51 protein-coding genes (2 of these 51 cut by a window edge) are annotated in these 57,671 nt (G+C 57.7%); 24 read left to right on the forward strand and 27 right to left on the reverse strand.

Translation table 11 applies throughout. The features are described from left to right. The 5 genes from J7447_RS24210 to J7447_RS24230 form a co-directional block, all read left to right on the forward strand. Nucleotides 1-752: the 3' portion of an isochorismate synthase gene (locus J7447_RS24210; protein WP_286189583.1), read on the forward strand. It extends 409 nt beyond the left edge of the window; the window shows 752 of its 1,161 coding nt (coding positions 410-1,161); its start codon lies beyond the left edge, outside the window; the stop codon is at nt 750-752. Nucleotides 753-785: 33 nt separating this feature from the next. Next, the gene (locus J7447_RS24215; RefSeq protein ID WP_209171190.1) at nt 786-2,420 is read left to right on the forward strand and encodes a (2,3-dihydroxybenzoyl)adenylate synthase; all 1,635 of its coding nucleotides are present in this window, start codon (nt 786-788) and stop codon (nt 2,418-2,420) included. Nucleotides 2,421-2,429: 9 nt separating this feature from the next. Further along, nucleotides 2,430-3,296, forward strand: a complete 867-nt coding sequence (locus tag J7447_RS24220; protein ID WP_209171191.1) for an isochorismatase family protein — start codon at nt 2,430-2,432, stop codon at nt 3,294-3,296. A 19-nt stretch (nt 3,297-3,315) separates the two neighbouring features. Then, on the forward strand, nt 3,316-4,071 hold the full coding sequence (gene dhbA, locus J7447_RS24225) for a 2,3-dihydro-2,3-dihydroxybenzoate dehydrogenase (RefSeq protein ID WP_209171192.1): 756 nt from the start codon (nt 3,316-3,318) through the stop codon (nt 4,069-4,071). 73 nt (nt 4,072-4,144) lie between these two features. Beyond that, nucleotides 4,145-5,188 (forward strand): methyltransferase, encoded by a 1,044-nt coding sequence (locus J7447_RS24230; protein WP_209171193.1) that lies wholly within the window; start codon nt 4,145-4,147, stop codon nt 5,186-5,188. A gap of 144 nt (nt 5,189-5,332) precedes the next feature. Here the strand turns inward: J7447_RS24230 and J7447_RS24235 are convergent, their stop codons facing one another. Next, nucleotides 5,333-7,435 carry a TonB-dependent receptor gene (locus J7447_RS24235; RefSeq protein ID WP_209171194.1) on the reverse strand — a complete coding sequence of 701 codons (2,103 nt, stop codon included), beginning with the start codon at nt 7,433-7,435 and terminating at the stop codon, nt 5,333-5,335. Nucleotides 7,436-7,807: 372 nt separating this feature from the next. Between J7447_RS24235 and J7447_RS24240 the strand changes: the two genes are divergently transcribed. After that, the gene (locus tag J7447_RS24240; protein WP_209171195.1) at nt 7,808-8,602 is read left to right on the forward strand and encodes an IclR family transcriptional regulator; all 795 of its coding nucleotides are present in this window, start codon (nt 7,808-7,810) and stop codon (nt 8,600-8,602) included. 1,991 nt (nt 8,603-10,593) lie between these two features. Here J7447_RS24240 and J7447_RS24245 read toward each other — a convergent pair. Further along, nucleotides 10,594-11,775: a tyrosine-type recombinase/integrase gene (locus J7447_RS24245; protein ID WP_286189530.1), complete on the reverse strand. Its 1,182-nt coding sequence runs from the start codon at nt 11,773-11,775 to the stop codon at nt 10,594-10,596. Nucleotides 11,776-12,028: 253 nt separating this feature from the next. Here J7447_RS24245 and J7447_RS24250 point away from each other — a divergent pair, with 253 nt between their 5' ends. Then, the gene (locus J7447_RS24250) at nt 12,029-13,180 is read left to right on the forward strand and encodes an RHE_PE00001 family protein (protein ID WP_209171197.1); all 1,152 of its coding nucleotides are present in this window, start codon (nt 12,029-12,031) and stop codon (nt 13,178-13,180) included. Between the two features lie 80 nt (nt 13,181-13,260). Here the strand turns inward: J7447_RS24250 and J7447_RS24255 are convergent, their stop codons facing one another. Next, nucleotides 13,261-13,503 (reverse strand): WGR domain-containing protein, encoded by a 243-nt coding sequence (locus J7447_RS24255; protein WP_055661078.1) that lies wholly within the window; start codon nt 13,501-13,503, stop codon nt 13,261-13,263. Between the two features lie 100 nt (nt 13,504-13,603). Here J7447_RS24255 and J7447_RS24260 point away from each other — a divergent pair, with 100 nt between their 5' ends. Next, nucleotides 13,604-13,801, forward strand: coding sequence for a hypothetical protein (locus tag J7447_RS24260; RefSeq protein ID WP_209171198.1), 198 nt, complete (start codon nt 13,604-13,606; stop codon nt 13,799-13,801). A 379-nt stretch (nt 13,802-14,180) separates the two neighbouring features. Here the strand turns inward: J7447_RS24260 and J7447_RS24265 are convergent, their stop codons facing one another. After that, nucleotides 14,181-14,402, reverse strand: a complete 222-nt coding sequence (locus tag J7447_RS24265) for a hypothetical protein (protein WP_209171199.1) — start codon at nt 14,400-14,402, stop codon at nt 14,181-14,183. Between J7447_RS24265 and J7447_RS31560 the strand changes: the two genes are divergently transcribed. From J7447_RS31560 to J7447_RS24275, 3 genes are all read left to right on the forward strand, one after another. Continuing rightward, nucleotides 14,395-17,037 (forward strand): autotransporter domain-containing protein, encoded by a 2,643-nt coding sequence (locus J7447_RS31560; RefSeq protein WP_209171200.1) that lies wholly within the window; start codon nt 14,395-14,397, stop codon nt 17,035-17,037. The two genes, J7447_RS24265 and J7447_RS31560, sit on opposite strands and share 8 nt — an antisense overlap. Nucleotides 17,038-17,050: 13 nt before the next feature. After that, nucleotides 17,051-17,239, forward strand: a complete 189-nt coding sequence (locus J7447_RS31565) for an integrase core domain-containing protein (RefSeq protein WP_353653814.1) — start codon at nt 17,051-17,053, stop codon at nt 17,237-17,239. A 247-nt stretch (nt 17,240-17,486) separates the two neighbouring features. Further along, nucleotides 17,487-17,924 carry a hypothetical protein gene (locus J7447_RS24275; RefSeq protein WP_209171201.1) on the forward strand — a complete coding sequence of 146 codons (438 nt, stop codon included), beginning with the start codon at nt 17,487-17,489 and terminating at the stop codon, nt 17,922-17,924. Nucleotides 17,925-18,161: 237 nt separating this feature from the next. On the opposite strand, the gene J7447_RS24280 is transcribed toward J7447_RS24275, so the two are convergent. The 6 genes from J7447_RS24280 to J7447_RS24305 form a co-directional block, all read right to left on the reverse strand. Beyond that, the gene (locus J7447_RS24280; protein WP_209171202.1) at nt 18,162-19,010 is read right to left on the reverse strand and encodes a fumarylacetoacetate hydrolase family protein; all 849 of its coding nucleotides are present in this window, start codon (nt 19,008-19,010) and stop codon (nt 18,162-18,164) included. A 38-nt stretch (nt 19,011-19,048) separates the two neighbouring features. Next, a complete protein-coding gene (locus tag J7447_RS24285; protein ID WP_209171203.1) occupies nt 19,049-20,656 on the reverse strand; it encodes a GMC family oxidoreductase in 1,608 nt (535 codons plus the stop codon). 36 nt (nt 20,657-20,692) lie between these two features. Continuing rightward, on the reverse strand, nt 20,693-22,021 hold the full coding sequence (locus tag J7447_RS24290) for a TRAP transporter large permease subunit (RefSeq protein ID WP_055660624.1): 1,329 nt from the start codon (nt 22,019-22,021) through the stop codon (nt 20,693-20,695). Then, the gene (locus J7447_RS24295; RefSeq protein ID WP_022999512.1) at nt 22,014-22,610 is read right to left on the reverse strand and encodes a TRAP transporter small permease subunit; all 597 of its coding nucleotides are present in this window, start codon (nt 22,608-22,610) and stop codon (nt 22,014-22,016) included. Before J7447_RS24295 ends, J7447_RS24290 begins: the two co-directional genes overlap by 8 nt. Before the next feature lie 231 nt (nt 22,611-22,841). Continuing rightward, entirely contained in the window at nt 22,842-23,858 is a 1,017-nt protein-coding gene (locus J7447_RS24300) for a TRAP transporter substrate-binding protein (protein ID WP_286189532.1), read from the reverse strand. Between the two features lie 84 nt (nt 23,859-23,942). Further along, complete coding sequence (locus tag J7447_RS24305) at nt 23,943-24,980, reverse strand: C-terminal binding protein (protein ID WP_077294005.1); 1,038 nt, start codon at nt 24,978-24,980, stop codon at nt 23,943-23,945. Nucleotides 24,981-25,155: 175 nt separating this feature from the next. On the opposite strand from J7447_RS24305, the gene J7447_RS24310 reads away from it, so the two are divergent. After that, nucleotides 25,156-25,863 carry a GntR family transcriptional regulator gene (locus J7447_RS24310; protein ID WP_209171205.1) on the forward strand — a complete coding sequence of 236 codons (708 nt, stop codon included), beginning with the start codon at nt 25,156-25,158 and terminating at the stop codon, nt 25,861-25,863. Nucleotides 25,864-25,969: 106 nt separating this feature from the next. On the opposite strand, the gene J7447_RS24315 is transcribed toward J7447_RS24310, so the two are convergent. Both J7447_RS24315 and J7447_RS24320 read right to left on the reverse strand, forming a co-directional pair. Beyond that, nucleotides 25,970-26,614 carry a PQQ-binding-like beta-propeller repeat protein gene (locus J7447_RS24315; RefSeq protein WP_209171206.1) on the reverse strand — a complete coding sequence of 215 codons (645 nt, stop codon included), beginning with the start codon at nt 26,612-26,614 and terminating at the stop codon, nt 25,970-25,972. A gap of 9 nt (nt 26,615-26,623) precedes the next feature. After that, nucleotides 26,624-27,844: a helix-turn-helix domain-containing protein gene (locus tag J7447_RS24320; protein WP_209171207.1), complete on the reverse strand. Its 1,221-nt coding sequence runs from the start codon at nt 27,842-27,844 to the stop codon at nt 26,624-26,626. A gap of 400 nt (nt 27,845-28,244) precedes the next feature. Here J7447_RS24320 and J7447_RS24330 point away from each other — a divergent pair, with 400 nt between their 5' ends. From J7447_RS24330 to J7447_RS24340, 3 genes are all read left to right on the forward strand, one after another. Next, a complete protein-coding gene (locus tag J7447_RS24330; RefSeq protein WP_209171209.1) occupies nt 28,245-28,937 on the forward strand; it encodes a thioredoxin family protein in 693 nt (230 codons plus the stop codon). A 437-nt stretch (nt 28,938-29,374) separates the two neighbouring features. Then, complete coding sequence (locus tag J7447_RS24335; protein ID WP_209171210.1) at nt 29,375-29,857, forward strand: hypothetical protein; 483 nt, start codon at nt 29,375-29,377, stop codon at nt 29,855-29,857. Beyond that, a complete protein-coding gene (locus J7447_RS24340) occupies nt 29,854-31,065 on the forward strand; it encodes a biotin/lipoyl-binding protein (protein WP_055660612.1) in 1,212 nt (403 codons plus the stop codon). Before J7447_RS24335 ends, J7447_RS24340 begins: the two co-directional genes overlap by 4 nt. Nucleotides 31,066-31,286: 221 nt before the next feature. Here J7447_RS24340 and J7447_RS24345 read toward each other — a convergent pair whose 3' ends face one another. The 8 genes from J7447_RS24345 to J7447_RS24380 form a co-directional block, all read right to left on the reverse strand. Beyond that, a complete protein-coding gene (locus J7447_RS24345; RefSeq protein ID WP_286185517.1) occupies nt 31,287-32,039 on the reverse strand; it encodes a transcriptional regulator NanR in 753 nt (250 codons plus the stop codon). Nucleotides 32,040-32,111: 72 nt separating this feature from the next. Further along, nucleotides 32,112-33,941, reverse strand: a complete 1,830-nt coding sequence (locus J7447_RS24350) for a hypothetical protein (RefSeq protein WP_209171211.1) — start codon at nt 33,939-33,941, stop codon at nt 32,112-32,114. 1 nt (nt 33,942) lies between these two features. Continuing rightward, the gene (locus J7447_RS24355; protein WP_209171212.1) at nt 33,943-34,968 is read right to left on the reverse strand and encodes a Gfo/Idh/MocA family oxidoreductase; all 1,026 of its coding nucleotides are present in this window, start codon (nt 34,966-34,968) and stop codon (nt 33,943-33,945) included. Between the two features lie 10 nt (nt 34,969-34,978). Next, the gene (locus J7447_RS24360) at nt 34,979-36,043 is read right to left on the reverse strand and encodes an ABC transporter permease (protein WP_055660605.1); all 1,065 of its coding nucleotides are present in this window, start codon (nt 36,041-36,043) and stop codon (nt 34,979-34,981) included. Continuing rightward, nucleotides 36,040-37,602 carry a sugar ABC transporter ATP-binding protein gene (locus J7447_RS24365; RefSeq protein WP_209171213.1) on the reverse strand — a complete coding sequence of 521 codons (1,563 nt, stop codon included), beginning with the start codon at nt 37,600-37,602 and terminating at the stop codon, nt 36,040-36,042. Before J7447_RS24365 ends, J7447_RS24360 begins: the two co-directional genes overlap by 4 nt. Further along, nucleotides 37,599-38,267 carry a DUF2291 domain-containing protein gene (locus J7447_RS24370; protein WP_209171214.1) on the reverse strand — a complete coding sequence of 223 codons (669 nt, stop codon included), beginning with the start codon at nt 38,265-38,267 and terminating at the stop codon, nt 37,599-37,601. The genes J7447_RS24365 and J7447_RS24370 overlap by 4 nt, the downstream gene beginning before the upstream one ends. A gap of 112 nt (nt 38,268-38,379) precedes the next feature. Further along, nucleotides 38,380-39,318: a D-ribose ABC transporter substrate-binding protein gene (locus tag J7447_RS24375; RefSeq protein WP_075283097.1), complete on the reverse strand. Its 939-nt coding sequence runs from the start codon at nt 39,316-39,318 to the stop codon at nt 38,380-38,382. Nucleotides 39,319-39,428: 110 nt separating this feature from the next. Next, nucleotides 39,429-40,253 (reverse strand): phosphogluconate dehydrogenase C-terminal domain-containing protein, encoded by an 825-nt coding sequence (locus J7447_RS24380; protein WP_022999529.1) that lies wholly within the window; start codon nt 40,251-40,253, stop codon nt 39,429-39,431. Nucleotides 40,254-40,369: 116 nt separating this feature from the next. Between J7447_RS24380 and J7447_RS24385 the strand changes: the two genes are divergently transcribed. The 3 genes from J7447_RS24385 (at nt 40,370) to J7447_RS24395 (ending at nt 43,870) form a co-directional block, all read left to right on the forward strand. Next, complete coding sequence (locus J7447_RS24385) at nt 40,370-41,638, forward strand: ribulose-bisphosphate carboxylase large subunit family protein (RefSeq protein ID WP_209171215.1); 1,269 nt, start codon at nt 40,370-40,372, stop codon at nt 41,636-41,638. Then, on the forward strand, nt 41,635-42,960 hold the full coding sequence (locus J7447_RS24390) for a four-carbon acid sugar kinase family protein (RefSeq protein ID WP_209171216.1): 1,326 nt from the start codon (nt 41,635-41,637) through the stop codon (nt 42,958-42,960). Before J7447_RS24385 ends, J7447_RS24390 begins: the two co-directional genes overlap by 4 nt. Nucleotides 42,961-43,249: 289 nt before the next feature. Next, on the forward strand, nt 43,250-43,870 hold the full coding sequence (locus J7447_RS24395; RefSeq protein ID WP_209171329.1) for a YdeI/OmpD-associated family protein: 621 nt from the start codon (nt 43,250-43,252) through the stop codon (nt 43,868-43,870). Nucleotides 43,871-43,940: 70 nt separating this feature from the next. On the opposite strand, the gene J7447_RS24400 is transcribed toward J7447_RS24395, so the two are convergent. The 3 genes from J7447_RS24400 to J7447_RS24410 all read right to left on the reverse strand — a co-directional run bounded on the left by J7447_RS24400 (nt 43,941) and on the right by J7447_RS24410 (nt 45,888). Continuing rightward, nucleotides 43,941-44,378 (reverse strand): PACE efflux transporter, encoded by a 438-nt coding sequence (locus J7447_RS24400; RefSeq protein ID WP_209171217.1) that lies wholly within the window; start codon nt 44,376-44,378, stop codon nt 43,941-43,943. 270 nt (nt 44,379-44,648) lie between these two features. Next, on the reverse strand, nt 44,649-45,095 hold the full coding sequence (locus J7447_RS24405; RefSeq protein WP_209171218.1) for a VOC family protein: 447 nt from the start codon (nt 45,093-45,095) through the stop codon (nt 44,649-44,651). Between the two features lie 136 nt (nt 45,096-45,231). Next, on the reverse strand, nt 45,232-45,888 hold the full coding sequence (locus J7447_RS24410) for a glutathione S-transferase family protein (RefSeq protein ID WP_209171219.1): 657 nt from the start codon (nt 45,886-45,888) through the stop codon (nt 45,232-45,234). A gap of 1,122 nt (nt 45,889-47,010) precedes the next feature. On the opposite strand from J7447_RS24410, the gene J7447_RS24415 reads away from it, so the two are divergent. Further along, nucleotides 47,011-48,102 (forward strand): acyltransferase, encoded by a 1,092-nt coding sequence (locus tag J7447_RS24415; RefSeq protein WP_286189533.1) that lies wholly within the window; start codon nt 47,011-47,013, stop codon nt 48,100-48,102. Nucleotides 48,103-48,204: 102 nt separating this feature from the next. On the opposite strand, the gene J7447_RS24420 is transcribed toward J7447_RS24415, so the two are convergent. The 4 genes from J7447_RS24420 to J7447_RS24435 are packed head-to-tail and all read right to left on the reverse strand — an operon-like array spanning nt 48,205 to nt 51,636. Then, on the reverse strand, nt 48,205-49,401 hold the full coding sequence (locus J7447_RS24420) for a DegT/DnrJ/EryC1/StrS aminotransferase family protein (RefSeq protein ID WP_209171221.1): 1,197 nt from the start codon (nt 49,399-49,401) through the stop codon (nt 48,205-48,207). Nucleotides 49,402-49,412: 11 nt separating this feature from the next. Further along, complete coding sequence (locus J7447_RS24425; RefSeq protein WP_022999547.1) at nt 49,413-50,102, reverse strand: PIG-L deacetylase family protein; 690 nt, start codon at nt 50,100-50,102, stop codon at nt 49,413-49,415. After that, on the reverse strand, nt 50,099-51,019 hold the full coding sequence (locus J7447_RS24430) for a methionyl-tRNA formyltransferase (protein WP_209171222.1): 921 nt from the start codon (nt 51,017-51,019) through the stop codon (nt 50,099-50,101). Before J7447_RS24430 ends, J7447_RS24425 begins: the two co-directional genes overlap by 4 nt. Further along, nucleotides 51,016-51,636: a sugar transferase gene (locus J7447_RS24435; protein WP_209171223.1), complete on the reverse strand. Its 621-nt coding sequence runs from the start codon at nt 51,634-51,636 to the stop codon at nt 51,016-51,018. Before J7447_RS24435 ends, J7447_RS24430 begins: the two co-directional genes overlap by 4 nt. Before the next feature lie 315 nt (nt 51,637-51,951). On the opposite strand from J7447_RS24435, the gene J7447_RS24440 reads away from it, so the two are divergent. The 5 genes from J7447_RS24440 to J7447_RS24460 form a co-directional block, all read left to right on the forward strand. After that, the gene (locus J7447_RS24440; protein WP_209171224.1) at nt 51,952-52,293 is read left to right on the forward strand and encodes a hypothetical protein; all 342 of its coding nucleotides are present in this window, start codon (nt 51,952-51,954) and stop codon (nt 52,291-52,293) included. Between the two features lie 607 nt (nt 52,294-52,900). Beyond that, nucleotides 52,901-54,718: a nucleoside-diphosphate sugar epimerase/dehydratase gene (locus J7447_RS24445; protein ID WP_209171225.1), complete on the forward strand. Its 1,818-nt coding sequence runs from the start codon at nt 52,901-52,903 to the stop codon at nt 54,716-54,718. Then, nucleotides 54,718-56,007: a glycosyltransferase family 4 protein gene (locus tag J7447_RS24450; protein WP_209171226.1), complete on the forward strand. Its 1,290-nt coding sequence runs from the start codon at nt 54,718-54,720 to the stop codon at nt 56,005-56,007. The genes J7447_RS24445 and J7447_RS24450 overlap by 1 nt, the downstream gene beginning before the upstream one ends. Then, entirely contained in the window at nt 56,004-56,432 is a 429-nt protein-coding gene (locus J7447_RS24455; protein WP_168687789.1) for a GtrA family protein, read from the forward strand. Before J7447_RS24450 ends, J7447_RS24455 begins: the two co-directional genes overlap by 4 nt. Then, on the forward strand, nt 56,429-57,671 hold the 5' portion of the coding sequence (locus tag J7447_RS24460; protein WP_209171227.1) for a hypothetical protein. The gene runs 410 nt beyond the window's last position; the window shows 1,243 of its 1,653 coding nt (coding positions 1-1,243); the start codon lies at nt 56,429-56,431; its stop codon lies beyond the right edge, outside the window. The genes J7447_RS24455 and J7447_RS24460 overlap by 4 nt, the downstream gene beginning before the upstream one ends.

Below are 57,671 nucleotides of genomic sequence, written 5' to 3' on the forward strand. Positions count from 1 at the left end.
ATGTCCGCAAGGCCGTCCTTTCGGTCATACGGGAACTGCAATTTGCAGAGCCTGTCGATGTCGAGCGGCTCATGACAAGCCTGCGGGCCCAGAACAGCGACGGCTATCAGTTCCAGGTGCCACTTCCGGATGGCAGCGAGCTGATCGGCGTCAGTCCGGAATTGCTCATTCGCAAGAGCGGCCGCTCGTTCACGTCTAACCCGCTAGCGGGGTCGACCAGGCGCCTGCCCGAACTCGCCGCCGACAAGGACGCCGGCACTGAATTGCTTCGCTCCGAAAAGGATCGCTATGAGCACAGGCTGGTCGTGGAGGACATTCACCGTTTGCTGCAACCCTATTGCTCACAGATCGATGTGCCGGATCAGCCGTCGCTTCTTGGCACAGCGGCTTTGTGGCATTTGTCCACCAGGATCGAGGGACAGCTGAACGACCCGTCGATGACCGTGTTGCAGCTAGCATGCCTCCTGCATCCGACGCCTGCTGTCTGCGGATATCCAACAGAGCTGGCTCACCGTCTCATCCGGTTTGTCGAACCGTTCGAGCGCGGGCTTTTCACCGGAATTGTCGGCTGGTGCGACGCCGAGGGCAACGGTGAATGGGCCATCACCATCCGCTGCGGCATCGTTGAGCGTGACGTGGTGCGGCTTTTCGCAGGTGCCGGCATCGTTGAGGCCTCTCAACCGGACTGCGAATGGGCCGAAGTCCAAACCAAACTGGGCACCATGCTCAAGGCTTGCGGCCTCGCCGCCTGAGCCCCTGTCCTTATCAAACAATCAGGTTTTCCAATGAACGTCGAATTTCAGCGCTGGCCAGAGGAACTGGCAGCGCATTACCGCTCCTGTGCCTACTGGATCGATCAGCCATTGACCCGAATTCTGGATCAACAAAGGCAAACGCGTCCCGCCGCGCCGGCGATCGTGTGCGGCGAACGAACCCTTTCCTATGACGCACTCGACCGGCTGTCCTCCAATCTGGCTGCAAGATTGGTGGCAAAAGGGTTGGGTCCCGGTGACACCGCACTGGTGCAGCTGCCAAACCTCGCCGAGTTCTACATCGCCTTTTTTGCGTTGCTGAAGGCCGGCATTGCACCGGTCAACGCGCTCTACAGCCATCGACGTCACGAGATGACGGCCTATGCCCGGCAGATCGAACCGAAACTTCTGATCGCCAGCCGCCAACATGAGCTGTTCCGGACGGACGACTTCATCGGCAGCCTGCAGGAAATGCAGGACGGTGCTCTCACTGTTCTTCTTATGGACGAAGCAGATCCCGCCTCCAGCCTGTCACACTGGATCGAAAGTGCTCCGGAAGGCGTTGCCCCCGATTACGGACCGACACCCCCAGGCGAAGTCGCCTTCTTCCAACTGTCCGGCGGCAGCACGGGTACACCGAAGCTGATCCCACGCACGCACAACGACTACGATTACAGCGTCAGGGCCAGCGCGGAAATTTGCGACCTGACACCCGAAACGCGGTTTCTTTGCGCGTTGCCGGCCGGGCATAACTTTCCGCTCAGTTCACCAGGCGCACTCGGAGTGTTCCATGCCGGTGGCTGCGTCGTGCTCGCCCCCAATCCGGAACCTCTTGCCTGTTTCGAGCTTATTCGCAAACACAAGGTGACCATGGCCGGTCTTGTGCCTTCCGCCGTCAATCTCTGGCTTCAGGCAGCGCCTGATCATCGCAATGCGCTGGAGAGCCTGAAACTCCTGCAGGTGGGCGGCGCACATTTTCCTGAGTCCCATGCGCGTCTGGTTCCTCAGATACTTGGCTGCAAGCTGCAACAGGTCTTCGGAATGGCGGAAGGACTGGTGAATTACACCCGTCTGGATGATCCGGATGAGCTTGTCTTCACGACCCAGGGACGCCCGATCAGCTCTGACGACGAAATCAAGATTGTCGGAGAAGATGGACAACCTGTTTCCGACGGCGAAACGGGCAGACTTGCGACGCGTGGTCCCTACACCTTCCGCGGCTACTTTCGAAGCCCGGAACACAATGCCGACGTCTTCGATGAGGACGGGTTCTACTATTCCGGTGACCTGGTGTGCCGCACCGGTGAAGGTTATCTGCGGGTGGTTGGACGGGTAAAGGACCAGATCAACCGGGGCGGCGAGAAGATAGCCGCGGAAGAAGTCGAAAGCCTGCTTCTGCTTCATCCTGATGTTCGAGAAGCGGCCCTTGTCGCCATCCAGGACCCGGCACTTGGCGAGAAAAGCTGCGCTGTCATTGTCTCGGACAACTCCTGCATCAAACCGCTTGCTCTTCGCAGGCACCTGATGTCGCTCGGAGTTGCCGACTACAAGCTGCCTGACCGCTTCAGTTTTGCGGACGCCATTCCCCTCACAGCCTTCGGCAAACCCGACAAGAAGAAACTGCGCATGGATCTCGCGCAGAAATTCACTCCCGCTCTGACACAGTAGAGGTTCCCAATGACCATCCCGACAATTTCCGACTACCCGATGCCGAAGGACTTTCCGGCGAACAAGACCGGCTGGAAACCGGATGCCGCTCGTGCTGTCTTCCTGATCCACGACATGCAGGACTATTTCCTCCGCTACTACAACGCCGACGGCGAACTGATGACGCGGTTGATCGCCAACCTGCAGCGTGTCCGCAACTGGGCCTACGCCCACAACGTCCCGGTCATCTACACGGCTCAGCCTCATGACCAGCCGCCGGAAGACCGAGCACTCCTGAACGACATGTGGGGTCCCGGCCTGACCGTGGCCGACCCGGCCCTGCAGCAGGTGGTCAAGGGACTGGAGCCAGGCGAAAACGACGTGGTTCTGACGAAATGGCGCTACAGTGCATTTCAACGATCCGACCTCAAGGCCCGCATGGCATCCCTTGGCCGCGATCAACTGATCGTCGGTGGCATCTACGCACACATCGGCTGCCTGATGACTGTTGCGGATGCGTTCATGAACGACATTCAGGCCTTCATGATTGGCGATGCGGTTGCCGATTTTTCCGAGGCCGAACACAAGATGGCCCTGAAATATGTCGCAACCCGCTGTGGTGCGGTCACAGATACGGCAAGCCTCACCGGTGCAGCCCGGAAGGCTGAGCCGATGCGGGACTGGCTGCACAGCCGCGTGTTGGAGCTCATCGAAGACGACGCCGATCTCGATCCGGAAGAAAACCTGATTTTCTATGGTCTCGATTCCATTCAGGTCATGAAACTCGCCAGTGAACTGAAGGAACGCGGCATTGTGGTCGGCTTTGACGAACTGGCGCGTGTCCCGACCCTGAACGGCTGGTGGGCGCTCATTGAAAGCAAGCGCCTTGCAGCCTGACACAGCAGAGCGCTCCGACATGTCAACTCGGCAGTTCGCAGGCAAGCGCGTGTTCGTAACCGGTGCCGCAAGCGGCATCGGTCGGCGCATCGCCGAAAGGTTTTGTGACGAGGGTGCCACGGTCCTTGGTCTCGACAGACAGGCCGGCGACAACACCCTGCCATTTCGCATTCTCACAGCCGACCTTGCCGATGCCCGTCAGGTTGAAAAGATCTCTAGCGGGCTCATGACGGACCGGTGGTACCCGGACATCCTGGTGAATGCCGCCGGTGTCCTGCGAACCGGGGCGGCGGAGGATCTGTCGCTAGAGGATTGGCAGGCCTGTATGAACGTCAACGTCAGCGGACCGTTCTACCTGCTGCGCCAATGGATACCGGTGTTCAAGGAACGGCAAAGCGGGGCGATCGTGAACATTGCCTCCAACGCGGCGCATGTGCCGCGCACGGGCATGACTGCCTATTGCGCGTCCAAGGCGGCGATGGCGAGCCTCAGCCACTGCATCGGTCTGGAACTCGCGCCCTTCGGCATCCGCTGCAACCTTGTCTCGCCGGGTTCGACCGATACGCCGATGCTGCGCGAGATGGCGGGTGGAAAATCCGGCTACAGGCAGCTGGTCGCGGGCCAACCGGATCGGTTCAAACTCGGCATTCCACTGCAAAAGGTAGCTACGACCGATGATATTGCCGAGACGGTGCTGTTTCTTGCATCCGACAAGGCCGGGCACATCACGCTGCAGGACATCGTGGTCGATGGAGGCGCGACCCTGGGCGCATAACAGCCAGCGCCCCTCCCCTGCCCTCCATTGAGCCGGACCCTCCGGCAAATTTTCATTTACAAGGATTGCGAAATTGACAGCACCAGCTCCCACACCTTCCGAACAACCGGCCCCCGTGCCGCCCTTCAAGCTGATGGCACAGATCACGGCATATCGTACGTCTCAATGTATTCGTGCTCTTGTCGAGCTCGGGATACCCGCCCTCCTGGTCGAGCGGGCGAGATCGCTGGGAGAGCTTGCGGAAATCACTGGAACAAAGCACCGTCTCCTGGAACGAGTGCTCAGGCACCTGGTCAATGAAGAGGTGATTTCCCTGGATGCCCAGGGGCATTACCTCCCCTCCCCTGTCACCCGCCACCTCGTGCCGGGGCATCCGCAGAGCCTGCGCAACTGGGTGGCCTGTGAACTCGACCCGTTGCTCTGGCGAAGCTGGGAAAACCTGACCGAACAACTGCGAACCGGCAAGACTGCCTTCGATCTGGCCCATGGCTCCGCGTTTTTCGATTGGCACGCACAGGATCAGGCCGCGCAAAAACGGTTCGACGACCAGATGAACGGGGCCTCAAAAGGCATCGGTGCTGTCGTCGTCGACAAACTGGCATTCGCACCAGGAACCAGGATCATGGATGTCGGCGGCGGCAACGGGTCATTTCTGGCACAAATTCTGGACAGGAACGCGGAAACCACGGGAACTCTGTTCGAGCTTCCGCGCGGTGTCGAAGACCACGATCCGCTGTTCGAGCAGATGCGGTCAAACGGCCGGGCAACTACTCAATACGGATCCTTTTTCGAGCATGTACCAGGTAGTGCCGATGTTTATCTGTTCAGCCGGGTCTTCCATGACTTTGACGATGAAGCTGCGATCACCATCCTGCAGAACACCAGCCAATCCCTGAGCGGAAAAGAGCGCCTTTACCTGATCGACATGATGACCAGCGACGCTGCTGCCGACGCCCGCGGATCGTCCCAGGATATCTTCATGATGACGCAGCTCGGTGGCAGGGAGCGGACGGCCGAAGAATTTACCGAACTGTTGGCGAAGGCAGGTTTTGAGACTTCTTCCATAACACCGACGGCCAGCCCCGTCAGCATCCTGGAATTCAGGCTGGCAGGTTGATGCAGCCACTCCCCTCCCCTCTCACGCGGAAAATCGGCTCGCGTCAGATAGATATTTAAACGGCTAAGTTTCTTAAGCAATCAATGTTCTGCCGGCGGCTGGGGAACCCCGTGCCGCCGGCAGAATTGTTTCGTGAAGACTGATTTAGAACGTTGCCTTCGCACCAATGCCGAACATGCGCGGTGCCGTCATGGTGGCGAAGGAAGCGACACCAGGCCGGTTCTCGAGATAGGTCGGAACACGCTCGTCGAAGATATTGTTCACGTAGCCATAAAGCTGGAAATGATCGTGAACCTGGTAGGTCGCCCGTGCATTCGCGATTGTATAGGGATCGACCTGGAAAGCCGGCGTGTTGAGATCGTCCGAATAGTACCCGTCGAAATGCTCGACATTTGCCGAGAGGGTCAGGTTTTCCAGCACACTCCAGTCCACACCAAAGCCCAGCATATAGCCCGGAGCCTTGCCGAATTCATTGCCTTCGACCGACGGCAGCGTGTCGAATTCGGAGATCTCGCTCTGAAGCACACCGGCATTGGCATTCACACGCAGATTGTCCAGGACCTGGTAGCTCATCGCCACTTCAAGACCATAGGCGTGGGCCCGTTCCGCGTTCAAGGTGAGGAGCTGCGTCACGCTGCTGCCAGGCAACACCGTTTGGAAGTAACGCTGGGAGTCGTGATAGTCGGTGTAGAACAGGTTTGCGGACACAAACAGTTTGTCGTCCAGAAGATTGGCACGGCCGAAAATTTCATAGTTCCAGGACGTCTCCGCCTTGAACGGCAGGGCTTGTCCATTCAGGAAGTCGAAGGCAACACCACCTGGATTGAAACCACGATTGACAAGGCCGCCCACGGTAACGTCCGGCGTGATGTTGTAGGCGAGTGCAATCTTCGGCAGAAGCGCGTTGAAGGTCTCGTCGTAATCGAAATCCACGGGCCTGGGCGCAACCGTCGACGACAGGCCGGTGCGCTTGATCCGGTCGCTCTCGAACCTCAAGCCGCCTGTCAGGGTCCAGGCATCGCTGATCCGGTAATCGATCTCGGTGAATACACCCAGATTGGTCTTGGAATCCTCGAAATCCGGCGAACCGTTGAAGGGCAAGAGCAGGGTTTCGTCTGACTGTGTGTGAGCTGCATAAAGGCCCGCAACACCACTGAAAGTGCTGTCTTGGGTTCCGAAGTTCACCAGGGTCTCGTTCGACCAGTTCTGCTGGTCGATGGTCGCATCGCCGTTGCCGACAGTTTCGACGCTCCGCTTCACTTCCAGATCGGTGTATTGGGTGACGTTGCTGACGACAATTCCGCTTTCGAACTCATAGGAAAGGTCGGCGATCCCGGTGTGTGAACGGGAATAGAAGCTCGGTACGTTTGCCTGGCTGTTTTCAAGCCGGTCGTAGGGCTGGACTGTCGCAGCTTCATATGTCGGCTGATTGTTCTGGGCGGTCGCATAGGTGAGCTTTGCCGTCAGACCCGGGATGGCGTCAGGCGTATAGAGCAACTTCGCCCGTCCATTGAAGGACATGATGTCGAGGTTGGTCTCGTCATCCGTGAAGCTTGAATTGATATAGTCGATGAACGTGTCACGGCCGTAGTAGTCCAGCGCGACACGGGCGGCGAGCTGGCTGCTCAGCGGTCCGCTCAGCATGCCTGACACACGGTGAGTGTTGTAGCTGCCGTATTCAGCCTGCAGCGCACCTTCCGGCGTGAACGTGGGATCCTTGGTCTTGACGATGATCGCACCAGCGATGCTGTTCGCACCTTGAGACGTTGTCTGTGGGCCCCGGAACACTTCGATCTGGTCCACATCCCAGATCGATGTCGCACCGAACACCGTTTCGAAATAGGTCTGGTAGTGACCGTCAATGTTGATGGACGCCCGAGGAACGGTACCTGAATAAAACGCGACCGCGCCAGTGTTCGGCCCTTGCGTATCCTGCCCGCGGATAATCGGCGCAACGCCTGCCGTGCCGGGATAGTAGACGTTGGGAACGTCCTGAATGGCGCTCTGGACATTTTCCTCATCCGGCCGTGTTTCCAGATCCTCCCCCGTAATGATTTCAACCGAGCTGGCCGTCTCTTGAAGGCTGCGCGAAATCTTTTCGCCGCTCACGAGGATCGTATCGAGGACAGTTACGTCAGCAGCAGTTCCGGTTCCTGCATCTTGAGCCCATGCGATGCTGGTAACCATCTGTGAAACGGTGAGCACGGCGGTGCTGCCAAGCATCGTCGCAATACGAGTCGGTTTCATCTCTTGATCCTGATGAGTTTATGACTGCGCGAGCTGGAAAAGCCTTGCCCACGAGCAGTTGGGGAGAGACGACCCTGTCACCGGTTGCGGCTCATGCTTGCCCCAGCCGCCGGTGACCGGATCAACTGAATTTCACTATACAGAACTCATTACACATTTCAACATGAGTATAAAACTCATAAATAAATGTGGCGAACCGGCAACACCTTCAGTCAACAAACTGAATTTGAACGGAAAATCTGCTGCATTCACGATTGAACTTGCAACGGTTGCCAAATACCCTGTCGGTGAGATGGGAGGGGTGTGCGTTGTCGAAATTTTCAGATTGGTTGCACGACGAATCCAGGCATCAGTCGATTAAGGTGCCAGGCAATGAGTGAAGACGCAGATGGCGAAACGACCGGACAATCACCCAAACGCTCCGGTAACATTCAATCCGTTTCCATTGCCACGCGATTCTTGAACATCCTGGCCAATGGTTCCGAAGCCATGGCACTTGGCGTCATCGCCAAACAGGCCGGCACCGGCAGCCCGACTGCACACCGATACCTTCAAAGCCTGGTGAAGGAGGGGCTCGTCATGCAAGATCCCCAGACCGGGCACTACGATCTTGGCCCGACCGCGTTGAGTATCGGCATTGGCGCCTTGAAACGTGTAAACCCTGTAGAGATCGCGGCAAGGCACACGAAGCAACTCGCCAGTGGCTACGCTGCAAGTGCGGGCATCGCCATCTGGACCGAGCGTGGCCCAACAGTCGTGCGCTGGTATCGGAGCGCACTTTTTTCGATCAGTTCCGTTGGACTTGGTGACGTCCTTCCGGTCGACAATTCCGCATGCGGTCTGGTCTTCCAGGCATTCCTTCCCGAAAGCCAGATCAACGTTGCCAGGAAATTGCAGCCCCCTCATTTCCGAGGCAAACCACCCTCGCGTAAAATCCTCGAGACCGTTCGCGCCGAGTGCTGGGCCGAACTGACCGACCACCTGCTACCAGGTATTACGGGACAGGCCGTGCCGGTGTTTGATGCACAGCAGGAGATTGCCTGCGTCATGACGACGGTCACAAATCTCGGTCTCATGCACAAGCCCGAGGATAGAAAGGCTCTGTTCGACTGCGCCCGGCAAGCGGCCCGGGAAACTGGTGGTTTGGATGCGTTCACGGGTTTGTAAGCCCCTCCCCTCTCCGGGGATTTGCAATACAGCAGGCTCACAAAAAGCTTTTGGCCAGATCGGCTCCAATTAAAAAGCCGGCGACCATCTAAAAGCCCACCTGGCACTCGTTGCCCAATCGGCCAGAAAAATCTTCGGGAGTGAAGACAGGCCCTGGCATCTGACGAACCGCCGTCATAGGGCGTTCACCCAAATTTTTGCCGTGTATTTTTGCCATGCATCGCAGGACTATTTTGCCTGAAACCCATGCATTACAAACCACGATTATAGCCGGACAATCGACGAAATTTGCGTCAGGCTCTTTGTGCCTCTACGAACGATCAGCGCGGCACCAGTCAAATATAGCAATTGCTATAATTTCTAGCGGAGCGACTTTTAACACTGAAGGGCCACACCCCACACCCGGAAAAATCAGCTGATATAGCAATTGCTATATTCACAAGTTTTGCCCATGCCAGCGTCTGAAACGCTTGCGAACGTAATGATGCGTCGACGCATGTGTACCTGGCACTTCCGAAATTTCTGCACAGGCAACACATTGCAGATGGCTATCTATATTCGCCAGGCCTTGGACGCTCAAAAGAAAGCCCTATCACAGAGCCTCCGCCTGGTTTCCGGCGAGCATTCTCAGAACCAGACCGTCGCGCCACCAAATTCAAGAAAACAGAGATCAAAAAACACCTCAAGCCGGACAAGGCATCGGACGAAAAGTTGGTCCTTGGCATAACGAGCATCGGCTCGCGCGGACTGTCTCGATATTCTCTTTTCTTGAAGCGGGTCAGGACAAAAATGGAGCGGGCAGGGAGGTAACGCCGAACGATGAAAGTAACGAGACATCTGGCCAGAGACACACGCCACCGCTTTTCACAATGCGTCCAGCCGAAACGACCGGAACATCTGGCCCTCCAGCGCCACCCCGTCTAACGCTCCATCCACCAATGAGTGCTCCGCAACACCTTCCGCAAACCACGTGTCAATAAAGAGCTCAATCATTCGGCAGCTTCAATTCGATGCTGAACGACAAACCGCTTGTATGGCAGCAACCGGACTCCCGACCGGAGCTCATTAGACCAACGAAAATTACGCGGCGCTTAAAGAAAACTTCTTCAAGCTAAGAAGCGTATCGCATCTAGGGAGGGCGCTATACCCACAGAACGAACCCTCTGCGCTAAAGGCCGTTTCGCGCAACTAGCAAATCCCAAAAAGCAATCAATTAGCCGAGCCTCTCCGCGAGCTCTCCGGCATCGCACAACTAAGTATTTTCAGACCGGAAACAAATGAACCGGCTACTCAAGCAGCAACCAAGCCGACGGCTTACTTGTTGGCCCAATATAGCTCAACCCGCTTTGGTGAAACCCACTGTGGCTATGCGAACGAACTTCAGTTTCCTGTTTGCTTCCCCAATCAGCCTTCCCCCATCCGAACGAAATCTTGAAGAGAATGGACCGAATGAAGAGGGGAGTAAGTTGCCACGTATTTAGGCGCTGCCAGATACATGTCCTGCAAACGCTAGCTGCTGAAATTGTGCAACCGGCCTGACAGGAATAGGACGACCTGTTTTCTGAGAGATGATCGCAGACTTGATAGCATCGACCTGACCGGCCGGCCCTGCGAACAGAATTCAAGCGAGCAGCATGAGTGGCATGCACTGCAATGGCGCACACCAATCATTACGCTCAATGATCATGCCTCGCTGAACAACATTGGAAAATTGCGCGCCAGCCCGAGCAATGCAAAACGCCAGCCCCAGGAACGACCTCGCAGCAAACAGAGCCAGCCGAAGTCTGCACAACACGAAATGGATGCAACCTAGCCATGACAACAACCTCTCGTCGCTTGTATGCCGCAAGGGAATATGAGAGTTTATTAACTGTTTTTTAAGGAGTTCAACTCGACTGATGGATCAGCTAATGATTGAGGAGAAATGATCCGGACGGGCCACTTTCAAGACCTGCCCGGATCTCCCTCATGAGCTTCCCTCGCGTTGAACATCACCCCAACAATCTGGCCGACCGCCGTCTGCTGCGCCCGGCATCGCTGTAATAGCTGGACGCCTGGGCGAGGGACCTGTGCCGGGACTGCAGCATGGCATCCTGGATCGGAATGTCCCTGTTGGCCGCTTCTGTCAGAAAGCCTGAGCGCAAGCCATGCGCGGAAAAGTCCTGCGGGTCCAGTCCGGCAAGTGCACAGCGTTTCTTGACGATGGCATTCACCGATTGCGGAGTGAGGGCGCGGGATTTCAGGTTGCCCCACTGATCGATCGCGCGGAAGACGGCCCCTTCCTGAATCTGGGCCGCTTCCAGCCAGGCCTTCAGCGCATCGACACTCCGGCCGATCAGAAGAACCGAATTGTCGTCAGAAGATTCTTCCGTCTTGGTGCGCCCCAGTCGCAGGCTGGCGGCAGGCAGGAGGTCGCTATCCGGAACACGCGGGTCCAGAGGCAAAAAGTCCTCCCAGGTGATCTGACCAAACCGCATTCCGGATAACTCGGACCGCCGGCGGCCACCGGAGGCAAACCCGACCAGCAGCAAGGCCCTGTCGCGAATGTCCATCAGGCTAGGTGCGGCGTAGTCCGTGCCGTCACATGTCGCGAGTAGCAGCTCCAGACAATCGGCCGTGATCGCCTTGCGGCTTTTCCGCGCGCGCGGCCGGTCGGCGACACGAACAGCCAGACGCATGGCGGAGCGCACTTCCGCCGCGGAGAAGTCTCCCGTCAGACCCCGCCAGCGATGCAAGGTCGACCAGGAAGCCAACCGCCGCTGCACAGTCGCCGGAGCATGCGGGGGCCGAAGGTTTTCTGACTTTTTTTGAGTTCTAAGGAGCTTCTGCGCCTCCAGAGCCCGCGCCACGTGGTCAGGCATGCCATGAGACGGGTCAGACGACTTCTTGTCCGGGTCCCACAGGTGATGGGCAATGAACTTGAGAATGAGCGGCGCAGGCGCGGGCCAGGGCAGGGGGCTTCCGGTTGCCGCCAGGCACCAGCCTTCCAGATAGGAAAAGTCGGAGGTCAGAGCCCGCAGCGAATTCTCGCCCATGCCTTCCCTGGCAAGGTGGCGCAGGGTGTCGATGTCCTCATCGGTCAAAAGCCGGGCCAGCTGCTCTGCCCGGTCTGACCCGGCAAGGGCTGGCAGAATGGCGGACAACGTGTCGAGGGTTTCTATCTTGTCGCGCATTGTCTGATCCGCAGCCTCGTTCCGTGCGGGCTGCGACGAGAGACGGGGCGCGGGGAGAGGGCTTTCGGGCATGGCTGACAGGCTTTTGCGGGTTGGGACAGAGGGGCCAATGTCTAGCATGAGGTCGCTAAAAAGTCTAACCATCGATAAGCTTTAATTATCATTGCTTATGATCCTGAGTTGACAGATATCCATGTAATGATACTTTTTTGCTTGTTGATTATCGTTAATGAAATATTATCAGCCGATGTCAATGGTTTACGACCTCCACAAGTCCCTGAAATCACTGGATTGGCTCGATCTGGCCGACCCGCTCGATCGCGCCAGCCGGTCACTGACCCGAGCCGACGAGAGATTGCGCCGGACACCCGCGCTGGAAGACGGTGTGCGCAGCCGGTCCCACCTGTTTGAGACCTGTGCCTCCATGGCCCTCGATGGAGACCTTGTTCATCTGGAGGACCTTGTCCTGCACGACGCCGGCACCGACAGACGCGCGCCCACCCACGAATTGACACGGGCCGCCAGGTTCCTGGCGCTCCGCAGACGGGTCGACCGGCAACCCCCGGACAGTATCTTGAGCCGGGACGGTCTTCTGACACTTGTAGGCCGGCCGACAGATGACGCCGAGTTCGAGACAACGACAATCAGAAACTCGGGGGAGGGGAGGAGACCTGCCGCCTCAACCTCGGCCCAACAGGACATTACCGATACGGAAAAAAATCTCTTTGCCGAAATCGACGCCGTACTTGAACGCTCCAGACAGCTGGCACAGGGAACCGTCCCGGAAAGACCTGTCTCGTCCCGCCAATCCGGAGACATACCTTCCATACACTTCTCTCGGTTTTCGGAACGGGGGGACCGTCTGGACGACTGGCTCACTGTCAAAAAGGAAGCTGAAGTCCTGACATTACCGCCCGTTCTGGCGGCGGCGATTTTGGTTGATGCATGGCAGGTCCTACAGCCGCTGGACGGATGGCCGGAACTTGGCCGCCTGCTGTCGGCTGTCTTCCTGAAAACACAGGTGACCATGTCTCATTTGCCAAGCCTGTCAGCGGGATTGCGAAAGTCGCCCTTTCGCTGGCGCCGCAAGGACACGTTCCAGGTGCGCATCGCCGGCTTCCTGTCCGGTTTTGAAAAAGCCGCCCAGGAAACCATGGATCAGCTGGACCGGCTATCGATTGCCCAGGAGCAATTGGCACGCCATTGCCAGTCTTGCCGAAGCCACTCGAGGCTGCCGGAGTTTGCCCGGATGTTCCTGTCCCGGCCCCTGGTGACCATTCCCATGGCCCGCCAGGACCTCGGCGTCACCGCCGCCGCCGTCGACCGCATGATCCGCCAACTCGGCCCCGCGCTCCCCCGCGAGCTTACAGGCCGAGACAGATACAGGGCCTGGGGTATCCTGTGACATCTGATTGAGTGATCTGCCCGAGGAAGATCCCGTGACACAGGGGTCTGGGGTCTGGGATCAGGCACAACGCCACAGCCTCATTCCGGGCGATACCCGCGCTTATGCTTTTGTGCCGCCAGCTTCTGCTGATGTGCCAGAGCCGATGACACATCCGCAAACAGATCAAGCCGCGTTCGACCCCAGGTGCCCAGGCGTCCCCATGTCCGGCGAACCGCAAATCCGCCGAACAGGGTGGGCTCGACCGACAGGTGGTAGAACCGGTTCATGTTCCGGCCCGGGTCCACGCGTTTGAGGAGAAGGAGATCGTCATCTGGTTCCATGACCGCAGTGTCGAAGATCTCCGAACAGCGGTCCAATGAATGATTGGAATCGATGCGAAGGAACGGATTCAAATGGATGATGGGAGATGGAGAACCTTAAATGGGCTTTGTCATGTTGTTTGACCGAAAATGCCTGAAGCACATTTCTTTTGAACGCATGCAGCAGCCACGGCTTCCCATTGTGCCATTGCGCGAACGCTATAAACGAAAAAAGCTGCTGGCGGTGACCCAAACAGTAATGTGGTGTGAAGGCAGACCAACTGAACGCGCTCAAACGGCAGCGGAAAGTACAAAATAATTACACGCGACGATTGTCACAAACTCAATTACTGATATCTTAATTTCGAATTATGCGTCTCAATAAATAGCTTCATTTCATCGTGATCCCGGCATTTTCTGGAGAGATAATTGATGACAGTTTGCTCCTGCACGCTCCGAATTTCAGAGGCGATGACGCCGGCGTACACAAGACAGCCATTTCCGTCGGAGACTAGCCGATCGATGTGACCGTCAATTACGACGGATCGCAGGAGCCAGCACTGTAACGTTGAATATATCGTTTTCTCACCTTTTGAATCGTGCGGAAGTGCCGACTACAAGGACCAATCCATGGGCTGTGTAAAGAGTTCAGATCGTTGCGTGGCCCCTGCTGCAGGGCGAGCATCCTCCATTTCGACTCAACTCGGAAACCTGCGCCCACAGGTGAGCCAGCTTGCCATGCGGTCCGCTTCCTGCAGCACAAGAATGGCTATGCCAGTCGGACTGGCCCTGTCGTTGGTCTTGGTAACGCCCGCATTCGCGGACGGCGGCAGAGGCGGGGGCGCTGCAACGGGGGTTCCTGGAGGAAGCGACAGTGCGACGGCTGCGGGTGACAGCGGCAGCAACGGAGTCGTGGACATTAGCATCGTCACTGGTGGTGGCGGTGGCGGTGCTGGTGTGACAGGCGGTGCTGGTGGAGCTGGTGCTGGCGGTGCTGGTGGTGCTGGCGGTGCTGGCGGCTTAACCCCGGGAGCGGATGGGGTTGCTGGCGGCGACGTGAATAGCGGAGGAACGGGCGGTGGTGGCGGCGGTGGCGGTGCACATGGTGCAGTTGTCTCGGTCTCCGGCACGCTTTCCGGCGGGAACGGTGGAAACGGCGGGAACGGCGGGGGCTTTCCGGTAGGGGGGCCGACCGGGAATATCGGTGGCGGTGGCGGCGGTGGTGCAGGTGGCTACGGCACGGTCATCACGGGATCCAGTCTTTCGCTGACCAACAATGCTACCTTGACCGGAGGCACTGGTGGTGCAGGCGGTCGAGGGGGACAGGGCGGCGGCAGGGGTGGCGATGGCGGCAGTGGTGGGATCGGGCTGGATTTTGTCACTACGTCAAACGTCTTGCTGAATGGGCACACTATTGCGGGAGGCGCTGGCGGGAGTGGAGGCGCAGGACAAGGTGACGATTTTTTTTATGGCAACGGTGGCGATGGTGGCAATGGTGGCGCGGGCATCGTGGCATCCGACCTCGTTGTCACGAACACGGGTTCGATTACCGGCGGCAATGGTGGTGCAGCGGGCACAACAAATGTTGGTACGGCGGGTCAAGCCGGCGTTGGCGGAGCGGGCGTTTCTGGATCCAGTCTCACTATCTACAATAGCGGCACCATCGCCGGTGGTCTCTCGGGCGATGGAGCGACACGCGCCGATGCCATCAGTTTCACCGGCGGGACCAACACCCTGGAATTGCAGGCCGGGTCCAACATCCTTGGCAACGTCAGTGCGTTCAGTTCTGCCGACACCTTGCGTCTTGGCGGGGGCACCAACAGCAGCTTTGACGTATCGCAGATCGGTGCCAGTGCGCAGTATCAGGGTTTTGGCATATTTCAGAAGACCGGCGGCAGCACCTGGACACTGACCGGGAGCAACACTGCCGCACAGTCATGGACCCTTGATGCGGGGACCTTGTCCGTGAATGGCACGATCACGAATGCCAGTGTGACCGTCAGCGGTGGCAAGCTCGGCGGTTCCGGCACAGTCGGGTCTGTCGTTGTGCAATCTGGCGGCACATTCGCACCGGGTAATTCCATCGGCACGACAACAGTTTCCGGCGATGTCAATTTCGCGAGTGGCTCGGTTTACGAGGTCGAGGTCAATGACGGCGGCACGACGGCTGGAACGAACAACGACCTGATTTCCGCAACGGGCACAGCAACTCTCGATAGTGGCGCCTCCGTCACCGTGTTGGCCGAAAACGGCACTGACAATGGTTCCAGTTATGCCGCTGTATCGACCTACACCATCCTGACCGCGACTGGTGGGATTACCGGAACCTTCGGGTCCTTGAGCGAAAACTTCGCCTTCCTGGACGGAGCGCTCAGCTACGACACGCTGAATGTCTACCTTACGCTGACCCGTAACGCCGCAGGCCTGACAAGTGTCGCGCAGACCCTCAATCAGACAAAGACGGCGTCTGCAATCGTGGATCTCGGCACCGGGTCCAGCCTTTATGACGCCGTTATCTCGCAAAGTGCTTCGGGCGCACGCGCCGCTTTTGATGACCTGTCGGGCGAAATCCACGCGTCTCTTTCAACGGTTGTGATCGAGGATGCACGGTTCCTGCGCAATGCCGCCTATGACCGAAGCCGTGCCGTCAGGACCCATATGGGCGCGGTAGACCTGGAACCGGGGGGTGCCACAGCGCAAACCGCCACCTATGGGGACAGCTTTTCCGCTGCGGGCAGCGCCCTCTGGATGACCGCGATCGGCGGTTTCGGGGACTGGTCCTCGACAGGAAACACAGCGGGTCTTTCCAGCTCCAGCGGCGGCTTCCTGGCTGGGGCCGACGGTGTTCTGGGCGATGCCGTGCATCTCGGCCTGATGGGCGGATACCAGAGGGCAAATGTCGATGAGAATGCGCGCTCGTCCACGTCGAAAGTGGACAGCTATCTATTCGGGGCCTACGGCTCCACTAGCGTGAACGCGCTGGCCCTGCGCTTCGGCGGCTCCTATTCCTGGCATGGCATCGACACCGACCGCGATGTCACCGTCGGCAATTTCTCCGACAGCCTGTCTGCGGACTATACCGGACGAACCCTCCAGGCCTTCGCTGAAGCCGGGTACGAGATTGCTCTCGGTGCCTATGCGCTCGAGCCCTTTGCGGGGCTGGCCCATGTCAACCTGCACACGGACGGTTTCACCGAGAGCGGCGGCGCAGCCGCCCTGACGGTCAATGCCGCGACCTCTTCAGCTACATTCACGACCCTTGGCTTGCGTGCGGCTGGTGTTGTCAACTTCGACCAGGCGGCGGTGAATTTTCATGGTGGCCTCGGCTGGCAGCACGCCTTCGGACCTTTGAACCCGTCGGTCCAAAATAGTTTTGCAGGTGGCGCGGACTTTACGGTTTGGGGCGCGCCTATCGCACGCGATGTCTTGACCGTCGATGCCGGGCTAGACATCGACCTCGCTGAAAACACCACGTTCGGTGTTGCCTATGGCGGCTATCTCTCCGGAGAGAGTGCATTGCATGATTTAAAGGCTAACCTGACGTTCCGTTTCTAGGTCGGTCACCTTCTTGACGAAAGCGTTCAGGGACGAATACCTCAACGACACACTCTTCACATCGCTCCGCGAGTCCCGATCTCAAATCACCTCGCGGAAGGGTGACCACAACCGAAACAGACACCACTCATCCCCGGACAATCTCGCGGCTTGCGGTCGGCTCGGAAACCGATTGCCGCACCGGCATACACCTGGCGCGTGAGGCGCATCTCAGGACGATCTTTCGCGATTTTCGGTTTTCTGAATTCAAGGCAAGAGCAATCTTTGACAAGGCCATGGTCGCACCGGAGCGTGTCGGGCTGATATCTATGCTGTGCCGGGGGTGGACGAGCCGCTGGCCGAGGAGAGGCTGTACGACTTTGCCTCGGTGCAGGCGGGGGAATTTGATAATCAATTCGCAAGTGCTGTTAAGTGCAGAAGACTATAAACTTAATCAGAAATAGGTGCCCATGAAGAAGGTTTTATTACTTGGTTTTTTGATTTGCATGACTTGGTCTAGCCCTACGCTTGCTTGCACCGTGAACGGGAAAGATTGGGCCGGTGCAGTCAACGGGGTACTGGAGGCCTTCAAGAGTGGGACATATCAAGACGTCAATGAGATCATCAAAGAGAATATTAGAGTTGAAAATGGTCAAGAAATTCAAAAATTGGTATCGGATCTACAGGAATACGAGCCGGATGGATTTGATAAGTGCAGAATATTCATGAGAGAAGAGCGGCCTCCAATAGTTGAAAAATTGATATTTCAATTTATTGGAACAGATGGAAATGGAATTTTTGTCTATTTACTTGTTGTTGACGGAGGACGTGAATTTAAGAGCGGAATTCAAATTCTTCGCGTTTCTACAGACATTGAAGATATTTTGAAGATTTGGAGTAATTCATAATGGGTGAGCAAAGGATAACTTTTACTGCAGCAATATCAAATGGCACCGCAAAAACGGCTCTCGACAAATCACTCGGAGGACTAGGGGCCGAAGTATCGGATAAGTGGCTGGGAAGAACACCGCCAAAGGCGGAGGCTTCTCAGCCACATCCGGACGGCGTCCAATATGCTTTAGTCTGGCCAAGAGTGACACCGCGACGGGATTGCGCCTGGCAAGACTTGATAGGCGGCCGGTCAATCAAGCCGGCTGGGAGACAACGGTTTGTCGCTGTGTCCCAAGGCCGGAGATGCTTAGATCGACAACGTCACCAAGCTTGAGAAACTGCGGCGGATCGAGTCCAAGGCCTACGCCTTCCGGCGTTCCAGTGGCAATGACATCACCGGGCATCAGACGCATGAAATTGGACATGTAGGAGATGATTTTCGCCACGGTGAAAATCATGTCGTCGGTTGAGCTGTCCTGGCGCATCACTCCGTTCACCGAGAGCGTCAATCGAAGGTCCTGCGGGTCCTGGATCTCGTCCCGTGTGACCAGCCAGGGACCAATCGGGCCAAAGTTTGGTGCGGATTTGCCTTTGATCCACTGGCCACCGCGCTCGATCTGATAGGACCGCTCACTGACGTCGTTGATGAGGCAATAGCCGGCGACCATTTCCAGCGCGTCCTGCTCTGGAACGTATTGGCATTCGCTGCCGATCACGACACCCAATTCGACTTCCCAGTCGGTTTTTTCCGATCCCTTCGGCAAAATGATCGGATCGTTCGGACCGCTGATGCATGAGGTGGATTTGGAAAACAGCACCGGTTCGGAGGGATTTGGATTGCCTGTTTCCTTTGCGTGCCGGGCATAGTTCAACCCGACAGCGTAGAAATTCCGGACACCCCCCACACAAGCGCCAAGGCGCACGTCCGGATCCACGATCGGCAGCTTTGCAGTGTCCAGGGCACTCAGGGCAGCAAGGGTGCTTTTTGTGAGTGTTTCAGGTGTCAGGTCGCTTATGTGAGCGGACAGGTCCCGGATGCGGCCTTCGGCATCAACACAGCCCGGTTTTTCCTGGCCCAATGGGCCAAAGCGAAGAAACTTCATGTGAAATCCTCGTGGTTCTGTTTCTTGGGGAATTTTTGTCAGGCAGAAAGCAGGATCATGTCCGCGGCTTTCTCGGCGATCATCACGACGGGTGATGCCGTGTTGCCGGAAACAATGCGCGGCATGATCGAAGCATCCACGACACGCAGTCCATCGATGCCGCGCACCCGCAGTTCCGGGTCGACGACGGCTTTGTCATCGACGCCCATCCGGCAGGTTCCGACAGGATGAAAAATGGTTGTCCCGATGTCGCCCGCAGCACGCATGAGCGCTTCATCGGACCGGACGTCGGGGCCGGGCAGAGCTTCCTCCGGCTCGTATTTTTTCAAGGAAGGCATGGTCAGCAACGCGCGGGCATGACGCAGGGACCTGAGTGCAACCGTCCTGTCACCAGGAGCGGACAGATAGCGCGTTGTTATTTTCGGTGGGCTTTCAGGGCTGTCGGAAGCGATATGAACCGTGCCGCGGCTTTCCGGCCGGAGATTGCAGACCGAAACGGTGACGGCCGGATAGGGATGCAGAGGCTCGCCGAGCCGGTCGGTCGACAGGGGTTGAATGTGATACTCCAGATCGGGCGTCGCCACGTCCGGGCTGCTGCGGGTGAAAATGCCGAATTGGCTGGGCGCCATGGAAAGCGGACCCGACCGCGACCAAAGATATTGGGCAGCCATCGACACTTTGCCTGAGAGCGAATTGACGACCTGGTTCAAGGTCCGGGCATTGCGGACTCGAAAAACCATGCGCAGTTGAAGGTGGTCCTGGAGGTTCTCGCCAACGTCATCCAGGGCATGCACCACATCTATGCCGGCCTTCCTGATGACCTCCGGCCGGCCGATACCTGACAGTTCAAGCAGCGCGGGAGAATGAACGGCTCCCGCCGCAAGGAGGACTTCTTTTCCGGCCGTGGCTATAAGCTCCTGTCCTGCGCAACTGAAGGCAACGCCCGTCGCGCGGCGGCCGTCCAGGATGATCCGCTTCACTGTGGCACCGGTCAAAAGCCGAAGATTGCCGCGTTTCAGCGCCGGTTTCAGAAAGCCCCGTGCAGAACTCCAGCGGCGGCCGCCTTTCTGGTTGACCTCGAAATAACCTGCGCCTTCGTTGTCTCCTGCGTTGAAATCGGTCGTTCGGGGAATGCCCATTTCGCTTGCGGCACTCTGGAAATCATCCAGGAGGTCCCATCTCAGCCGCTGCCGCGCGACCTTCCACTCTCCGCCCGCACCATGCAGCCTGCCATCCGCGTCCGGTCTGTCCTCGGACCGCACGAAGTAGGGCAGCACGTCTTGCCAGCTCCAGCCGGTGTTTCCCATCTGCGCCCAGCCGTCGTAGTCGGCTGCCTGACCGCGCATGTAGATCATGCCGTTGATGGAGCTGCATCCGCCGAGGACCTTCCCCCGCGGGTAGGCGAGGGATCTGCCGTTCAGCCCCGGATCGGCTACCGTGCGAAGCATCCAGTCCGTACGCGGATTGCCCATGCAGTAGAGATACCCGACCGGAACATGGATCCAGGGGTAGCTATCCTTGCCGCCCGCTTCCAGAAGCAGAACCCTGTTGGCCGGATCTGCCGAAAGGCGATTGGCAAGCACGCATCCGGCCGTTCCGGCTCCTATGATGATGTAGTCGTATTCGCCGTCTAACCTGCGTCTCATGAGGTCGTCTCGATTGCCATTCTTGAGGGAAGTGCGTCAGTGCAGTGCGAGGGCCGGGAACATCACCAAAAGCCCTACCGCAATGACCTGAAGAGCGATGAACGGAACCAGGGACCGGAAGATCTCTCCGAGGGAAATCTCGGGTGGTGTCACGCTCTTCAGATAGAAGGCGGCTGGTCCGAAAGGTGGCGTCAGGAAAGACACCTGCATGTTCATGGCAAACAAGACGCCGAACCAGACGGGGTCATAGCCAAGTTCCTTGATGATGGGCACGAAGATCGGCATCGTCAGAAGTGCGATCCCGACCCAATCCAGAAACATTCCGAGAATGAAGAGGATGAGCATCATGAACAGGATGATGACGGTTGGATTGTCGGATATGCCCGTGATGAGCTGGGAGATGAAACGGATGCCGCCCATCAGGTTGTAGACGCCCACCAGGGCGCTGGCACCGATGCCGATCCACATGATCATGCCGACGGTTGCCAATGTGTGCATCGACGCATCCAGCAACATGGAGAAGGAAAACTCCCGCCGCAGGATGGTCGACACGATCACGCCGGCGACCCCGATGGCCGAGGCTTCCGTCACCGAGGCGATGCCGCCATAGATCGAACCCAGGACCACGAACACCACCGCCATCGGCAAGACCAGGCCGCGCAGCAGGGGCAGATGTTCTGAAAGCGAGATCCGTTTTTCAGGCGGGGGAGGCGCGACCTTGGGATCGGTGTACGAACGGAACAGGATATAGGCGATATAAAGCCCCGCCAGCATGAAGCCCGGGACGAACGCCGCGGTGAACAGGTCTCCGACAGAGACGTTTGCTGTCAGTCCGTAGATGATGAGAACGATGGACGGAGGCACCATTGTGCCGAGCGCACCACCGGCGCAGACAACACCGATTGCCAGGCGGCGGTCATAGCCAAGTCTCAGCATCTGCGGCAGGGCAACGAGACCCAGGAGCACGATTTCCCCGCCGATAATGCCGCTCATTGCAGCCAGGATAACAGCCACGAATATGGTCTGGACCGCCACGCCCCCACGCAGCCGTCCGCCGACGAGTTTCATCGCGTCGAACAGATCCCTGGCGATGCCGGACCGGTCGAGGATCGCCGCCATCAGCACGAACATGGGCACTGAAATGAAGACGAAGGACGAGACAAAGCTGTAGACGCGGCTGGTGATCAACGGAACGGCCATCGGTCCGAACCAGCCAACTGCAAAAAGAAGGGCAACCAACAAGGTCACCATGGCAAGTGGCATGCCGGTCAGAAGAAGTCCGACCAGTAGGGCGAACATCACCAATGTGCCCCAACCGATGCCGAGTGCCTTGAGGTTCAGACCAAAATCGAGAAGGTCAAGCATCGCTGTCTCCCCCTGTCCGGAGTGGTCGGCGCAGGTAATTCACCGTCAGGATCAGGAACTGGATGCTCATGGTGACCATCACCACGAGCAGGAAGATCTTCAGGAGGGCCGGCGCGGGTGAGTTCCAGGCGCTGCCGCTGGTTTCCAGGAAGAAGGACCCATCCGGACGGAACATCGCTTTCTTGACCATGAGCCAGGATGCCCAGGCAAAGAACAGGCACGCCAGCAGACTGGCCATGGAAATCAGCACATCCAGAACCCTGCGTGCGCGCCGGCTGACCACGTCGTAAATCAGCACGACCCGGATGTGCGAATTGCGAGCGACACAGAAAAGACCACCGAAGATGAAGGTGACGGCACTGAGGAAGGTGGTTGTTTCATGCGCCCAGATAGTGGGCGAGTTGAAGACATATCGAAGGAAGATTTCGACGACCAGCACCGCCATGGCGATGATGATTCCAACCGCGAACAATCGGGCAAGGCGGGTGATGGCCCAACCCAATCGGCCAGATTCAGGCAAATATTCCTGAGCCGGCACAAGAGGTTCGGCCTGATCCGGCACTGGGGCACGTTCTGGCGGCAGAGGCATGGACAGCCACTCCAGTCTGAGAATGGGGGATCAACCACAACGACGAGGGACGTTACCGTTCGTCCCCTGAAACCGGTCGGCAGGTGGCAGCGTGTCGGGGCCTGACGCGATTGCCCGGTTCCCGAACGCATATGTCCGAGCCAACGCCTTCAAAAGGCTGCTTGCCGGTTGTGGCTTATCAAAAGTTCGAAGGAGGAATTCGGGCGCTGAGGCAGCGCCCGAAAACATGTGTCACTTCAACATGCCCTGACTGTCGAGATAGGAGGTCAGGGTCTCATAGACGTTCTGGGCATTGTCGGAGCGCGCTGCCACCTTGGCCCACTGGTCCATCGCGATCCTGCGGAACTTCGCCCGTTCTTCTGCCGACCAGTTGTGAACGGTGATGTTCGGGTCTGCGGTCGCTTCCGCATAGGTCTTCAGGTCGTTCATCGACAAGATGGCAACCGCATCCTGCGCAAAGTCACGAACGGAGACTGTCAGGATTTCCTGAAGATCAGAGGGAAGGGCGTTCCATTTGTCGAGGTTCATGGAAACTTCCACCAGAGGCATGGAATGGAACCCCGGATAGACAGGATGTTCGGCAACCTTGTGCAGGCCCTGCTGGTGGTTGGTTGAAAAGACGGTGGAATCCGCAGCGTCGATAACGCCCTTGTCGAGCGCTGTGTAAACCTCGGAATAGGGCAGGTTGACCGGAACCGCGCCGGCGGCCGCGAAGACTTCCTGAATGAGGCCTTCCGGGGCCCGTACCTTCAGGCCTTTCAGGTCATCGACCCCGTCCAGAGGACGTTTGGAGACGAAACCTTCAAGCCCCGTGGTGGTGGCGCCGATGAAATGAAGACCATACGGCCCCTCAAGCGCGTTCATCAGCTCATAGCCACCGCCGTAGTTGATGAAGCGGAACATTTCGTCGGGCGCCGCCCAGGCGCCGATGGGGTTTGCAATCAGCCCGAACGCAGGATCCTTGCCGGAGAAATAGCTGACGTCGGTGATGTGGCCGTCCAGAATGCCATTGCCGACTGCGTCCTGGGTTTCATTGTATTCGACAACCGAACCAACCGGCAGAAGCTCGATCGACAACCGGCCGCCGGACATCAGTTTTACACGTTCTGTCCAGGCCTGCTGGATGGCGAAGTTCGGGTTTCCGGCCGGATCGACCGACTGGAATGTCAATTCGAAATCCTGTGCGACGACCGAGGTGCTGCTGAGCATGCACGCTGCGATGAACGTCTTGAAAAACGTCACTTTCATACTTTCCTCCCTGAATTGGACATGTTTGGTGATCCCATGTCCTCGGATCATGTTGCGGGTTGCAGGTCCCGCAGGAGCTTTGCGTCAGGCCGCCCCGCTGAGGGCTGGCGTGACCGGCGAATTGACGAGGTTGCGAAGGCGGCCCTCGCGCAGGAACTGCATGGCCGTTTCCACCGAAAGGCGCCGCGCGTCGGCGACGCTCTCCGGGCTGGACCAGGCCGCATGGGGCGTCACGAACAAGCGCTCGCCGACGATCGGATCGGTCCCATTGGCATAGGCTAGGGCGATTTCATCGGACTTGGAAGGCGGCTCGACCGGAAGCACGTCGATCCCGGCACCTGCGATCGTTTGCCGTCGCAAGGCGTCCAGAAGCGCGTTCACGTCGATGATCGCGCCGCGTGCCGTGTTGATCAGAATTGCGTGCGGCTGCATCATCGACAGTCGCTCGGCGTTGATCATGTTGCGGGTTTCCGCCGTCAGCGGACAATGCAGGCTGACAACATCGCTTTGGGACAGCAGCTCTTCGAGATGGTCGCACCGGTCCACGCCTGCGGCGATCTCGGTACCGCGCGACACCAGCGGATCATATGCCAGAACGCGCATGCCGAAGGCCTTGGCCCGAAGCGCCGTGGCAATGCCGATCCGTCCGAGGCCGATCACGCCGAACGTCTTGCCGCGCAAGCGCGCCAGCAGTGGCGCCCGGGCATGGTCAAACCCGTCTTGGGGCGATTGCATGAGGTTGCGATGATAGCTGGCGATACCGCGCCGCATGGTGAGCATCAGGGCAATGGCATGATCGGCAACTTCGCTGGTGCCGTAGTCCGGTGTATTGCACACCGGAATGCCTGCATTGGCGGCTGCCTGAAGGTCGATGTGGTCAAATCCGACACCGGCTCTCACAATGATCTTGCACCGGTCCAGCTTTGAAATGAGCTGGGGTGAAACCGGCATTTCATGCCAGACCACCATCGCATCACACGACCGCAGAACCTCTTCAGGCAACTGCTCGGGAGAGCGCTCGCGGTAAATATCCCAGTCCACATCGTCACCCGCCGTGGCCCGTTCGATCAAGGCATCGTCTGGGTATTGGGCATCAGGGGTCAGGAGACGCAGGCGGGACATGAAATACCTCTTGAACTTCAAAGTGCATTTTGTGTTTGCATTGGCTCTTCTAGAATTCTAGAATTTATTCGAATGTCAAACAAATTTTTGAAACTATGAAAAAAGCAAGGTTTTTGGCGATTACAGGTCTGCTAGACCGTGGTGTAGTGAGCCAGGTGGATGCGAGGAGAAGAGAGTGTCGCTAACCCAGGAAGCCAGCGAGCGCATTCGCGATGCGATCGTGTCCGGTAAATTTGAATTCGGTGAGCGGCTCTCGGAAGAGCAAATCGCAAGAGCGCTCGGGATGAGCAAGGCACCGGTTCGAGCCGCCTTCATGGAACTGCGTGACATGGGTCTGGTGACCATTGTCCCACAGGCTGGAACCTACGTGTTTACGCCTTCGCGAAAAGACGTCGAGGAAATGAGCCAATTCCGGGCCATGCTAGAAAAGGAAGCTCTCCAGATGGCGCTGGAGCGGAACCGAAGTGGGCTGGTGCAACAGTTGTCCGCCGCCATTTCCCAGATGGACCACGCAATAGAAAGTGGCGACCGGCTGCGTTACAGCACGGCCGACAGTGCGTTTCATCGGGTCATTCTTCAAATTGCCGGAAACAGGTATCTTGAAAAGGCCTATGATCTGACTGCAACTGCTCTGGCCGCGCTGAGAGCACGCCTTCAGTCAGGCGAAGGCGACTACTGGCACCGCTCCTACGCCGAGCACACCCGCATGCGCGACCTGATCGATCAAGGCGAATTCGACGCCGCTCACGCACTCCTGCAAGAGCATATCCTGATCATCAATCGATCCCTGGCCCTGCCGGATACCAACACCCAGATCCGCCAGAAGGCACAGCTGCGCTCGGACCAGGAGTGTCAGGAATTGCTTCTTCAAAGTCAGGGATGACTGCCTTCGGTGAGTAGCCGCAATTTTTGCGGCTAAGCGCTTGCGACAAGCCCGGCGATAGTCGCGGCGCCATGACCTTAATAGCGAGGGTCTTTTGGGGAACAGATCATTCGGAATCTGACCCTGGCCGTCGGACGACCAACAGTTTTCCGGCATCTCCGCTGCCGCAGAAAAACCGATCACCACCATCGGATTCAAGTCCCGAGACGCCGGAACCCGATGGCATTTGCAAACGCTCCAACACATCTCCAGTCGTGGCATTGATGTGCCGGATATCGCTTTCGCCGTCCTGCCAGGTGCCGTGCCAAAGCTCGCCATCCACCCATGTGACGCCAGTGACGAAGCGATCCGATTCAATTGTACGATGAACCTTGCCGCTTTCTGGATCCACCTGGTGGATCTTGCGGCCCCGATGCTGTCCAACCCAAAGGAACCCCTCGGCCCAAGCCAGTCCCGAATGCCCGCCGTCACCGGGGGCCGGTATCGTGGCCAGCACTTCTCCGGTATTGGGGTCGATCTTGTTGATTGCATCATCGGCAATCTGGAACAGATGAGTTCCATCGAAGGCGGTACCGGCATCGGCGGCAGTCGCGATCGATCCCGTAATCTCTCCACTTTCCGGATCAAGAGCATTTAGCTTGTCTCCGGACGCGAACCAAACCCGCTCGCGATCAAAGCTGACCCCGGCAATGTCATCGATGCCGGGGAAGGGGCCGAACTCCCGGATGATCTCTGCTGTTCTGTGTTTCATGTGGCAATTCTAACCGGTGGCGATTGCAAGGGGGAGTAACAAACTTGTCGGGAATCCGGGAACGCTCGATAGGATCCAGCGGCAGGCCCGGCCTCGTCCGAAGGAACGAACTTTCCCGGCAAGAGCAAGGTCTTCAAGCTTCCTTTGAACTGTGCGTGGACTTGTGCCGAGTGCCAAGGCCAGCGCAGAACTCGACCAGGCCTCGCCGTCCGCGAGCAGCGCCAGCACCTCCGGGTGGTCGCTTTCCACCGGCGGCGCCAGCACAGCGACCTGGTGAGCGCCGTGCAGCTTGAGAGCAAAGCCCAGGCTCGTTGACCTTACCCCGGCGACGGGTTTGATGACCTTGCGAAGGCGGGCAATCTCGACACGCAACCTAGCCCGGTGCGAGTCGTCCACATGCTTTGCCCCGAAGGCGTGCATGAGAAGGTTTTCGCGCGAAACATCTTCCGGCCAGACCTCTGCCAACGCCCGGGCCAGAGCAAGCAGGACTGGACGGCGGTCGAGTGAGATCAACTTTTCCCCAAGCCTCACAGCATTTCGGCAGGTATCTACAATAAACGTATCGGAGGCGACCAGAGCCTCGACCCCGTCAAGCTGCAGCAAGTCTTGCCTGTCGCGAGAGACAAGACGGGCGGCCGGTGCCTCCAGCGCATGCCTTGCCTTTTCAACCTCGGCCTTGAGGGAGGGAATACCGGCATCCCGGGCAGCTTGCGCTGCCTGCTCGAGTGCGGCTCGTGCAGGCCCCGTCCGGATTTGCCGCATGGCTATGCCGGCGACCACAAGACCGTAGCCGGCTCGAGACGCAGGCGGCAAGACGTCGATGTCGATGCTGTCGAGTGTCCTGTGAGCATCTTCGAGCCGGCCGATGAGCAGAAGCTGACGGGCTTCGAGATAGCCGGCATGTGCGGCATTCACCTGGTCACCACCGGCTTCGAGCGTCGCGCGTGTTGCACCGAGCGTTTGAAAGGAACGGCCGAGGTCGCGGCAGACCAAAGCGATCTCGGCTTCGGCAACCATGCAGCGTGCACGCGCCATCGGCTCATCCGGCCCGAAGGCGCGGGCCGCATCCTTCAGCAGCTCTCTGGCGCGCCCAAGGTCGCCGAGCTGGGCCATGGCAATGCCGCGCAACGCCAATGCCGGCGCGTCGTTGCGCAGTGCCACCCGTTTCAATACCGCCAGAGGATCTCCTGACGAAAGGGCGCGCGCCGCCGCGACGATCAGCATGTCCATGGAAATCCCGCCAAACTTGTAACTCTCACCCGCCCCGTCTCCGCATCTATGTCTTTGCTCACCGGGCAATGGTCGCAATCGCCGGACCAGACGGAGGACCGATAATGACGATGTTTGCAGGAACAGGGAAGACACAAGCACCCTCTGGGCACCGCCACAATACAGCAGGATGCCTTCGGCTAGCCGCCGCGCCAACCTTTGGCTCAATGGCATGGATTTCCGCAACCGGAGCACAGGGGTGGGAGATCTGTACATCCGTTCCAGGCTTCCTGCCTGTGAATGACATGACCCTGATGTACGTCCTGATGGGCGTGTTCCACCTGCCGCCCTGGCTCAGGCTGATGTCCGCCCGCTCGCGGCGCTTCGATATCCCCACCACCCAAACTGAAGGAGAATGATCATGCAAAACGCTGTTGTTTCACATGAAGACTGGCTCGCCGCCCGGCGGGACTTGCTGCAAAAGGAAAAGGAACTCACGCACCTGCGCGACAGTGTCGCCAGCGAGCGCCTTGCCTTGCCGTGGGAACGCATCGAGAAGGACTATGTCTTCGATACACTTGACGGCCCGCGCTCTCTTGCCGGGCTTTTCGAGGGACGGTCTCAACTCGTGGTACAGCATTTCATGTTTGCACCGGGATGGAAGGAAGGCTGCCCGAGCTGTTCTTTCATGGCCGACCACGCAGATGGCATGAACCTGCATCTTGCCAACCATGACGTGACCATGATTGCTGTCTCCCGCGCACCACTTGCCGATATCGAACGTTACCGCAAGCGCATGGGCTGGACGTTCGGATGGGTCTCGTCTTTCGGTAGCGACTTCAATTACGACTTCCGGGTCAGTTTCACTCCCGAGGAAGTTGCCACCGGGCACATCGACTACAATTTCGGCGGCTGGAACATGACGGGCGAGGAATGGCCCGGCGTCAGCGCCTTCATCAAGAACGAGGCCGGCGAAGTTTTTCGCACATATTCGACCTACGGACGCGGTGTCGAAGTGATGATGGGCACCTATGCCATGCTCGACCTGACGCCCAAGGGGCGCAATGAGGCGAGGGGAATGGACTGGGTGCGCCGACACGATCGCTACGAATAAGCACCTGGGAATTGAGTGCGCAATGCATGTCGGCATCGCCGGAAAAGGTAAGATCGCCGGGCCTGCAAAGGCCCGGCAATTTGCAAATTAGCCTCTAGGCCTACCAGCCCCTTTCCGGACAGCAGCGACAAGGGCGAACAGCTGATTGAGACTGCTCGCATCAGCAGTCACGGCATTCATTATTTTCGACTTTCAGCGAAGGTTGGTTTTTTTGCCACCGCTCTGGCGACTAACTTATTTTGATGCTGCTTGCTAGCGGAAGACCTGAGGCAAACCATCGCTGCGGCCTCGGAAGGTGCGTGTCACACCGACTGCGGATCAGGTCGACCTAACGTGTCCTCGGTCAGAGACGCAATTTCTTGTTTCAATCGGTAATTCCTGCAGACATTATGTTTCCGGTGACGTTGGGTCACAGCACACCGGGTGGGGGAACATTCATGAGCACAACGGCAACGACGGCGCAGACACTGGACCCACCGCCGGATTCCTGGGTAGCGCCCGGCGCCAGCGACGGCTTTGCCACGGCCGGCTTGATTACACTGCTGCTGCTCCTTTTCCTGGTGATCTACCTCTATGCCGTTTTCGACCGCTACGCGGAGCACAAGGGATCGAGGACGCCGATCCGCACCACGATCCCGACCATGCTGGTGATCGGCCTTGCCTATGATCTGGTGCCGCCCTTGCGGGACGTGAGCCTTCTGTTGCCGTTGACCCTGATTTTTGCCGCCTTTGCCTATGACGTCGTTCTCTGGATGAAGCCGGAACCGGCCGCGGACGAGACGTTGCAGGAAGAGGAAACAGCAGCCGCCGAGAACATTTCGCCTGCCAATGGGACGCCCCCTGCCAAAGAACAACCGATAGCAGAGCAGTCGGTTGCGGATCTGCAGACACCGGTCGAAGGAATAGGAGCCAGCGCATGATCGAGCTCCTCATCACCTGCTTTCCGCTGTTGCTGCGCATGGCCTACCTGCGCTGGCGGGGACGCCCCGTGACGCTCTACAACGTCCACCGCGCACTGTTCGTCTGGATTGTGTTGTTCGTCGCGCTGATCTTCACGGTCGAGTATTATCATCCGGACACCCCAAATGCGTTGATCCCCTACCGTGTCGTGCCGATCGTCACCGAACGCGGCGGCACGGTCACCGAGGTGCCGGTCAAGGCCGGTCAAACCGTCAAGGTCGGCGATCTGCTTTTCACGGTCGATGACAGCAGCGAAAAGGCGGCGGTCGCGACCGCCCAGACCGCGGTCGGCGAGGTCAACAGCCAGATCGATGTCGTCAAGGCACAGATCAAGGCAGCCGCGGCCGACCTCGCCCGGACGAAAGCGGTTCTCGACACCGCCAACCTGACCCTGTCGGAACAGCAGGACCTCAAGGACAAGAACTCGCCCGCCTACACGCTGAACAGGTACGAAAACGCAAAGGCCGCACAGGAGCAGGCGGCCGCCAATGTGAACGCCGCCAACTCCAAGATGGAAGCGCTGCAAGTGCAGCTCGATCAGGTCCTGCCAGCAGAACTGAAGTCCGCAGAAGCCGCCCTCGACCAGGCCAAGGTCAATCTTGCCAAGACCAAGGTGTATTCGTCGGTTTCCGGCAAGATCGAGCAGCTAACCCTGAATGTCGGCGCTCGCGCCGCGCAGTTCTCGGTTAATCCGGCGATGGTCATCGTGCCGGATCGCGACAAGACCGATCCCATTGAAATCGTCGCTGGTTTCAGCCAGACAAACAGCGCGGTTCTGCATGTCGGCATGCCTGCGGAGGTCGCCTGCGAGAACAACATCAACAGCGGCATGGCGAACACGGTGCTGGCAGCGCGCATCGTCCGCATCCAGGACGTTATCGCGACCGGCCAGCTCGGTCCGACCGGCGTCCTGATGCAGCCGTCAGACCGTCGCGGCCCCGGTGACCTTGTCGTACATGTTCGGCTCGAATATCCCGAACAGAACGCTCTCTTGGTTGATGGCGCCAGATGCCTGGTCCAAGCCTATACCACCCATATTTCCGGCTCGCTTCAAGGCACCTTCATGGGTGGCATCATCCAGGCCTGGGCGCTGGAAAAGGCGCTGATCATGCGGATGAAGGTCTGGATCATGCTCTTCGCTGGAACGGGACTGATCGGCGGGGATTGAGTCGGCAGAAAATCGTCAGATCCGTGACGCGATGATCGATGTCATCCGCAACGACAGCGCAAATTGAACTTGTTGGCCAACTGCGGGCATTCCCCGCTGATGATTGCGTCCGGTTTCCGGATCCTGACGAGAGCCGCCGAAAGACTGATATGGGGACGCTTTGCCGGCTGGCAGGCACCGATGGCACCAACCGCGCGCGCAACGAAACCGTTAGTGCAGTGTCAAATGTGATGCCGGTAAAGGTCCTGGGATCTGTTCAGGTGCGAGCGCATTGCGCTTTCGGCCTCTTCCGCAACGCCGCCTTCGATGCACTCGACGATTTTCGAATGCTCGGCAAGCGTGACGTTCTCCCGTCCCGACCAGATCAAAAGGTCCGTATGATAATTGAACAGCCAGTTGAGCATGGCGTCACTCACTGCTGCAAAAATCGGATTGCCTGAGATCGAGGCGATCTTGCTGTGAAACGCGATGTCGGCCTTGATGAAGTCGGACGGACTGTCGAGCATGTCCTCTTGATGGCTTATGAGGTGTTTGAGCTCGGAAATGTCTTCGGGCGTTGCCATTTCCGTCGCGATCCTGACCATGCCGACTTCAAACAGTCTACGCGCCTGCTTCAGGTGCTCCAGATTGTCCGAAGACGCAGACAGCAGCATGCGCGCCACCATATCCATCTGCCGAAACGCAAGATCGGCCGAAAGCTCACTGACCCTGGAGCGCTCACCCTGCGAGATCGAAATGAGACCCTGGGTGTGCATCGTCTGCATGGCCTCGCGCACCGCGGGCCGGCCGACGCCGAAACGTTGCATCAGTTCACGCTCAGACGGCATGGGGTCACCGGGTCCAAGCTCACCCCGTACAATCATTTCACGCAATCGATCGAAAACCTGATCGGAGAGTTTTCGCCGGACAATCTTGTCGTCACCGGTCCCCAAGCCGTTCCAGTTTTCCATGACCCGCCAATCTGATCTCTTCATTGTTGGGGTGTCTGAACGTCGCGACAAGCACGGCGTCAAATTCGCCAGCCGCTTCAACACCCTTGGGAAGACTTATAGCCGGATAACTTCAAATGGGCCAAACGTCCTGCGTTCACCAAAGCCAATTTCCAGTTCCCGATTTGTCAGATTTGCAGCAAACCGCAAGACCTCACCGTCCTTCTCCACACAAAGGGCAGCTACGCTGGCTGGTGTTTCATCGTTGCAATCGATGACATCCCCTTCGCTTAGCCCAGCAAGGAGCGAGACAACTTCACCGACAGGCAGAAGAGATCCGCTTTCTGTGTCCACGATTCCTCTCGGGCCTGTGAAGCTGGCAGGGATCCATTGGCGGATATCAGCGTTGGCAATTGCGGACGCATACCCCATGGTCCAGGCAGCGGCGAAAAGGCCGCGCTGACGCGGATCGTCGTGGGTCATGCAGATGCGCTCGTTTCCGGGATTGGCGAATGTCCGCGAACCGTAAGGATTCTGGCGCATGCCGATGGTTGTCGGTCCCAGTCTGTATTCCTTGTCCTTGCCGATGATCGCACGGGCAGTGCGCGTGATGTGCGGCAGGGTCTCAAGTGTTTCGAGAACACTCTCGTCATCAGCAGCATGGACAATCGGATTGGTCGCGTGGGTCACGAAGTCAAGCAACGACACCGGAGGTCGCTTGCGGTTCAGCTCGGTGAAATAGCTGAACATGCCGCCCCCGAGCCTCATGCCGGGGAAGCAGTGCCTTGCAGCCGTATAGATGTCCGCCAGGGGAGGGCATTGCGGCCATTCGCTTCCAGGTGGTGTCGATTGTCGATCGACGGTAGGACAGACCGCAATGGAAGCCAACTCGAGCCCGCTTCGATCGATCATGTCGGCAAGGTTTTGAAACTCGGCCAAGAGGTCTCCCTTGCAGGAAACCACATATTCAAGTTCATAGGACGCCGGGAAAAGAACTTGCAGCTCCCTGAAATCCTCGAGCGCCTCCTGCCCATGCAAAGCAGTTGGGTCAAGGTGACACAGGATTGCTGGAGGGTTCACTTTCCTCAGGAGGTCAATGTGACTGATGGCAGACTTCAGGTCTTCCGGGCTGATCAACAAACCGATGCGCGGAAACCTGCTTTTTGTTTTCTTTCCCGCTTTAAGTTCGACACCCCCGGTGGAGGTGCTTAGCGGTGTTATGGTCGATGGGGCAGTCTCGTTTGCAAGATTTTCTATCTGAAGGGTAATCGACTGTTCGACCTCCTTGCCCGCTTCAATGACATATGGCCACGGAAGCGCCAGGGGTCTCACATAGGTCTTGTAGGAAGCGTCTGACCAGTTGCGCTGGTCCTCCATTTCGAACGTGTCGCCGTCCATCTGGCATCGGGCCTTCAAGTGCGGCGCAGGTGCGTGGGTCAGCGACCGGATCGACTTGAACGGTTGCCAGGGATCTATGAGGTCTGGAAACCAGGTTTGGACGACCGAACCATCACAATGCTCGACTTCGACAGGTTCACCGGCTACTCCATTGATCGGATGCAGCACCGTGAAACCACAGCGGTTGGTTTCGAAGGCGCTGTCGGCAACAGCCGAAGAGGCAAATCTCAAGGAACCGGTTTCCGTGCCGGTGATGCGTGCCGTGACGCTGAGACCCGCCCCCTGGTTTTTGTAGCGGGAAACATAGGAAATCTCGAACTTCCCAGGCTCTTCCAGGACAACGAGATCGGAGATGGCTCCGGCCAGCGTACCCCAGTCCTTGTCACGCACCACGTAGGAAATAGCGCGCAGCACTTCGTGGCCCTCGAAACGGATGTAGCGCAGGTTTCCGTCTTCCAGCCGTACTTCCAACGGTCCTGCGCGCAATATCCGGAAAGGCTCCGGCGCACTTTCCGTTCCATACAGGCGCATGCGGCTCACGGTACTCATCTCAGGCGCTGCCCAGTATGATTGTTCGGCTGTTCCCGGCGGCAGAAAGATACGCAGCCTCGACCAGTTCCAGCGTCTTCAGGTTGTCCGTTCCAGATGTCTCTGGCGTGCTGGCAGTATTCAGGCAATCGATGAAGTGCCGTTGAATGTTGTAGACACTTTCCTGAATGTTGTGCCAGGGGCGCTCCGCCCAGGAAAGCAACGGGGGCGAAACGTCCAGTTCCCAGGTGCCGGACGCATTGTGCAGCACCAGCCTGTAATCAGGCATCAGCCTGAGTGCTCCTTCACTGCCATCCACTTCAAGAAGGCTTTCCGGAAAGCTTTCCCGGGACAGCCGTGATGCGTAGCTGCAGTCGACAACACTGGTGACGCCGCTTTCGTGAACCAGCATCATGGTGGCAACGTCTTCCGCCTTTATTGCCGGATTGACCCGCTTGGTGCTTGCCGAGATGGTACGCGCGTCACCGAACAGGAAACGGGCGATATCCAGGATATGAATCCCGAGGTCCTGGATGATGAAACGGTCATCCGTCGCAAGATACGGCTGGCTGGCATAGACATCATAGGCGGAGCGGAAACTGACCCGCCCCCAGAACGGCTTTCCGATACTTCCCTTTTCGATTTCGGCTTTCGCCGCACGGATTGCCGACTGCCAGCGAAAGTTCTCGTGCACCATCAGGGTCACGCCGGCCGATGCAGTAGCATCGACCATTGCTGTGGCGTCTTCCAGTGCATCCGCGAAAGGCTTCTGGCAGATGATGTGCACTTTCGACCTCGCCGCGAGTTCCACAAGGGGCCGGTGGGTCTGAACTGTCGTCGCGATGTCGACAAAGTCGAGCTCTTCCGATTTCATGAGCTCGACCGCGTCGGAATAGGTCCTTTCAATGCCAAAGCGTTCGGCCGTTTCCTTCAGGCGTTTGTCGTCGCGATCACAAAGCGCGATGATGGCTGCTCCGTCGACATCGGCCCATGCATGCATGTGATTTTGGGCGAAAAAACCGCAGCCGATCAATGCGCCTTTCTTCATGAAACTCTCCTCAAGCTGCCGCGGCCTGCTGCTGTAGTGCCACACGGGCCTGCAGCTTTTGCTGTGCCTGGTCGACAACTACGGCGGCGATGATCACCAGGCCCTTGATAACGGTCTGCCAGAAAGAACTGACCCCCATCATCACGAGTCCGTCGGACAGAACGCCTATCACGAATGCGCCGACAATCGTTCCACCGATCCGTCCGCGTCCACCCGACATGGATGTGCCGCCGAGGACCGCCGCCGCAATCGCATTGAGTTCGAATGTCTCACCCGTTGCCGGATGCGAAGCCACCAGCTGTGACGAGATGACAAGGCCGACAATGGCCGCGCAAAAGCCCGAGAACATGTAGACGAACATCTTGACGCGGTTGACCTTCACACCTGACAGGGCGGCTGCCTTCTCGTTGCCGCCCACCGCATAGATGTGCCGTCCCAGTGGTGTTCGGCCTGCTATATACGCGGCAATCAATCCGACAGCTATCAAGAGCCAGATGGACACCGGGATACCGAGAAAGCTACCAGTGCCGAGCATGTCGAAACCCGTAGATCCATAGGCCTCCTTGCCGACGAGGTTTGGAAACGTCGCCCCGTCAGAGGAAAGCAGGGCCAGCCCGCGAGCCACGTAAAGCGTTCCGAGCGTCGCGATGAAAGGTGCCACATTGAGACGCGTTATCAGCACCCCATTTATCGCTCCCACGAAAACACCGACGGCGAGCGTGATGAGAATGATCTCGAAGATATTGAAATAGAGCGAGTACCCGATCCCCAGATCGACACCGTTGAGAATGAGATAGCCGGCCACCATTCCGCAAAGGCCAACAATCGACCCGACCGAGAGATCGATCCCGCCGGTTATGATGACGAAGGTCATGCCGATCGCCAGAAACGCGTTCAGCGCCACGTGCTTGGACATGATGACGAAATTCGCGGTGCTGAGGAAATTCGGAGCCGCAAACGAGAAGAACGCAAACACCGCAATCAGGGCGATGAAGGTCCTGAGCTTCAGGAGCAGCAGGATCATCGGTTGTCCGCCGGAGGTGCCTGAAGGCTGCATGGTGGTGACTGATGTCATCCGTTACTTCTCCCAATGAAATGACCTGCTTCGGAGGCAGGAGCGTGCCCGATCGCAGACGCCGCGATTATCTGTTCTTCCCGCACGTCGGCGCCCTCAAACTCGCCCGTAATGCTGCCGTTCGACATCACGATGATCCGGTCGGACAGGGACATGACCTCCTCAAGATCCGAGGTGACGAAGAGAATTCCCAGTCCTTCAGCCGCAAGCCGCCGCATGGTGCGAAAGACCTCGGCCTTTGCGCCAATGTCGATACCGCGGCTCGGCTCGTCCATGAGCAGGACCTTTGGCGAGGTCATCAGCGCCTTGCCGATCACGACTTTCTGCTGGTTGCCTCCCGAAAGAGAGCTGACCGGGTTTTCCATGCTGGCAATCTTGATGGCGAGGTCCTTCACGAACCGCTTCACCGTCTCCCGCTCTGCTTTCAGGCTGAGGTGAATGCCCTTCACGAACCTGCCGAGGCTCGACAAAGACATGTTCTCCCGGATCGGCAGGATCTGGATCAGACCTTCCGACTTCCTGTCTTCGGGGATTAGCGCCAGCCCGCGTCCGATACGCCCAGCAACGTCCGGTTCGTTCAGATGGCGTCCCTCGACGTAGAATTCCCCCGTGCAATGGGGATGCTGAGCCATGATGCACTCGAACAATTCGGAGCGCCCCGCGCCCATGAGGCCGTAGATGCCGACAATCTCGCCAGCCCGCAGGGACAACGACACATCATCGACAACGAACTTTCCCGTCCGGCCCATAAGGCTGATGTTCTCGCAGCGAAACACTTCGTCGCCGAAGTCATGATCGACCGTCTTGGCAAAGTCCTTTGAGGCTGCGCCGATCATGTTCTGCACGATCCAGGGCACATCGACGCCGTCCATGCTCCTGGCACCGGTTCGTGCACCGTCCCTCAGCACCGTGATGTAGTCGCCGATCCGGATCAGTTCCTCCAGGCGGTGCGAAATGTAGACAATGCCGACACCGCGTTTCTTGAGGTCTGCGATGACCCGGAAGAGGATTTCGACTTCTGCCGCACTGAGGGCGGATGTGGGTTCATCCATGATCAGGATCCGGGCATCCTGGGCCAGCGCCTTGGCGATCTCGACAATCTGCTGCTCCCCGATGCGAAGGTCGGACACGATCGCATCGGGCGAAATGTCGTGTTCGAGACGCTGCATCAGCGCTGCGGCTTCCGACCTCTGGTCGCTGGCGGCGATATCCACTCCGGCGCGGGTCTTTTCCCGTGCGATAAAGATATTGTCGGCAACCGACATGTTGGGAAACAGGTTGAGTTCCTGGAAGACAATGCCGATCCCGTGTGCCGCGGCCGTGCGCGTATCGGGGAAAGAGACCTTTTTCTCTCCCATCAGAATATCACCCGAGGTCAGCTGCTCGACGCCGGCGATCACTTTCATCAAGGTGGATTTGCCAGCGCCGTTTTCGCCAACGAGCACATTCACTGCGCCAAGCCGGACATCGAAGTCCACGTCCTTCAGCGCGTGTGTACCTGGATAGACCTTGTTGGCGGCGCGCACGGACAAGCCGATCTGGTGCTTTGCTTCTGTCATGACCCACCAATTTTTGTCTCAACGGGTGTGATCAGGTACGGCGGACCATCACCGCGCACCGTAAAGGCACCAAGCACGTCAACCGTCTTGCCCACGAGATCGTCGCGGGGCAGATCTTTCAGAGCGCTTTCGTAAGCGCGTGTATTCAGGGAGCGGGAGAGCTGGGCGAACTCTATCTGATCGGTAAATGAGGAGAAATCTACAAAGGGAAGGATGTCCCGGAGTGCTGTTCCGCGGATCACCGGACCAAGCTGCAGGATAACATCTGCCTTGCCATCAGCGGTGACGTCCACTTCCGCGGTGGCAGCACGCGTATCGGTCTTGGCCGCCAAGATTGTGCCCTGTACCCGGGCTGCAAAGTTCCAGGGACTTCCCTCGCTGGACGGACGATAACCATGTGCTTCGCCGGCGACGTCAACATCTCCTGCGATCGCATCGCCGAGAACGGCCATGTCGGTCGCCGTTTGCTGAAGATGTGGCAAAACCTGTTTGGCCCAGATGTCGGCGACAAGGGCATCCATGTCGCCGCCCGGATCGCTTGAAACGACTTGCTGGGCCTGACCGTCGCCATCATTCGTGGCAACATGCTTTTCGAGTTTGCAGCCGCCCAGGCTGGCGACAGCCGCAAAAACTAACAACAGGGAAGGAACTGCGCCGCGATCCACTGTGCAACCTCCTTGAACAGAACCCTTCCGGCGGTATCCGGCAGGATTTTTTCAGGTTTTCGTGGGAAGGATCACACCGCCGCGGGGCATCCGCCGCGGTGTGACACAGGGCCTAGTTCAGCGCGAAGGTCTCAAGGTTACCTGCATTCGAGCCATTGATCAGGACGCAATCCATCAATTGCTTTTCGTCCTGACCGGTCGATCCCGTCTTCAGGTACTGGTCTGCCTGCTCCACTGCGATCTGTGCCTGCCGGTAGGCTGGTTGCAGCACGGTTGCCTTGATGCCGCCTTCCAGGATGGAGTCGCGTACGTCGTTGCTGCCATCAAAACCGACAACGATCACATCTGTCCGCCCGGCTGCCTTGAGAGCCGCCCAGGCTCCCATGGCCATGGTGTCATTGCCTGAAATGACACCCTTGATCTCGGGGTTGGCCTGAAGGATGGTTTCCATCTTTTCGTAGGCTTCGGTCTGGCTCCAGTTGGCTGATTGCTGGGCAACCATCTCCAGATCGGGGTACTGGTCAATCACATCATGATAACCTGCAGAGCGAATTCCGGCATTGGTGTCGGCTTCGCGGCCCAGCAGCTCGGCATATTTGCCTTCTTCACCCATCAGCTTGACGAACTCCTCCGCGCCGAGCTGTGCTCCCTGGTAATTGTTGGAGACGATCTGGGAAACGGCAATGCCTGTTTCCTTGATTTCGCGATCGATCAGGAACGACGGAATGCCGGCTTCTTTCGCGCGGCGAACCGGAGCGACAGTCGCATCCGCACCGGCATTGTCCAGGATGATAGCCTTCGCACCACGGGCAATTGCCGTATCGAAGAGCTGGTTCTGCTTGTTCGGATCGTCATCGTGGACCAGCACGAGTGTCTCATAGCCGAGGTCTTCGGCACGTTTCTGCGCGCCTTCAGCTTCCGCCTTGAAAAACGGGTTGTCATGCGACGGTGTGATGATTGCAATGAGGTCGGCTGCGGAAGCGTAAGCGGGTGCAAGCAGGGTAGCTGCAACAGCAGCGCTGGCAAGCAGGATTCGTCTCGTGAATTTCATGTTGTCCTCCCAACAATAGGTTCAATATCGTGCCAGGTCCCGCGGGGTCCCTCCAAGACCCCGACGGTACCAATCTGAACGTTCGCCATACGAGATGGCGGACCGCTCAATCAGGTGATCTGCCGGATGCTTTCCCTGATTTCGTCCGGCTTGAACACGCCGATCCAGTCGTCTCGCATGAGACGTTTCTTGCCATTGGTGATGGCCTTGTTGCAGGCATCGGAGAAGACGCCGTCGACTTCTTCCATGACGACCGCCCCAAGAATGTTCATGTGTCCCAGAAGAAAGTCCCGGGCCGCCACGGGGTCGACCCCTCGCCGGATGACTTCATCCATTGCTTCCTTCATCACAACGAGAAGGGTCGCGCAGACGGTTTCGGACAGGCCCGGCTCCAGGAGCGCCATTTGTTCCACCGAGACCCTGTGCGAACGCAGGATCGGCTGAAAAATGGTTTTGGCGATCTCCTCCCCGATTGCATAGTCCTCTTCCGGACCCTGCATGAGGGCGTTCACGATCGCCTGTTTGGCAGCAATTCCGCCGAAGTAGTCGCGTTTCGCAGGCAACTGCGTTTCATCGTTGAATATCGGCGGATGGCAGGGATGGGTGACGAAATAGGTCACGTCCTTGCGCTCTGGAAAGTGCCCTGCAAAGGGGGCAGCTGCGTCCAGTGCGATCAGCATCGTTCCTGGCGCAAGCTTGTCGATGATGCCTTTCGCCACCGCCCGGATCGCAGTGTCCGGCACAGCAAGAATAACCGCACGTGCGTCTTCAAGCGCGGCGTCGACGTCGACACAGTCGACGCCGACTTCCGCCTTCAGCCGATCTCTGCCTGCATCGCTGACTTCCACATGGGCAACGTTGAAACGGGAGCCTTTCAGGTTCTGGGAGAGCCGCACTCCCATTTTCCCCCCCGCACCGATGAGAGCGATTTTCATGTGTCCTCCAAATTTGTTGCGCAAATAAATTCACATACAAATCATGTTGTCAACTGGTATGATAAGTTGATAGTCATATAAGCAATACGCAACTTGGAACAGGACAGAGGACGGGAATGGGGAGGCTCTTTGCAACATATGATCTTGAAACACCGACAACTCTGGAGCGGGCCGCCGAGGTAATCGCAGGTGAGCAATCCTCGGGAACATTCCTGAAGCTGCCGGGTGAAACAGACCGGTTAAAAGAGCTCTCCGGGGCAAGGGTCGAGCGGGTCACGGCAACATCGAGCAGCAGGGTTCCCTCGCTGCCGTGCCGGATCAGCGCGGAGACCTACACGCGCGGCGAGGTCGTTCTTTCCTGGCCGCTCGAGAACATGGGCACATCCCTTCCCAACGTCCTGGCAACCGTTGCCGGCAACCTTTTCGAACTGGCAGACGTGTCCGCGCTTCGCCTGACAGACATTTCGTTTCCTGAAGAATTCGCCGTGACGTATCCGGGTCCGGCCTACGGCCGGCAGGGAACTCTGGCGCTTGCCGGTGTCAGGGACCGGCCGATGATCGGCACGATCATCAAACCAAGCGTCGGTCTCTCACCTGCCGAAACAGCGTCTCTTGTCGCAAAACTCGCCGACGGTGGAATCGATTTCATCAAGGATGATGAATTGCAGGCGAACGGGCCTCACTGCCCGTTCGAGGATCGCCTGAACGAAGTCATGAAAGTCATCAATTCGCATGCGGACCGCACCGGCAGGAAGGTGATGTACGCCTTCAACATCACCGACGAGCTGGACGTGATGCGCCGTAATGCCGACCTCCTGCAACAGGCCGGCGGCACCTGTGCGATGGTCAGCCTGTTTTCACTTGGCCTTACGGGCCTGACCGCCATCCGGCGGCACGTTGATCTTCCACTTCATTGCCACAGAAACGGTTGGGGCATTTATTCCAGATCGCCGGATATCGGCATCTCGTTTCGTGTCTGGCAGAAGTTCTGGAGGCTCGCCGGAGCGGATCATCTGCATGTCAACGGGATCGCGAACAAGTTCACAGAGGCCGACACCACGGTTATCGAAAACGCCCGCTCTCTCGATGATCCCTTGTCAGAAGAGCGCGGATATCAGGCGATGCCGGTATTCTCGTCGGGTCAGACAGCCGTTCAAATGGAAGACACCTGCCGGGCCGTAGGGCACACCGACTTCATTTATTGTGCCGGGGGCGGGATCATGGGACATCCCGGCGGTGTTGCCGGCGGTGTCGCCAGCCTGAAGCAGGCTGCAGAGGCTTCCGTCGGCGGAATTCCGGCACATGTTTTCGCGAAAGATCACAAGGAACTTTCCGAGGCCCTGGACCTGTTCGGCAAAAAAGACGGCACCGGAGCAAGGAAATGACCGGCGATCTTCTCATTTCCTATTACGGTGACGATTTCACCGGATCGACGGACGTGATGGAAGCCCTGACAACCGGAGGCGTCGAAACCGTCCTGTTCACGTCAATCCCCGGCGAAAAACAGCTCGAAAAGTTCAAGCATTGCCGAGCGGTCGGCCTGGCAGGCATCAGCCGTAGCCAGACACCCGAGTGGATGTCGGAGCACCTACCGGCGATTTTCTCCTGGCTGTGGACGCTCGATGCGCGTTTCTGCCACTACAAGACCTGCTCGACCTTCGACAGTTCGCCGCGGAAGGGCTCCATCGGCCGTGCCCTGGAAATCGGCCTGGAAACGTTCAGCCAGAAACGGACAGCAGTTGTGGTCGGGGCTCCTCAGCTTCGGCGCTACACCTATTTCGGCAATTTGTTCGCGGCTTACCGGGATGAAGTTTACAGAATAGACAGACATCCCGTGATGAGCAGGCACCCGGCAACGCCGATGCACGAAGCGGATCTGGTAAAACACCTGTCAGGGCAAACGAACCTGCCCTTTGAATGCCTGACCCCGCTGGACGGTTCCATCGCCGCCAAGCACGGCAAGGTCCCGGACATCGGCCAGGTGCGCAACCCCAATCTCCTGATAGATGTTTACGACAGCCTGTCCCAGGTGGCCGCGGGAAGTTATCTCGAAGAAAGCAGGCAGGACCTGGGTCCATTCATTGCCGGCTCGTCCGGCGTTGAATACGCCCTCTTGCACAAATGGCGCGAACTTGGCCTGCTGCAGCCACCGAAACCTTCTCCGCCTCTGACGTCCAAATCCCGTATCGCTGTTGTCTCGGGAAGCTGCTCACCAACAACCGCGCGTCAAATCGAAACCGCGGAACATTTGGGTTTCAGGGGCATCGAAGTCGATTTCAATGCACTGGCAACCGGCCACGGTATCAAGCAGGAATTCGAACGTGTGCTGCAGATCGCTTCCGAGGTACTCGAAACCGGCCAAAGTCTGATCCTGTACACCGCAAAAGGTAAAACCACCGAAGAGGTAACAGGGTCCGTGAACCTCGATCAGGTCGGCAAAACCCTCGGCCGCCTTCTGGCTACCCTCAAGGATCGGCATGGTCTCGAGCGTGTTGCCGTTGCCGGTGGTGACACATCAAGCCACGCTCTGGCGGAACTGGACATTTTCGCCCTGACACTCCGCCAGGCCATCCCGACCACACCCGGTTCGCCAGTGTGCACCGCCCATACTCGCGGAGGATCAGAACTCGAAATTGCGCTAAAGGGCGGCCAGATCGGAAATGACAGCTATTTTGCAGATCTTCGAGACGGCACGTTCAAGCCCTGACGACCAAGACAGGAAAGCAATTGCCAGGTCGTTCTCCGTGCTGAAATCCGCTCAAATGAAGCCCCACTCACAGTGGAGTTTCCACGGGTGGTATGTCGGTGGAATTACGGCTCCCTGACACCAGGCAAGCGGTGGCAACCTACCATGCAAAGCCGTATGGTCCTTTCATCGCCACAACCTTTGATATATTTCCGTGGAGAGTTCCCGACCATATCAACAGGTCACGGGCTAACGCTGGCCGCAAACCCAAAATGAAGAATGCAAGCAAAAGGGCTGGCAACCGATGCCGATGATCACGGATCCGGAGGATTTTTTTACCAAGGGCTGTGGTCGTTGTGAACGCTTTGAAACGCCTGACTGTTCAACCCGTCCCTGGATCGACGGTCTGAGGCATCTGCGCCGTATCTGCCTTGACTTGGAACTGGAAGAAACCGTCAAGTGGGGGCATCCCACCTATATGCACGCTGGCCGAAACATAGCGATTTTTGGGGCGTTTCGCAGCGATTTTCGTCTGAGTTTCATGAACGCCGGTCTCCTGAATGACACGGAAAATGTGCTTGAACCACAGGGACCGAACGCTCGTACACCGAGCATAATCCGCTTTGCCGATGTGGCCCTGGTTGAAGAGATGGAACCAGTGATCCGCGCGTATCTTCAGCAACTTATGGACCATGCGGAAAAAGGCACGAAGCCACCAAAGGTACGAACGGAAATTGACATGCCGGATGAATTGGCTGAGGCCCTGCAAACGGACCGGGAGCTGGCCGATGCATTTTATGCGCTCACGCCGGGTCGGCAAAGAAGCTACATGTTCAATCTTAACCAGGCCAAACAGTCCGCAACACGTGTCGCTCGAATCGAGAAGTTCCGCCACAAGATCATTTCCGGCAAGGGCGCCATGGAACGTTAGAATGTGCGGCCACAGCTCTGGAACCGTTGCGGACGTCCAAGTCTATCCAGACGTTTTTTCTCGATTGCCGCTACCTAGTAACGGGCTGATTTCTCCACTCGGGAAGCGGGAAGAGTTTGTCGTAAGCCCAGTTAAAGGCAAAAGCGTAGACCAGGTAGAAGGCTACGAAAAACAGATCCATTACCAGAGCCTGCCAAAGGGACACATCCAGATACCAGGCGATGAATGGCATCAGAACGATCAGCAGACCAATCTCGAAGAAAATCGAATGGATGATGCGCACAATGAGCGTCTTCAGGGTCTTGCCCGTAAGGCGCCTGTAGGTCACGTCGAAAACGAAATTATAGACGACGTTCCAGAGCGTCGCGATGGTTGCACTGACCACACTGACGACACCAACATCATGCAGTGGCACGCCAAAGGCGACCGTTCCAAGCGGGACGGCCAGGACGAGTGCGATAATTTCGAAGCTTAGTGCTTGGCGAAGACGATCGAGCGGGGACCGCATTGAAACCTCAACAATGGTAGCGGGTCGTCCCGCTTTGTTATTTCCACATATGAGGTCGTCCTCAACGCGCCGATATAGAAATCCTGCACGCTCTTTTCAAGTTGGATCGATGAAGCCTGAAAGTGTCTGGACCGGAGAGGGCCACCCATCAAATTCGGCCTCATAATGCGGCTTCTCGGGCAAAAGCGACACCAAAATGTGCCGCAGCAAGTTTGGAAGCCAAAAGACCTGGTCCAAACGGCACGTCACTTCGACGGAGGGCGTTCCAGGTCAACCCTGCTGCGGGCGCCAGTCAGCCGATGGAATGACGTTGATCATCCATGGAATGCCGAAACGGTCGACCAGAGAGCCGAAACCTGGTGACCAGAAGGTTTCTGCAAACGGCATCACCGTCTTGCCGCCTGCGGACAGTTGATCGAACCAACGTTCCGCTTCTGCCATGTCTTCGGTATGCAGCGTGACATCGAAGCCGTTTTTGGGTTTATCGATGCCAGGCGCCCATCCGGTGTCCATATCGGCACCCATCAGCGCCTGGTCACCAACTTCCAGCCAGCAGTGCATCAGCCAGGTCTTGTACGTCTCATCGGTGATGGGCATGCCTGGAGGTGCGTCGGCATAAGGCATGGCGGCTGTAATCTTCCCGTTGAGTACCTTCGCATAATACTCAAAAGCCTCAAGACATTGGCCCCGGAAGCTTAGACTGGTAACGATTTTCACGGTTGTCTCCTTTCGATTGGTGTTTGCAGGTGCTCCCCGCGAGACGCCGAGCCCGGAATTGCGAAACTGAGCTGCTCCTGTCTTTCAAGAAGCGCAACGGCGGCACGGTCGTTGGTATCGCGGAAGAGGTTCATTTTCAGGCGTCCGCATGCACTGCCAGATCGATATACGGCAATGGGGGCGCATCCAGGCCGTTGAAGGGGTCACGCCAGGCATCGATCTGTTCGAGCTGGTGATACCAACGAGCGATGCAAGAATAGTCTTCGATCGGCAGTCCTGCGACATCATTGAAGGGCAGATACGCCGCCATTCGGAAGTCGGCATAGGAAACCGAATTTCCGACGAGCCACTCGCGTTGAAAAAATTCGACTTCGAGAATTTCCGCGGACCTGCGGAAGAGGCGTAGACCTTCCTCGATTTTCTTCGGGTCAATCGGACCAAGCCGGTAGCGCTGTTTGGTCCCCCGTTCGAAATGAACAATATCGCAAGCTTTCTCGAAGTTCTCCTTGCTCCAGCTCAGCCAACGGATCATCTCCGGTTCGTCGTCGCCGGTGCGCCAGAAATTCGAACGTCCGAGGCGCGAAAGCCGGCAGGCAATTGCATCGGTCTCCCAAAGGCTTTTTCCCGAGTCTGAGAGTATGGGTAACAACAGATTGGGATTTAGCGGTAGAAACCTCTCAGCCTCACCAGGGGCGAGGGGCGAGGCAAATTCGAACTCGATATTTGCGTCGAGATAGCGAGCCACCGCGACCGCCAGTCGAGGATTGGGATTTCGGCTGAAGAACAGTTTCATTCCATATCACTCCCGGTGTTCGGCCATTCCAAACGAAATGCTGACTGCACCCGGCGGCCTTTTCGTTAGCAGTAATATCAATCCGGACATTTCCAACATCGCCTTTGCAGAGGCATTCTTTCCGCGGACAAAAAGTAGTCTGCCAGGCAACAAACCGTCGACCTTGGCACTGCTCGCAGATGTTTTCCTCGACCTTGGCTCTACCTCAAGCAGATCTTTTTCCCCTGTGAAGACCACTCTTTTGGCTCCCCACTCCGCGATTGTTTCGCCAGTCAAAGTAGGAGGACTATCGTGCGCCAGCGAAGGATGACAGATTTAGTATTAAAAAACAACTGACAGTATTAAAAAGCGATCAAACGGCCGAAACTGTTCAAATTGCAAACACCTTCCGCTGATTTGTCACCTCAAACGGTGGCTGGCGTTTCCTTGGCGTTGAGACCCGCAAGGTCAGGCTCTTCATTGTCCAAATAAAGAGAGAAGCCGTTCGCTTGTTCATCGCCCAAGTGAGGGTGAAGCAGTATGCTGGGGGTCAGGCAATCGCCTGCACTTTGCAAGCGGCAAGGGAGCGGCGGGGCCTAATACCGCGCCTGCATCCTTCCCCCCCTTACCACTTTGCCACCGGCTCGAACCCGCTGTCCGCGACCGGTCAACGCGATGAACCACGAGAGGTGGAGGGACAACATAACCCGTATAGTAGAGAACACCGTGATTGATCGGAAAATAGCGGCGCAATGTACCGGCTTGCTCAAGAGTGCCCGATACGAACCGATTCAGCGCAACATGCTCTAAAGTCAACAAAATTGAAAGAGACGTCTCCTCAAGCAATTTTGAAGAGGAGACTGAACTGCCTTTGATGAGATCTACCATCAGGCAAATCGAAATTGACAACGCTATTGTTTTCGATAATATTTTTGAAATACTAATTTGAAATTGAAAATAACGTTAGCAGTCGCACGGTCGTTGATAACGAAGAGATACCTGCGACCAAACATGCCGAGCAGGCTCGATACAAGACTTCTGATTGCACTTTTTGAATGTCGAGCAGCCACGTCATTTCAGACCAAACAGGGCTGACAATGGACGTTAATCACCTTTGTTTTCGATAATTGAATATGGTCCGCTATGAATTCCACTTCGCCGCAAAGTTCGCAATTCAACTATTCCGTACACGGTCTGCGCGGCGTTGCGTCGATCATGGTGCTGGTCGCTCATATTCTCGGTGGAACAGCCGAACACATCTACAATGACAGGCCGGGATATGTTGAAGGGATCGTGCCGTTTCACAACTTCGGCACATCCGGCGTCATGTTGTTTTTCGTAATCAGCGGGTTTGTCATCCTGCCGAGCGTGATGAGATATTCTCCGTCAGAGTTTGCCCTCAGGCGCCTTCTGAGGCTCTATCCGCTCTTTCTCGTGTCGACATTGTTTTTTGCCATCCTGAATGGCGCGACAAACAGGTACCCGGAACTGAACAACCTTGAGTCAGTCCTGTTTTCCCTGACCTTCCTGGATTTGTTCACAACAACAAAGCAGGTTGCCCCGAACGCCTGGAGCCTGACCTATGAAGTGATGTTTTATACGTTGGCCTGCATGACGTATTATTTCCTGACAAGAAAAATGAACATCGTCTGGAAGATCGCATCCCTGGCGATACCGGTACTGTTTACCTATTACTATCCGAAGGCGCTGTTTTTTCTGTCCGGGGCCGCCATCTACTGGATGTACAGGAGCGAAATCACCAACGGCTTGAAGTACACGAAAACGCTTGAGGCCATTTCGTTTTTCGTCTGGGTCTATCTGGCTTCCACGTGGGACTTCAAGTTTCGGACGTACGAGTTCTATGAGGCCTATCCGACCATCATACCCGCCCCGGCGCTCCTGGTCCTGGCCACCGCGACCTACTTCTTTTTTGCGGCTTCGAGAGACAGCCTGACCGGGAAATTACTGAACAACAGGATCATGTTCTTCTTCGGAACAATAAGCTACAGCTTCTACCTGGTTCATCCGTATATATACTTTGCTACACGGCAAATTTTCTCATCTCTCGGCCTGTTTGGCGACAATATATTTGTGTCCCTTCTAATTTTTGGCACGGTCGTATTTATTCTCACAACAATCTTCTCGCACTTCTCCTATCTGATACTCGAGAGACTGCCGTACCAAATCTTCTTCGGTCAGAAAATCTACCGAAACAGAAGGGTTCAGAACGCCTGATAACGTGGCACACGCCAATCAACGCTGGACCGCGTGTGAACCCGAGGCATTGATGGCCTTATGGCCAATCTGGGTTGATCGGCATGACGCTGGCGGCTGCTTTCAGGCGGGGGCCTTTGCAGGTGACTTGTGCGACACCGCAAGCGATCGATCAGCGATCGAAGCGACTTTTTCGGCCAGCTCGATGATCCGCTCCTGTTCCCACGTGGTATCCACGAGGAAGGCGAGACTTGTCTCGCCCAGCTGCCTGGCAACGGGAAGCGGTTTGTCGGGCCCCAGCCCGCGGTCGCGAAACATTGCTTCTTTGTAGATCTCCGAACAGCTTCCGGAAAATGCGGGCAGACCCGCTTCGGCAATTTCGGCAAGGATCCGGTCGCGCGACCAGCTGTCGGCCATGGCGTCCGGGCGTACGAAGGCGTAAAAGCGATAATAGGCATGGGTGACGGACTGAGGCGGAACGGGAACCCGTAACGCACTCGATCCGCTGAGGATCTCGGCAAGCGTCAAGGCATTGCGCGTCCGGTGGGCGCGGGTTTCCGCGAGCCGCGACAATTGTATGCGCCCGATAGCGGCCGAAGGTCCCGCCATGCGAAGGTTGGTGCCCGGGCCTGAATCATGCAGCCATCGAAAGCCGGGCAGATGGTCTTTTTCAAACACCGTCGCATAGCCCTTGCCATGATCCTTGAAACTCCAGGCGCGAGACCAAAGGTCGGGATTGTCGGTGAGAAGCATCCCCCCTTCGCCCCCTGTCGAGATTATCTTGTCCTGACAGAATGAATAGGAGCCGAAAACACCCAGCGTACCCACGTGCCGTTCACCGATCATCGCGCCATGTGCCTGGGCGCAATCTTCGATTACCCAGATATTGTGGGCGCGGGCAAGAGCCAGGATGCCGTCCATGTCGCAGGGCCAGCCTGCCAGATGCACGGGCAGGATGCCGACCGTGCGCGAGGTGATGAGAGGGGCAATCGTCTCCGGCGTGATGTTCTGGCTGTCCGGATCAATGTCGGCGAACACCGGAATGCCGCCGGCCAGGAGCACACAGCTGGCAGATGCAACGAAGCTGCGTGGGGTCACGATGACTTCGTCGCCCGGCTGAATGTCGAGAATTCGCAGCGCGGTGTCCAGTGTTACCGAACCATTGGCCATTGCGATTGCGTGAGCAGCGCCGGTGTAGTCGCAATACTCCGCTTCGAAGGCAAAGACGTCCGGGCCGGTCCAGGCATTCACCTTGCCGGACCGCAGGACGCCGGTAACGGCATCGATCTCTTCGTCAGTGTAGACTGGCCAACCGCCCATATCCTCTCTCCTCAGACCACATAACGCACAAGGACGAACCCCTCGGCGGCAGAACGGTGAACGGTCGCCCCGCGCAAGGTGGCCAGCGCCCGCAGGGACTCCACCGACCTTTCGTGGGGTGCCTCGCGAACCTGACTTGCGAACAGCTGGAAAGCCTCGAGCTTGCGGTCGAGCGTTGCTGAAATGTCCACGAACACATTGGGAACGAATGCCGGCGTGAGGTACGGCGCATTCCAGTTGGTTTCCGAAAGAGTTTCGTAAGCCGCAATGACAGAGGGATGCCGGGCCTGATGGGGCCGGCTGGCAACCAGGGTGGACAGAAAGCAGAGCTGATGGTCGAGATGAATGTCGCCCGGATGAGGTGCCAGGACCAGTGTCGGGTCGAGATCCCGAACGAGCGCGCCCAGCCCGCCGTTCAGGTCGGCATGAGGATACTCTGCCAATTCAGCGGCAGGAAAATCGAGCCAGTGGGTTTGCGAAATGCCCAGATGGGCGTGCGCGGCTGCGGCTTCTTCGCGAACCGTGTGGATCTGCTCGGCTGAGAACCTGGGCGGACGTCCGCGTGTGACAATGGCGACATGCACCGCTCTGCCTTGATCCGCAAGACGGGCAATTGTGCCTCCGGCACCCAGAACTTCGTCATCGGGATGGGGCGCGATTACAAGTGCCGGGCCGTCGCCGGTGAAAATTGGTGAATTCATGATTTTGCACGACTGCTGAATTTGGAGTGAAGACCTGGGCACCGGTCGGGGCCGGTCCATTCGAGAATTTCAAGACATTGGCCGTCGCCGCATGCGACGGTAAATACCGAACCGTCAACCGCCTGGACCTGGCCAGGAAGACCGATGTAACGACCCTTGTGGGGGCAATGCCTGGCACGGGTCACGGTCAGCATGCTCCCGTCAGAGGTTTCCGTAAAAGCTCCGGGATAGGGGGGACCGACGGCACGAATAAGCCGGTCGATCTCTGCAGCGGAGCGGGTCCAGTCGATAAGACCATCTTCCGGCCGCCGCCGCGCACATATGCTTACGCCGTTTTCAGACTGCGGTTCGGACGGCACCTCGCCGGACTGGATCCGGGTCAACAAGGGCGGCAGCATCTGCGACACTGCGTTCCTGACGCGGTCATAGAGTTCACGAGCAGTGATCGTTTCCGGGTCGATGTCGTACCGCATCTGAGCTGCGATCGGGCCATCGTCCACGCCCTCACCAAGCCAGAACAGGGTTGCGCCAGCTTCGGTTTCACCCACGAGGATCGTCCAGGGGATGACACCTCGGCCGCGCAGGCGCGGCAGGGCAGAGGGATGGAACCCGATACAGCCGAGCCGTGGTATGGCGCGAAAGTCCGGCCCGCAAATCTGCGACCAGCCGATAACGAGTATCAGGTCAGGGTCGACTTCACGAAGAACCTTGAGCGTCTCCTCGCTGTCGGATCGTGAAGTGTGGTGTACTGGCACGCCGTACTTTTCGGCCGTCGGCGCGAGATCGGCAAAATCCGAGTGCCGGCCGGACAGCTGCGGCGGCAGTGTCACCACGAGGGCGGGAACGTGACCGGCGGCGCAAATTGCGGCAAGAGCTTCAAGAGACCCTTCGACCGCACCCACAAAGACGGTCTTCATGCGGAAACCTGCTTGTTGTCGGCCCTGTTATCGAGACCTTTCCAGGAGCTTGCGGCATCGAGCCGGCTCGCATTCTTGTGCTCACCGAAAAGTGCAACCCCGATAGTTTCAAAGATAATCTGAAGATCGAGCGCTGCGGAGCGATGCGCGATGTACCAAAGGTCCAGTCGCAATTTCTCCTCGTTGCTCAACGACGTGTTACCGCTCACCTGGGCCCATCCGGTGAGCCCCGGCCGCACGGCTCCGCGCCGGACACCGTCCGCCCCGAATTGCGTCACTGTCTCAGGCTTCAAGGGGCGTGGTCCGACCAGGGCCATCTCACCGCGAAGGATTGACAGCAGCTGCGGAAACTCATCGAGCCGAAGGCGTCTCAGCCAAATACCGGATGTGGAGACGCGTCTTTCGTCGGGCAGCAGGTTCCCGCCGGCATCGCGCGCATCGCTCATGGTGCGCAGCTTGGCGAGGATAAACACCGTGCCGCCTTTTCCTGCTCGCGTTTGCGTGAAAAAAACCGGCCGACCCAACGTAAGCAGTGTGAGCAATGCCGCGAACACGAAAAACGGAAATGCAAAAACCAGCGCACAGAGGCACAATAAAATTTCAATAAACCTGTTCATCGGAATCCTTGGCTCCTGAAATTAAAAAACAGAGAAGATTCTGAAGGCCAATAAAACCAAAATAGAAAGAAAACTACGAACCTAAGACAAGCATCTACCTCGCAATATTGACACACTAGCCAAAATTTACAAGTGGAAGTCACATCATTGTTTAAGCACCTGGACAACAACCCGAATGCGCCCTGGGAATTCCTTTCCGAAGCCGCCAATTCAGCAACGGAAGGGTAGGGACGAACTACCTGCTCCGAAGCCGGCAAAGAATTGAACAACACCTTTACAGAGGCGCCTCGAAATCCCCTGACAGAGCTCCATGGAGTGTCTGTCCGCCGTCCTCGCTTCGCTCCAGCCACCCCGGCTGCAGGTCTAACCGAAGGGAAAACGCGTCGTCCGAATGCGGTTCGAACGGCAACAGGAAGGGCCCAAATTCATCATAAATCAGGCTCCGCGATAGTGGCGATGACGTTTTTTGCACTGTCAGAATGCTGCATCCTGAACTGGCTGATTTTAATTGTTTTTTCCGTATTTTTTGGGGGTTTGGAAACTCTAAAAAGGCCATCGGATCAATCCGCCCAAGAAATTTGTGGAAAAAAACTATTTATTAACCTTGCGTTATGTGTTACACCTTGGGTTGAAATTGCAAGACTAAATTTAACATGAAATGCTGTGACGTATGGCATTTTTTCATGCTCTGAAGATTTTATTTTTGAAACCTGATCATTATTTTAGATGATCGACGTCCTTTTAAGGGACTAATCTTCGGAAAAACTGAAAATATTTGTCGAAACTACATTCACGAAGTGGGAATCGTTTTATTTATTTTCCATTTTGTAAATACGCCACCGTCGCAGCAACAAAAAACAAAGAATAATCAGTCCGTTAAAAAATAGCGGACGGCGAGGCACAGCTATTTTTGTGCCTCAAGTGTTTAGCGGAGCGTTTGCTTATGGCGGATTTTTATTCTTCTGAGACGACGTCGAAGATTGGGATAAAAGCATCGGGTCACTCTGTCTTGGAAAGCCAGCCGAAGATTAATCGGTGGTTCCAACAATTATTGGCCGAGCTGAAAGCTAATCGCAGACTTGTCCTGGGTGACGTCGTTTCAATTACACTGTCTGCAGCGCTTGCGGTGCTCCTGACGGTGACCGGATCGGCTCAAAAGCAGTTATTGCCTGCGATACTGCCATTTGCGGCGCTGGCATGTGTCTGCGGTCTCGTGATTTTCCCATTGGCCGGGTTCTACCGCCGGGACACGCGATCAACTTCGTTGAGAGACATCGTTGTTCTGCTCAAGGGAGCCCTGCTCACAAGCGTTTCGCTTGCAATCCTGTCACGTTTCAACCTTATGACAGCCTCCGTTCCCATCCCTGTCGTGATCGTTCAGTTTTACCTCGCCGTGCCAGCGCTCGGTGCGTTGCGGGTTATCGCCAGGGGCCGGGAGCTGACCCGTCAAAGCCGCCACCTCAAGGAGAAAGAGGTGGATTCGAGGATTCCGGTACTTCTGGTGGGGACCGGCGCAAGTTGCGATCTCTTCCTGCGCTCCTTGCGCAATACCGGCTCCCGCTACCTTCCGGTCGGAATTATCGATGATGCCCGCAACACCCAGGGGCTCTACTTCCACGACGTCCAGATCATCGGAACGCTGAGAGATCCTGAAAACGTGATCGAACGGCTTTCGCATTGGAACGTACTGCCACAGCGGCTGCTTCTGACCGAACCGACGACCCATTTCGACAGCGACGGCATCCAGAAACTGACTGTCTGGGCCAGTGGACATGGGGTGACCGTTTCGAGGCTTCACGGGCTGGAGGATCTTGGTTCCCCAGACCTGGGCGAAGGGCAGAACATGAGAACCGTGGATCCGGATGACATTCTGGATCGGCCGCAAAAGGCAGTGGAACGCTCGTTGCTGTTCGAAGTCTTCAAGGGGCGACGCGTCCTGGTGACAGGTGCCGGCGGGTCGATCGGCAGCGAACTCACACGGCAGATCGCGTCCTTCCATCCGGCAGAGATCGTGATCATCGACAACTGCGAATTCAACGCCTACTCGATCGATATGGATCTGTCGCAGCATTTTCCCGATGTGCCGCGGCGGATGTATGTGGCTTCCATCGTCGATGCGGACCGCGTCAACTCGATCTTCCGGCAACACCGTCCGGAACTGGTATTCAATGCGGCAGCCCTGAAGCATGTGCCGATCGTCGAGCTCAACCCGTGCGAAGGCGTTCTGACGAATGTTGTCGGATCGAGAAACGTTGCCGATGCGGCCCGCGAAATCGGTGCTCTCGCAATGGTACAGATCTCGACCGACAAGGCCGTCAACACGACCAACGTCATGGGGGCAACCAAACGCGTCGCGGAATTCTACGTCCAGGCGCAAGACCGTATCACCAACGAGACGGAAGAACGCACCAGGTTCTTCTCTGTTCGATTTGGCAATGTCCTGGGGTCCTCAGGGTCGTTGATACCGCTGTTCCAGCGCCAGATCTCAAACGGTGGACCGATCACGATCACCGATCCCAAGATGGAACGGTACTTCATGACGATCCGCGAAGCGGTCCAGTTGACACTGGTATCTGCGGCGAGCGGCCTGAAGTTCGACACCAGCCAGGGTGAGATCTTCGTCCTGGACATGGGCAAGCCGGTCAAGATCGTCGATCTTGCAGAACGCATGATCCGTCTTGCCGGACTGACACCTCACCAGGACATCAAGATCAATTTCATCGGCATGCGTCCCGGCGAGAAGCTGTTCGAGGAACTGTTCGACAAATCGGAAGCCCGCGCCGATTGCGGAATTCCCGGTGTCAGCGCCGCACGTCCGGAAGGCGTTCCGATTGCGCGGCTGCGGGCAATGATCCTGAAGCTGGAGCTTGCCGCACGGTGTCAGAACGGGTCCTTGGTCAACCAGTTGCTTCGGGACCTGGTGCCTGGCTACGGCACAAAAACCTCGTGTGCGGTGGAGCCGGCCAAAGTTGGTGCAAGCGCTGCATGGTCAGGTGCGAAGGAAATGACCGTGAAGTTGCCAATTCCGCCCCATGCCGTTCTGCGGCCGGTTGGTGCACCTGAAGTGCTGAGTACTGGCTAATGAGCGCTTCTGCCAACCATATGGACTACGCGGTCAGTGTGTCTTCCAAGTCGGGGACAGGGTCTTCCGGGCGCCGTCGGCGGGCTGTGGTCGTCGGTAGCCTGGGGTATTCGCTGGTCAATTTCCGGCTGGATCTCATGCGGCGCTTCCAGGCAAACGGCTATGAAGTGACCGCTTTCGCCGCCGAGATCGATGCCGAGACCGCCAGAATTCTGGACGAGAACGGGATCGCTCATCGCGAAATTCCCATGAAACGCACAGGGACGAACCCCTTCAGCGATCTTGTCAGCCTCTGGGCTCTCATTCGTGCACTTCGCGAGGAAAAGCCGGAACTCGTGTTCGCATATACAATGAAGCCGATCGTCTATGCCTGCCTTGCAGCACAACTGGTCGGCATCCGGTCCCGCTACGCGCTGTTCACCGGGCTTGGATATGCCTTCATGGAAGAAAATCCAACCGGACGCAGGCGCTATGTCCGCAGTGCCTCCGTATTGCTGCACCGGATCGCACTGCGCAAACTTACCGCGGCTTTCTGCTACAACAGCGCGGACCGCCGGGATATCCGGAACTATCGGCTGATACCGGACCAGGTGCCTCTTCACGACATTCCGGGTTCAGGCGTAGACACGGCACGCTTTTCGGCGACACCTGTTCCGCAGGGACCAGTCCGCTTCCTGTTCGTGGGGCGGCTGCTTCAGTCCAAGGGGCTTGCTCTTCTTGCCGAAGCCGCGAAGCTCCTCAAGACGCAGGGGCTCGAATTCGAGCTCGACATCCTGGGCCCGACCGACAGTAATCCCGATGCGATCGAACCAGAGCAGCTCGACGCTTGGCAAAGCGAAGGATTGCTGCGATATCGCGGCGCGACAAACGATGTCGTCCCCTTCCTTCAGGCGAGCAGCGTGCTGGTTCTTCCGACGTCGCTGCGGGAAGGCATTCCACGTTCCATTCTCGAGGCCATGTCCTGCGGGCGCGCTGTCATCACCACCGATGCGCCGGGGTGCGGCGAGACGATAGAAAACGGTGTTTCCGGTTTCGTCGTCCCGCGCGGTGATGTTCAAGCTCTCGCCGCTGCGATGAAAAGCTTCATCGAAACACCGTCGCAAGCTGCAAAGATGGGAGCGGCTGCGCGGGCGCTCGTTTGCAGCAGGAATGACATTCACCGGGTGAATGCCAGGCTGATGCAGCTCATGGGCATCGAAGCCGTCCGATATGCTTCCGGCTCGCGTAGCCTGGGTTCTCCGGCCGAAGCCGAACCGGTCTGCCAGGTCTCGGAGGTAGCCCTCCCATGACGCAGTCCGTCACAACGGCCCGCACGGCATTCTCCGACCTGATGACTTCCCGGGTCGTGCGTTTTCTTGGCGCCGGCATAATCAATACAGCGTTCGGATACGGGGTCTTCGCAATCCTCGTCCTTGCAGGTGTGCACCCGCAGGTCGCTCTCGTGGCGCAGTTCGGTCTCGGGGTCATCTGGAACTATTCCATCCATGCCCGGTTTGTTTTCGGTGTCAGCGGCTTTGGCAGGCTTCCGCTCTACGGCCTCGCCTATGTGGCAGCCTATGCATTCAACGCGCTGTTGCTTGCGGTCCTGACCGGCGCCGGGATACCTGCGCTCGGTGCCCAGCTCCTGTCGCTGCCGCCTGTCGTGGCCTTGTCCTATATTCTTGTTGCCCGCGCCCTCGGCGTGCGGGCGGGCAGAAAGGACGCACAGCAATGAGTGTCCTGCAGTCCAACCAATTGGCCGCCGCGGTGGATCAGGCTTCACATGCCGGACACCGTCAGAAATGGCTGCGCCTTACAGTCAGTGTGGCGTCGGTTGCGGGAGTCGCGCTGCTGCTTGGCGCTCTTTACGGCAGGCTGATGACCTTCGGTTTGCGGCGGGACGAGATGATGTTCGTTCCCCCCGCGCAATATATGCCGGACTGGCAGCTATACCAGGACGTCTTCTTCAATCATGTGCCGAATGTCGCCTGGTTCTTCCACTCCATGCATATCGTCTTCGGCGATCAGGGTTTGCTGGGCGCGGCAAGGACAGGCGTCTTTCTTCTTTGGGTGCTGCTGATCCTTGCGATTGTCTGGACCACGCTGCGCATTTCGCGATCCTGGCTGCTGGCACTGTTCTCGGCCGTGGCCATTCTCGCCGCGGATCCGTTGCTCGGCCAGGCCGGTATGGCCGCGACCAACAACCTGCTGCCGCTGCCGTTTGCGGTGCTGGGGCTAGGCCTTTTCGTGGTCGAGACCATGGAACAGCGGCCGCGATCCAGCCTGATCTTCGTTGCCGGAATGTGCCTTTCGCTCGCAGCAGGCAGCAAGGTCAGTGCGGTGGTCTTCATTCCCCCGGTCGCGCTTGCCGCATTCCTGCTTCCGGCACGTATTTCCTTGCGCACACGCCTGACCGGAACTGTTCTTCCGCTCGCCGCCGGCGGGCTGGTCGGAGCCTTGCCCGTCTTCTGGTATCTGCTGGACGATCCGCAGCTCTTTCTTGCGCATGTTCTGTCATTTCATACTGGCCCGCACATCGCCTACTGGACGGCGAACGCCGCCAGCGAACCCGGCCTGGCGATGGGGCTTGGCGGCAAGTTGCAGCTCGCGTTCGGAGCCTGGCTGGCAGGTGGTTCTCTGATCCTTGCAACAGTGCTGGTTTACCTGTTCTGGATGTCGCTCCAGGCAGGGCACAAAGGTGAACGGCAGGACGGCAAATGTCTCGGACAGATTGTTGTCGTCCTCGCAGTCACGGCTCTTGCTGCCGTTCTAAGCTTCGTTCCGACACCCGGTTTTCCGCAGTATTACATTCAGCCGCTGGTCTGCCTTCCGATCCTTGGTGCGTTGCTTTACCGGCAGATCGGAACACGGGACCTCCAGCAAGTGGTGCCGGTTCTTTGTGCCAGCATGTTTGTCATGCTCGTCATCACGCTTCCGCGGCTCATGCCCGGGCTCGCAAGCCTCGCCAAACCTG

Origin of the sequence: Labrenzia sp. R5_0, assembly GCF_017743835.1 — a bacterium.
GTDB lineage: Bacteria > Pseudomonadota > Alphaproteobacteria > Rhizobiales > Stappiaceae > Roseibium > Roseibium algicola.

Bases quoted from the DNA above. Each gene is read 5' to 3' on its own strand.
- J7447_RS24215 (WP_209171190.1), top strand. From the start codon at position 786: ATGAACGTCGAATTTCAGCGCTGGCCAGAGGAACTGGCAGCGCATTAC.
- J7447_RS24220 (WP_209171191.1), top strand. From the start codon at position 2,430: ATGACCATCCCGACAATTTCCGACTACCCGATGCCGAAGGACTTTCCG.
- dhbA (WP_209171192.1), top strand. From the start codon at position 3,316: ATGTCAACTCGGCAGTTCGCAGGCAAGCGCGTGTTCGTAACCGGTGCC.
- J7447_RS24235 (WP_209171194.1), bottom strand. From the start codon at position 7,435: ATGAAACCGACTCGTATTGCGACGATGCTTGGCAGCACCGCCGTGCTC.
- J7447_RS24240 (WP_209171195.1), top strand. From the start codon at position 7,808: ATGAGTGAAGACGCAGATGGCGAAACGACCGGACAATCACCCAAACGC.
- J7447_RS24245 (WP_286189530.1), bottom strand. From the start codon at position 11,775: ATGCGCGACAAGATAGAAACCCTCGACACGTTGTCCGCCATTCTGCCA.
- J7447_RS24250 (WP_209171197.1), top strand. From the start codon at position 12,029: ATGGTTTACGACCTCCACAAGTCCCTGAAATCACTGGATTGGCTCGAT.
- J7447_RS24255 (WP_055661078.1), bottom strand. From the start codon at position 13,503: ATGGAACCAGATGACGATCTCCTTCTCCTCAAACGCGTGGACCCGGGC.
- J7447_RS24260 (WP_209171198.1), top strand. From the start codon at position 13,604: ATGGGCTTTGTCATGTTGTTTGACCGAAAATGCCTGAAGCACATTTCT.
- J7447_RS24265 (WP_209171199.1), bottom strand. From the start codon at position 14,402: ATGTCCACGACTCCGTTGCTGCCGCTGTCACCCGCAGCCGTCGCACTG.
- J7447_RS24275 (WP_209171201.1), top strand. From the start codon at position 17,487: ATGAAGAAGGTTTTATTACTTGGTTTTTTGATTTGCATGACTTGGTCT.
- J7447_RS24280 (WP_209171202.1), bottom strand. From the start codon at position 19,010: ATGAAGTTTCTTCGCTTTGGCCCATTGGGCCAGGAAAAACCGGGCTGT.
- J7447_RS24285 (WP_209171203.1), bottom strand. From the start codon at position 20,656: ATGAGACGCAGGTTAGACGGCGAATACGACTACATCATCATAGGAGCC.
- J7447_RS24290 (WP_055660624.1), bottom strand. From the start codon at position 22,021: ATGCTTGACCTTCTCGATTTTGGTCTGAACCTCAAGGCACTCGGCATC.
- J7447_RS24295 (WP_022999512.1), bottom strand. From the start codon at position 22,610: ATGCCTCTGCCGCCAGAACGTGCCCCAGTGCCGGATCAGGCCGAACCT.
- J7447_RS24300 (WP_286189532.1), bottom strand. From the start codon at position 23,858: ATGAAAGTGACGTTTTTCAAGACGTTCATCGCAGCGTGCATGCTCAGC.
- J7447_RS24305 (WP_077294005.1), bottom strand. From the start codon at position 24,980: ATGTCCCGCCTGCGTCTCCTGACCCCTGATGCCCAATACCCAGACGAT.
- J7447_RS24315 (WP_209171206.1), bottom strand. From the start codon at position 26,614: ATGAAACACAGAACAGCAGAGATCATCCGGGAGTTCGGCCCCTTCCCC.
- J7447_RS24320 (WP_209171207.1), bottom strand. From the start codon at position 27,844: ATGGACATGCTGATCGTCGCGGCGGCGCGCGCCCTTTCGTCAGGAGAT.
- J7447_RS24330 (WP_209171209.1), top strand. From the start codon at position 28,245: ATGCAAAACGCTGTTGTTTCACATGAAGACTGGCTCGCCGCCCGGCGG.
- J7447_RS24335 (WP_209171210.1), top strand. From the start codon at position 29,375: ATGAGCACAACGGCAACGACGGCGCAGACACTGGACCCACCGCCGGAT.
- J7447_RS24340 (WP_055660612.1), top strand. From the start codon at position 29,854: ATGATCGAGCTCCTCATCACCTGCTTTCCGCTGTTGCTGCGCATGGCC.
- J7447_RS24345 (WP_286185517.1), bottom strand. From the start codon at position 32,039: ATGAAGAGATCAGATTGGCGGGTCATGGAAAACTGGAACGGCTTGGGG.
- J7447_RS24350 (WP_209171211.1), bottom strand. From the start codon at position 33,941: ATGAGTACCGTGAGCCGCATGCGCCTGTATGGAACGGAAAGTGCGCCG.
- J7447_RS24355 (WP_209171212.1), bottom strand. From the start codon at position 34,968: ATGAAGAAAGGCGCATTGATCGGCTGCGGTTTTTTCGCCCAAAATCAC.
- J7447_RS24360 (WP_055660605.1), bottom strand. From the start codon at position 36,043: ATGACATCAGTCACCACCATGCAGCCTTCAGGCACCTCCGGCGGACAA.
- J7447_RS24365 (WP_209171213.1), bottom strand. From the start codon at position 37,602: ATGACAGAAGCAAAGCACCAGATCGGCTTGTCCGTGCGCGCCGCCAAC.
- J7447_RS24375 (WP_075283097.1), bottom strand. From the start codon at position 39,318: ATGAAATTCACGAGACGAATCCTGCTTGCCAGCGCTGCTGTTGCAGCT.
- J7447_RS24380 (WP_022999529.1), bottom strand. From the start codon at position 40,253: ATGAAAATCGCTCTCATCGGTGCGGGGGGGAAAATGGGAGTGCGGCTC.
- J7447_RS24385 (WP_209171215.1), top strand. From the start codon at position 40,370: ATGGGGAGGCTCTTTGCAACATATGATCTTGAAACACCGACAACTCTG.
- J7447_RS24390 (WP_209171216.1), top strand. From the start codon at position 41,635: ATGACCGGCGATCTTCTCATTTCCTATTACGGTGACGATTTCACCGGA.
- J7447_RS24395 (WP_209171329.1), top strand. From the start codon at position 43,250: ATGATCACGGATCCGGAGGATTTTTTTACCAAGGGCTGTGGTCGTTGT.
- J7447_RS24400 (WP_209171217.1), bottom strand. From the start codon at position 44,378: ATGCGGTCCCCGCTCGATCGTCTTCGCCAAGCACTAAGCTTCGAAATT.
- J7447_RS24410 (WP_209171219.1), bottom strand. From the start codon at position 45,888: ATGAAACTGTTCTTCAGCCGAAATCCCAATCCTCGACTGGCGGTCGCG.
- J7447_RS24415 (WP_286189533.1), top strand. From the start codon at position 47,011: ATGAATTCCACTTCGCCGCAAAGTTCGCAATTCAACTATTCCGTACAC.
- J7447_RS24420 (WP_209171221.1), bottom strand. From the start codon at position 49,401: ATGGGCGGTTGGCCAGTCTACACTGACGAAGAGATCGATGCCGTTACC.
- J7447_RS24425 (WP_022999547.1), bottom strand. From the start codon at position 50,102: ATGAATTCACCAATTTTCACCGGCGACGGCCCGGCACTTGTAATCGCG.
- J7447_RS24430 (WP_209171222.1), bottom strand. From the start codon at position 51,019: ATGAAGACCGTCTTTGTGGGTGCGGTCGAAGGGTCTCTTGAAGCTCTT.
- J7447_RS24435 (WP_209171223.1), bottom strand. From the start codon at position 51,636: ATGAACAGGTTTATTGAAATTTTATTGTGCCTCTGTGCGCTGGTTTTT.
- J7447_RS24450 (WP_209171226.1), top strand. From the start codon at position 54,718: ATGAGCGCTTCTGCCAACCATATGGACTACGCGGTCAGTGTGTCTTCC.
- J7447_RS24455 (WP_168687789.1), top strand. From the start codon at position 56,004: ATGACGCAGTCCGTCACAACGGCCCGCACGGCATTCTCCGACCTGATG.